The organism is Photobacterium sp. NCIMB 13483, assembly GCF_003025475.1.
Classification (GTDB): Bacteria; Pseudomonadota; Gammaproteobacteria; order Enterobacterales; family Vibrionaceae; genus Photobacterium; species Photobacterium piscicola.
Genome location: NZ_PYLV01000002.1, coordinates 288,357 through 346,027, shown reverse-complemented (window position 1 = coordinate 346,027; position 57,671 = coordinate 288,357). Strand labels below are relative to the sequence as shown.

General features: G+C 36.5%; 60 protein-coding genes, 1 pseudogene and 1 riboswitch (1 of these 62 only partly in view). Of the genes and pseudogenes, 40 read left to right on the top strand and 21 right to left on the bottom strand.

Annotation, left to right across the window (positions count from 1 at the left end; genetic code table 11):
- Positions 1-198 precede the first annotated feature (198 nt).
- The 11 genes from C9I86_RS03575 (at position 199) to C9I86_RS03525 (ending at position 10,456) form a co-directional block, all read left to right on the top strand.
- The gene (locus C9I86_RS03575) at positions 199-1,935 is read left to right on the top strand and encodes a hypothetical protein (RefSeq protein ID WP_107275652.1); all 1,737 of its coding nucleotides are present in this window, start codon (positions 199-201) and stop codon (positions 1,933-1,935) included.
- 287 nt (positions 1,936-2,222) lie between these two features.
- Positions 2,223-3,323, top strand: coding sequence for a hypothetical protein (locus tag C9I86_RS03570; protein WP_107275651.1), 1,101 nt, complete (start codon positions 2,223-2,225; stop codon positions 3,321-3,323).
- A gap of 4 nt (positions 3,324-3,327) precedes the next feature.
- The gene (locus tag C9I86_RS03565) at positions 3,328-3,855 is read left to right on the top strand and encodes a hypothetical protein (RefSeq protein WP_107275650.1); all 528 of its coding nucleotides are present in this window, start codon (positions 3,328-3,330) and stop codon (positions 3,853-3,855) included.
- Positions 3,856-5,464: 1,609 nt separating this feature from the next.
- Complete coding sequence (locus C9I86_RS03560; protein ID WP_107275649.1) at positions 5,465-6,226, top strand: hypothetical protein; 762 nt, start codon at positions 5,465-5,467, stop codon at positions 6,224-6,226.
- 336 nt (positions 6,227-6,562) lie between these two features.
- A complete protein-coding gene (locus tag C9I86_RS03555; protein ID WP_107275648.1) occupies positions 6,563-7,183 on the top strand; it encodes a recombinase family protein in 621 nt (206 codons plus the stop codon).
- Positions 7,184-7,413: 230 nt separating this feature from the next.
- A complete protein-coding gene (locus tag C9I86_RS03550; protein ID WP_107275647.1) occupies positions 7,414-7,707 on the top strand; it encodes a hypothetical protein in 294 nt (97 codons plus the stop codon).
- Complete coding sequence (locus tag C9I86_RS03545) at positions 7,701-9,440, top strand: terminase large subunit domain-containing protein (protein WP_107275646.1); 1,740 nt, start codon at positions 7,701-7,703, stop codon at positions 9,438-9,440. Before C9I86_RS03550 ends, C9I86_RS03545 begins: the two co-directional genes overlap by 7 nt.
- A gap of 2 nt (positions 9,441-9,442) precedes the next feature.
- Complete coding sequence (locus tag C9I86_RS03540; protein WP_107275645.1) at positions 9,443-9,691, top strand: hypothetical protein; 249 nt, start codon at positions 9,443-9,445, stop codon at positions 9,689-9,691.
- Positions 9,688-9,993, top strand: a complete 306-nt coding sequence (locus tag C9I86_RS03535; protein WP_107275644.1) for a hypothetical protein — start codon at positions 9,688-9,690, stop codon at positions 9,991-9,993. The genes C9I86_RS03540 and C9I86_RS03535 overlap by 4 nt, the downstream gene beginning before the upstream one ends.
- A gap of 2 nt (positions 9,994-9,995) precedes the next feature.
- A complete protein-coding gene (locus tag C9I86_RS03530; protein ID WP_107275643.1) occupies positions 9,996-10,217 on the top strand; it encodes a hypothetical protein in 222 nt (73 codons plus the stop codon).
- Positions 10,217-10,456, top strand: coding sequence for a hypothetical protein (locus tag C9I86_RS03525; RefSeq protein ID WP_107275642.1), 240 nt, complete (start codon positions 10,217-10,219; stop codon positions 10,454-10,456). The genes C9I86_RS03530 and C9I86_RS03525 overlap by 1 nt, the downstream gene beginning before the upstream one ends.
- A gap of 107 nt (positions 10,457-10,563) precedes the next feature.
- Here the strand turns inward: C9I86_RS03525 and C9I86_RS20005 are convergent, their stop codons facing one another.
- A complete protein-coding gene (locus C9I86_RS20005) occupies positions 10,564-10,707 on the bottom strand; it encodes a hypothetical protein (RefSeq protein ID WP_158258914.1) in 144 nt (47 codons plus the stop codon).
- A gap of 101 nt (positions 10,708-10,808) precedes the next feature.
- On the opposite strand from C9I86_RS20005, the gene C9I86_RS03520 reads away from it, so the two are divergent.
- The 4 genes from C9I86_RS03520 to C9I86_RS03505 all read left to right on the top strand — a co-directional run bounded on the left by C9I86_RS03520 (position 10,809) and on the right by C9I86_RS03505 (position 13,058).
- Positions 10,809-11,327 carry a hypothetical protein gene (locus C9I86_RS03520; RefSeq protein WP_107275641.1) on the top strand — a complete coding sequence of 173 codons (519 nt, stop codon included), beginning with the start codon at positions 10,809-10,811 and terminating at the stop codon, positions 11,325-11,327.
- Positions 11,324-11,566, top strand: a complete 243-nt coding sequence (locus C9I86_RS03515) for a hypothetical protein (protein WP_107275640.1) — start codon at positions 11,324-11,326, stop codon at positions 11,564-11,566. Before C9I86_RS03520 ends, C9I86_RS03515 begins: the two co-directional genes overlap by 4 nt.
- A 384-nt stretch (positions 11,567-11,950) precedes the next feature.
- On the top strand, positions 11,951-12,106 hold the full coding sequence (locus C9I86_RS20000; protein ID WP_158258913.1) for a hypothetical protein: 156 nt from the start codon (positions 11,951-11,953) through the stop codon (positions 12,104-12,106).
- Positions 12,099-13,058 carry a baseplate tail-tube junction protein gene (locus C9I86_RS03505; RefSeq protein WP_107275638.1) on the top strand — a complete coding sequence of 320 codons (960 nt, stop codon included), beginning with the start codon at positions 12,099-12,101 and terminating at the stop codon, positions 13,056-13,058. The genes C9I86_RS20000 and C9I86_RS03505 overlap by 8 nt, the downstream gene beginning before the upstream one ends.
- Before the next feature lie 308 nt (positions 13,059-13,366).
- Here C9I86_RS03505 and C9I86_RS03500 read toward each other — a convergent pair whose 3' ends face one another.
- Positions 13,367-14,014, bottom strand: coding sequence for a MarC family protein (locus tag C9I86_RS03500; RefSeq protein WP_080156118.1), 648 nt, complete (start codon positions 14,012-14,014; stop codon positions 13,367-13,369).
- A 239-nt stretch (positions 14,015-14,253) separates the two neighbouring features.
- Between C9I86_RS03500 and C9I86_RS03495 the strand changes: the two genes are divergently transcribed.
- The gene (locus tag C9I86_RS03495) at positions 14,254-14,574 is read left to right on the top strand and encodes a YkgJ family cysteine cluster protein (protein WP_080156117.1); all 321 of its coding nucleotides are present in this window, start codon (positions 14,254-14,256) and stop codon (positions 14,572-14,574) included.
- 109 nt (positions 14,575-14,683) lie between these two features.
- On the opposite strand, the gene thiE is transcribed toward C9I86_RS03495, so the two are convergent.
- The 8 genes and pseudogenes from thiE to C9I86_RS03455 all read right to left on the bottom strand — a co-directional run bounded on the left by thiE (position 14,684) and on the right by C9I86_RS03455 (position 21,178).
- On the bottom strand, positions 14,684-15,355 hold the full coding sequence (gene thiE, locus C9I86_RS03490) for a thiamine phosphate synthase (protein ID WP_107275637.1): 672 nt from the start codon (positions 15,353-15,355) through the stop codon (positions 14,684-14,686).
- Positions 15,355-16,185 carry a hydroxyethylthiazole kinase gene (gene thiM / locus C9I86_RS03485; RefSeq protein ID WP_107275636.1) on the bottom strand — a complete coding sequence of 277 codons (831 nt, stop codon included), beginning with the start codon at positions 16,183-16,185 and terminating at the stop codon, positions 15,355-15,357. Before thiM ends, thiE begins: the two co-directional genes overlap by 1 nt.
- Positions 16,178-16,891 carry a thiaminase II gene (gene tenA, locus C9I86_RS03480; protein ID WP_107275635.1) on the bottom strand — a complete coding sequence of 238 codons (714 nt, stop codon included), beginning with the start codon at positions 16,889-16,891 and terminating at the stop codon, positions 16,178-16,180. The genes thiM and tenA overlap by 8 nt, the downstream gene beginning before the upstream one ends.
- Positions 16,892-16,902: 11 nt before the next feature.
- Positions 16,903-17,865: an ABC transporter substrate-binding protein gene (locus tag C9I86_RS03475; RefSeq protein WP_369924934.1), complete on the bottom strand. Its 963-nt coding sequence runs from the start codon at positions 17,863-17,865 to the stop codon at positions 16,903-16,905.
- A gap of 70 nt (positions 17,866-17,935) precedes the next feature.
- A pseudogene (locus tag C9I86_RS03470) lies at positions 17,936-18,655 on the bottom strand (ABC transporter permease); the annotation flags it as partial.
- 70 nt (positions 18,656-18,725) lie between these two features.
- A complete protein-coding gene (locus tag C9I86_RS03465) occupies positions 18,726-19,493 on the bottom strand; it encodes an ABC transporter ATP-binding protein (RefSeq protein WP_107275633.1) in 768 nt (255 codons plus the stop codon).
- The gene (gene thiD / locus C9I86_RS03460; protein WP_107275632.1) at positions 19,483-20,325 is read right to left on the bottom strand and encodes a bifunctional hydroxymethylpyrimidine kinase/phosphomethylpyrimidine kinase; all 843 of its coding nucleotides are present in this window, start codon (positions 20,323-20,325) and stop codon (positions 19,483-19,485) included. The genes C9I86_RS03465 and thiD overlap by 11 nt, the downstream gene beginning before the upstream one ends.
- Before the next feature lie 108 nt (positions 20,326-20,433).
- Positions 20,434-20,534: riboswitch (TPP riboswitch) on the bottom strand.
- 209 nt (positions 20,535-20,743) lie between these two features.
- Entirely contained in the window at positions 20,744-21,178 is a 435-nt protein-coding gene (locus C9I86_RS03455; protein WP_107275631.1) for an ATP-binding protein, read from the bottom strand.
- Between the two features lie 100 nt (positions 21,179-21,278).
- Here C9I86_RS03455 and C9I86_RS20375 point away from each other — a divergent pair, with 100 nt between their 5' ends.
- Positions 21,279-21,359 carry a YHYH domain-containing protein gene (locus tag C9I86_RS20375; protein ID WP_107275630.1) on the top strand — a complete coding sequence of 27 codons (81 nt, stop codon included), beginning with the start codon at positions 21,279-21,281 and terminating at the stop codon, positions 21,357-21,359.
- 176 nt (positions 21,360-21,535) lie between these two features.
- Here C9I86_RS20375 and C9I86_RS03445 read toward each other — a convergent pair whose 3' ends face one another.
- Positions 21,536-21,757: a hypothetical protein gene (locus tag C9I86_RS03445; protein ID WP_107275629.1), complete on the bottom strand. Its 222-nt coding sequence runs from the start codon at positions 21,755-21,757 to the stop codon at positions 21,536-21,538.
- Positions 21,758-22,164: 407 nt separating this feature from the next.
- Between C9I86_RS03445 and C9I86_RS20370 the strand changes: the two genes are divergently transcribed.
- Both C9I86_RS20370 and C9I86_RS03435 read left to right on the top strand, forming a co-directional pair.
- Positions 22,165-22,257 (top strand): YHYH domain-containing protein, encoded by a 93-nt coding sequence (locus C9I86_RS20370; RefSeq protein WP_232572657.1) that lies wholly within the window; start codon positions 22,165-22,167, stop codon positions 22,255-22,257.
- Positions 22,258-22,411: 154 nt separating this feature from the next.
- Entirely contained in the window at positions 22,412-23,725 is a 1,314-nt protein-coding gene (locus tag C9I86_RS03435) for a deoxyguanosinetriphosphate triphosphohydrolase (protein WP_065194647.1), read from the top strand.
- Between the two features lie 89 nt (positions 23,726-23,814).
- Here C9I86_RS03435 and C9I86_RS03430 read toward each other — a convergent pair whose 3' ends face one another.
- From C9I86_RS03430 to C9I86_RS03415, 4 genes are all read right to left on the bottom strand, one after another.
- Complete coding sequence (locus C9I86_RS03430; protein ID WP_107275628.1) at positions 23,815-24,858, bottom strand: oxidoreductase; 1,044 nt, start codon at positions 24,856-24,858, stop codon at positions 23,815-23,817.
- Between the two features lie 339 nt (positions 24,859-25,197).
- Positions 25,198-27,195, bottom strand: a complete 1,998-nt coding sequence (locus C9I86_RS03425; RefSeq protein ID WP_107275627.1) for an LTA synthase family protein — start codon at positions 27,193-27,195, stop codon at positions 25,198-25,200.
- A gap of 432 nt (positions 27,196-27,627) precedes the next feature.
- Positions 27,628-28,479: a hypothetical protein gene (locus tag C9I86_RS03420; RefSeq protein ID WP_107275626.1), complete on the bottom strand. Its 852-nt coding sequence runs from the start codon at positions 28,477-28,479 to the stop codon at positions 27,628-27,630.
- 241 nt (positions 28,480-28,720) lie between these two features.
- On the bottom strand, positions 28,721-30,001 hold the full coding sequence (locus C9I86_RS03415) for a dicarboxylate/amino acid:cation symporter (protein WP_107275625.1): 1,281 nt from the start codon (positions 29,999-30,001) through the stop codon (positions 28,721-28,723).
- A 300-nt stretch (positions 30,002-30,301) separates the two neighbouring features.
- Between C9I86_RS03415 and C9I86_RS03410 the strand changes: the two genes are divergently transcribed.
- The 10 genes from C9I86_RS03410 to C9I86_RS03365 all read left to right on the top strand — a co-directional run bounded on the left by C9I86_RS03410 (position 30,302) and on the right by C9I86_RS03365 (position 39,614).
- Positions 30,302-30,832, top strand: coding sequence for an ABC transporter substrate-binding protein (locus tag C9I86_RS03410; protein WP_107275624.1), 531 nt, complete (start codon positions 30,302-30,304; stop codon positions 30,830-30,832).
- Positions 30,833-30,864: 32 nt separating this feature from the next.
- On the top strand, positions 30,865-31,245 hold the full coding sequence (locus C9I86_RS03405; RefSeq protein ID WP_241956842.1) for a Dyp-type peroxidase domain-containing protein: 381 nt from the start codon (positions 30,865-30,867) through the stop codon (positions 31,243-31,245).
- 166 nt (positions 31,246-31,411) lie between these two features.
- Entirely contained in the window at positions 31,412-32,431 is a 1,020-nt protein-coding gene (locus tag C9I86_RS03400; RefSeq protein WP_107275623.1) for a transposase, read from the top strand.
- Between the two features lie 511 nt (positions 32,432-32,942).
- Positions 32,943-34,049: a polysaccharide deacetylase family protein gene (locus C9I86_RS03395; RefSeq protein ID WP_158258912.1), complete on the top strand. Its 1,107-nt coding sequence runs from the start codon at positions 32,943-32,945 to the stop codon at positions 34,047-34,049.
- 194 nt (positions 34,050-34,243) lie between these two features.
- Positions 34,244-34,909, top strand: a complete 666-nt coding sequence (locus C9I86_RS03390; protein WP_235865775.1) for a YoaK family protein — start codon at positions 34,244-34,246, stop codon at positions 34,907-34,909.
- Positions 34,910-35,556: 647 nt separating this feature from the next.
- Positions 35,557-35,859 carry an urease subunit gamma gene (gene ureA / locus C9I86_RS03385; protein WP_080156093.1) on the top strand — a complete coding sequence of 101 codons (303 nt, stop codon included), beginning with the start codon at positions 35,557-35,559 and terminating at the stop codon, positions 35,857-35,859.
- A gap of 9 nt (positions 35,860-35,868) precedes the next feature.
- On the top strand, positions 35,869-36,195 hold the full coding sequence (ureB, locus tag C9I86_RS03380; protein WP_080156092.1) for an urease subunit beta: 327 nt from the start codon (positions 35,869-35,871) through the stop codon (positions 36,193-36,195).
- Positions 36,188-37,894, top strand: a complete 1,707-nt coding sequence (ureC, locus tag C9I86_RS03375) for an urease subunit alpha (protein ID WP_107275621.1) — start codon at positions 36,188-36,190, stop codon at positions 37,892-37,894. Before ureB ends, ureC begins: the two co-directional genes overlap by 8 nt.
- A 112-nt stretch (positions 37,895-38,006) precedes the next feature.
- Complete coding sequence (locus tag C9I86_RS03370; protein WP_107275620.1) at positions 38,007-39,242, top strand: RidA family protein; 1,236 nt, start codon at positions 38,007-38,009, stop codon at positions 39,240-39,242.
- Positions 39,243-39,371: 129 nt separating this feature from the next.
- Positions 39,372-39,614: a hypothetical protein gene (locus C9I86_RS03365; protein WP_080156089.1), complete on the top strand. Its 243-nt coding sequence runs from the start codon at positions 39,372-39,374 to the stop codon at positions 39,612-39,614.
- Between the two features lie 1,078 nt (positions 39,615-40,692).
- Here the strand turns inward: C9I86_RS03365 and C9I86_RS03350 are convergent.
- Entirely contained in the window at positions 40,693-43,290 is a 2,598-nt protein-coding gene (locus C9I86_RS03350; protein WP_107275619.1) for a hypothetical protein, read from the bottom strand.
- Positions 43,291-43,523: 233 nt separating this feature from the next.
- Here C9I86_RS03350 and C9I86_RS03345 point away from each other — a divergent pair, with 233 nt between their 5' ends.
- The 4 genes from C9I86_RS03345 to C9I86_RS03330 all read left to right on the top strand — a co-directional run bounded on the left by C9I86_RS03345 (position 43,524) and on the right by C9I86_RS03330 (position 46,090).
- On the top strand, positions 43,524-44,552 hold the full coding sequence (locus C9I86_RS03345) for a potassium channel protein (protein ID WP_107275618.1): 1,029 nt from the start codon (positions 43,524-43,526) through the stop codon (positions 44,550-44,552).
- A 279-nt stretch (positions 44,553-44,831) separates the two neighbouring features.
- The gene (locus C9I86_RS03340) at positions 44,832-45,092 is read left to right on the top strand and encodes a hypothetical protein (RefSeq protein ID WP_107275617.1); all 261 of its coding nucleotides are present in this window, start codon (positions 44,832-44,834) and stop codon (positions 45,090-45,092) included.
- 20 nt (positions 45,093-45,112) lie between these two features.
- The gene (locus C9I86_RS03335; protein ID WP_144396145.1) at positions 45,113-45,403 is read left to right on the top strand and encodes a hypothetical protein; all 291 of its coding nucleotides are present in this window, start codon (positions 45,113-45,115) and stop codon (positions 45,401-45,403) included.
- 297 nt (positions 45,404-45,700) lie between these two features.
- Positions 45,701-46,090: a DUF2541 family protein gene (locus C9I86_RS03330; RefSeq protein WP_080156082.1), complete on the top strand. Its 390-nt coding sequence runs from the start codon at positions 45,701-45,703 to the stop codon at positions 46,088-46,090.
- Between the two features lie 96 nt (positions 46,091-46,186).
- On the opposite strand, the gene C9I86_RS03325 is transcribed toward C9I86_RS03330, so the two are convergent.
- The 3 genes from C9I86_RS03325 to C9I86_RS03315 are packed head-to-tail and all read right to left on the bottom strand — an operon-like array spanning position 46,187 to position 50,114.
- Entirely contained in the window at positions 46,187-47,041 is an 855-nt protein-coding gene (locus C9I86_RS03325; RefSeq protein WP_107275616.1) for a DmsC/YnfH family molybdoenzyme membrane anchor subunit, read from the bottom strand.
- Positions 47,041-47,670 (bottom strand): DMSO/selenate family reductase complex B subunit, encoded by a 630-nt coding sequence (locus tag C9I86_RS03320; RefSeq protein ID WP_080156080.1) that lies wholly within the window; start codon positions 47,668-47,670, stop codon positions 47,041-47,043. Before C9I86_RS03320 ends, C9I86_RS03325 begins: the two co-directional genes overlap by 1 nt.
- Positions 47,670-50,114 (bottom strand): DmsA/YnfE/YnfF family dimethyl sulfoxide reductase, encoded by a 2,445-nt coding sequence (locus tag C9I86_RS03315; RefSeq protein WP_107275615.1) that lies wholly within the window; start codon positions 50,112-50,114, stop codon positions 47,670-47,672. Before C9I86_RS03315 ends, C9I86_RS03320 begins: the two co-directional genes overlap by 1 nt.
- A 168-nt stretch (positions 50,115-50,282) precedes the next feature.
- On the opposite strand from C9I86_RS03315, the gene C9I86_RS03310 reads away from it, so the two are divergent.
- The 5 genes from C9I86_RS03310 (at position 50,283) to C9I86_RS03290 (ending at position 53,265) form a co-directional block, all read left to right on the top strand.
- Complete coding sequence (locus tag C9I86_RS03310) at positions 50,283-50,867, top strand: molecular chaperone TorD family protein (protein ID WP_235865774.1); 585 nt, start codon at positions 50,283-50,285, stop codon at positions 50,865-50,867.
- Complete coding sequence (locus C9I86_RS03305) at positions 50,860-51,120, top strand: ATP-binding protein (protein ID WP_080156077.1); 261 nt, start codon at positions 50,860-50,862, stop codon at positions 51,118-51,120. The genes C9I86_RS03310 and C9I86_RS03305 overlap by 8 nt, the downstream gene beginning before the upstream one ends.
- A gap of 215 nt (positions 51,121-51,335) precedes the next feature.
- Complete coding sequence (locus C9I86_RS03300; RefSeq protein WP_080156076.1) at positions 51,336-52,187, top strand: patatin family protein; 852 nt, start codon at positions 51,336-51,338, stop codon at positions 52,185-52,187.
- A gap of 130 nt (positions 52,188-52,317) precedes the next feature.
- The gene (gene nfsB / locus C9I86_RS03295; RefSeq protein ID WP_080156075.1) at positions 52,318-52,971 is read left to right on the top strand and encodes an oxygen-insensitive NAD(P)H nitroreductase; all 654 of its coding nucleotides are present in this window, start codon (positions 52,318-52,320) and stop codon (positions 52,969-52,971) included.
- Positions 52,972-52,974: 3 nt separating this feature from the next.
- On the top strand, positions 52,975-53,265 hold the full coding sequence (locus tag C9I86_RS03290; protein WP_107275614.1) for a putative quinol monooxygenase: 291 nt from the start codon (positions 52,975-52,977) through the stop codon (positions 53,263-53,265).
- Between the two features lie 96 nt (positions 53,266-53,361).
- On the opposite strand, the gene C9I86_RS03285 is transcribed toward C9I86_RS03290, so the two are convergent.
- On the bottom strand, positions 53,362-55,248 hold the full coding sequence (locus C9I86_RS03285) for an FAD-dependent oxidoreductase (RefSeq protein ID WP_107275613.1): 1,887 nt from the start codon (positions 55,246-55,248) through the stop codon (positions 53,362-53,364).
- Positions 55,249-55,690: 442 nt separating this feature from the next.
- On the opposite strand from C9I86_RS03285, the gene C9I86_RS03280 reads away from it, so the two are divergent.
- Positions 55,691-56,305 carry a histidine phosphatase family protein gene (locus C9I86_RS03280; RefSeq protein WP_107275612.1) on the top strand — a complete coding sequence of 205 codons (615 nt, stop codon included), beginning with the start codon at positions 55,691-55,693 and terminating at the stop codon, positions 56,303-56,305.
- Positions 56,306-56,565: 260 nt separating this feature from the next.
- Positions 56,566-56,847, top strand: a complete 282-nt coding sequence (locus C9I86_RS03275) for a hypothetical protein (RefSeq protein WP_080156071.1) — start codon at positions 56,566-56,568, stop codon at positions 56,845-56,847.
- A gap of 79 nt (positions 56,848-56,926) precedes the next feature.
- Here the strand turns inward: C9I86_RS03275 and C9I86_RS03270 are convergent, their stop codons facing one another.
- Positions 56,927-57,671, bottom strand: the 3' portion of a protein-coding gene (locus C9I86_RS03270) for a GlxA family transcriptional regulator (RefSeq protein ID WP_080156070.1). It continues 236 nt past the right edge of the window; only the last 745 of its 981 coding nucleotides appear in the window; its start codon lies off the right edge, out of view; the stop codon is at positions 56,927-56,929.

The window sequence follows — 57,671 nt, the reverse complement described above, 5'->3', positions numbered from 1 at the left end:
CATGATCTAACAGGTTGTGGGGTTTTTTCATTTATGGTCATTACGTGCGATTCACAGCGTTTTAGATGATATTGACAACATAATGATTATTGTATAGATTCCATGACTTAATTTTAGAAGGACATTTTTACATGGATTTATACATACTATTTCATAAGTTTCGTTACCGATGGAAATCAAACTATCGGAGCTTTACCCATGAAAATTACAAAACCGCTTTTATCAATCATTACACGTGCAAGCCGTAAAGGGTTCACACGTGCGTATTTTGACGCAACAACAAAACTAATTCACCTCACAACTGTTAATGGTGATCTATGGACTATCAAAGACCAGTTGATTACGCATACATTCAACATCTCAGATCTAAAGACATTCATTAAGACGTTTAATGAGACCGTAAAAAGGTCAAGTCTAAATGATAGCATTGTTTATGCTACTGCTAACCAAATTAGTATTTCATGCCCTACAGGACGTGATAGCATTGATAACAGCGTTGATAACCTAACCGTTAACCCTACACCAGAACCTAAGATCATTATTGATGATTTGAACACAGTAGACGTTAAGACACTGCTAAAACTAAAAGCAAAAGGTATTACATTCAACTGTAATAATGGTGAGATCTCAGCAATTATTGATTTTGGAAATAACAATTATAATGCATTCACAACACTAGTTAACGGGGTTGGTGATGATTGTCAATACAGCTATAAAACTGGATGGTTGAAGTTACACCGTAGTATTTTTGGCAATAGTAAAACTTGCGATTACGCTTTAAATGTTGGGGATTGTGTCAGCGTAGAGTTTACCAACCACGGGATCAAGAATGTTGTTACATTCAATACCAACATTTTACCAGTAGTAAAAGACATTGAGAAAATTAAAACCCGTATTACAAAAATTGTTGATCGCCATTCGAACGAATACAAAAAAGATAAGTTTCAACGTAATATCACTTATTGTAATAATTTCATTGTTAAGCGTAGTGCATTCATTGATAAAAAAGTAATAGCATTTGATAAAAAGGTAGCACAATACAACAAGCAGCTGATCGCACTTGAAAACACACGTGTGAGGATGGAAAACAAGATCGATAAAAAGAAATATAGCCATAACCAATACGGATACGACCAAGTAGTAATTACATGTAATGCAGTAATCGCAGAGAAAGAAGCTAAGGTGTATCTGTTAGAACAGCAAGCAAACGAAATTGCAGATCTTATCATTAGTGAGTTGATTGTTATTGATGAAAGTCACAGTTTCATTGAAACCCAAGAAATCGAAATTATTGATCTATGGCACGACATAGCAAACGAAGTGAACGAAAAAATTAATGAAATTGAACTCAATAATCCATGCATTAAGTGGTGTTACATTAATGGCAATACTGTATTCGATGACGTAGAAATCAACTTTATCGATGATAAGGTTAAACCAGTGTTACCAGTAAAGGTTGCAGCAGTTGAACCCGTGGTTATTCGTCAATTTACACCAGAAGAAATTGATCATATTACAACATTAAACATTAACGGTGTAAAACATTCACACCGCTTTCAATCACTAAGTGAAGATGATCAACAACAGGTGATCGCAGAACTCGAACCACTAGTTATTGAAAAGCTTAAATCATGCACTGTTACTATTGACGGTGATAAAGTTATTGACAGTGATGAATGGATCAATACAAAAAATGATTGTATTCAATTGCACGAAAAAATGTATGTTAAGTTTTCGAGTGAAAAACCAGTAACAATTATGAGCCATTACCAACCAGTGTTACCAATAAAGGTTGAACCAATAACAGTTATTGAACCCTATAACTATTTTATGCAATCAATGTTAGGTGAGGTTATACCACTAACAGCAGATCAAATTGAGCATATCAACTTGGTTAGGAAAAAGAATGCAATAACTAAAAAGTATAAAATTTAATTATTCATTATGATAAATGATTTGATTTAAGAGGTTAGATACTATTTAGATGGCTGTTTCGACTTTAGAAGCAATCATGACAGCATATACTGTTAGATAACTCGATTTGTAAATATTGTAATAGTTAGTTTTAGATTTTTATTACATAAAACTAGGCGATAATGTTTACATTATGATTTCAGTTGCATACTTTGAAGTTTATCACTGAATCTGCATTTTTTACCTTTCTTCTATTTGATTTTATGTGCTCTAATTTGCTTATAAAATAAATTAATTGGAGTCTATACATGAGTACAGGTGTTGTTTCTTTTTTTAAATTTACTAAGTTAGGCTTTTATCGTTATAGAGAGCATGATAATTGTGAACCTTTAGAGATGAGAGAAATGCTTGAGTCTCTACATGAATGGTTCCAAGATCGTATTTCATTGGAAGATACTTTATTATGGGATGATGAGACGGAAGGCTATTCACATCGAAAAAAGGTATACCTAAAAGCCATTGAGCATAATCCAGATACAGGTGATTACATACTAGTTTTATGGCGAGCCATTGGGCAGGGTAATGGTGTGTATGGTATTCGTGCTGACTCTAGATTAGATGATAATCGTTTGTATAATGCAGATGAAGCAGTAGAAGATAATGCTCGTGTTATTTGGGGTGAGGCATCGTATTACTGGTTCTGTCCAAGACAAAACTTATTTTCTTCTATCCGTTTTCATAATTCTATTGCTGATTCTGCAATGGTTAATTCGTATTTTAAAGATTTTATTTGGCTTCAAAGTAATGTTAAGCAAAAAGTTCGAGAAGTGAAAGAAGGTGCACAAGGAAGTTATACTTTAGTAACATTTAAGTCTGATGATGATACGAATAATGATAAATTGTGGTTCCGTTGTGAAAGTAAGCAGTATACTAAGATCACAACTCAGGCAGATCTTGGTCAAATAGCGAGAGATATTACTCATTTTGTACAGCGGGATGTAATTGCAGCACGTACAATTCAAGAGCAGGATTGGACACGATTTTTTAGAAGTTCCCCTTATGTTTCTGGAGAAGTTACTAAAGAAACTCGTAAGATTGAAATTAACATTGAAGCTAAACCCACCGTTGAAGAATTACGACAAGTTTTTGAACGTTATAATGAAGAGTATAGTGGCGTAGATGAATGGCGTAATCTTGGATTTAAAAAAGAAGGGGTTGGTGGTATTTGTTGGTTGAATAAATTTGTTGTAAAAAATACTCTGGTCGTAAGTGATTTAGCGGAAGGTGGTATTGATGACACTGGTCATTATACACCAAGGCGATTGTTTGCAGCTTTAGAGTTAAACCGAGATAGCTTACTTGCTCCCTTTGCTCTAGATGAGCATGAAGAGGACGTTGTTAACGGGTGATTAAATGGAGTCGCCAAGTATAAGATTTATAATCTGGCATGTGATTATTTTAGTCATAATAGTTGCTGTTAGTTATTGTTTTAGAAACGAGATAGAATTTAAAGATGTACAGAATCTGATTTCGATTCTTCAAAATACATCAGCTATGATTTTTACTATCATGGGATTGTGGATTGCTTATGTTTACCCTCAAGTAATTTTAAGCGTGGTTCAATCATCGAAAGTAATATCTATTTTTTCTAAAGAAGATGAAAGAGCAGTAAAATCGTTAGTTGGTGTAATTGTTGTATCTGCGATGATAATGGGAATTTTAGTGATAGGAACATCACTACAGATTTTTATTGTTAAAACTAGTCTATTTATTAGTTATTCGGGTGTATTTTGTGCTGTAGGTATTGGTTCATTGTTAACGTTAACCTATGCTCAACTATTTTGTATTTACATGGTAGTTATTAGTAGCGTTAATTTTGTGATTAAACTAAAAAATGCAAAAAATCAGATTGAATTATCAAAAAAATTAGATGGTAAGTAATAAACATAAAGGGTGACTATTTGGTCACCTTTTTTATGTGGTTTTATCGGTAATGCTTGATTGCTAGATCTTAGTAATAGTTTTATTAAAATTAGTTTATCTTGTTGGCTGCAAGCAGCCACCAACCGCCCTGCAACCTTTTTACATGATGGTTTCAAGATAGATTGTAGGTAGCAAATCTTGATCAAGATCCAGTAAAAGAAACTTGAAAAATCGTTACAGGGTTACAACGTTTTATTTTTTGGAGGGCGGAACGACCTACAAAAAATGATAATCAATATTATCAAGTACAATAGCTATCATGGTGAAACCTAACTTTAGTTGATAAGGTTGATTATCAAGAAAACATCATTATCAAGATAACTAGTAAAGAAAATCATTACCTTAACTTAGAAACCAAACATTACAACCTTAGCGAATTAAATCACGGTGCAAGCACCGTGGGATCTGGTTACAATACTATAATGGTTTAGTTTATCTGGTATGGTTTATCGTTAATGCGGTAACGCAGATGGTTTCTAAATTAGTTATTAGTTGCTCCCGTCAGCCCAGTGATAGCAAGGGTTCTGGTAAAAACTCCCCCCCACTATTTTTACCAGTCCACCAGTAGCACCAGATAACGATGTCGATAACGATTGATACAAGATTAACCCAGTATCAATTAAACCTCTTACAATCGTTTCTGGAGCTATATAGAACCCAGTAAAGATTATATCTATTGTCAGTAATGATTGGTTACCAGTAATGATTATATCTATTGTCAGTAAAGGTATTCTCTAATCCAGTAAAGGTTTTATCAAGCCGTAACAATCCCCCTTGGGGATTTTACAATCTATTGTGAAAACACCTATTAATGTTTAAAAAGCACGAAGTGTAAAATTAGTTGTTATTAAATTGCTATTGTGAAAGCCAAATAGCCGAAAAATCATTATTAAAATCGTTAAAAAACAGTGACTTACATCACAAGATTATAGTAATTTCCTAATCGTATGTGTGGTGTATGTGTGGTTTTGGAAATCGTATGTGTGGTGTATGTGTGGTTTTGGAAATCGTATGTGTGGTGTATGTGTGGTTTTGGAAATCGTATGTGTGGTGTATGTGTGGTTTTGGAAATGTCATAAGTTGTTGTTTCCCCTGATCCGCATACGTGGCTCCCTATGCCATAATAGCCATGACGATGTCAAGTATAATTGTTTACTTTTTTAAAAAATGTGTTATTATAAATACATAGGTAATGGACTGGTTATCCGTTATCCGTTAGGACTGGTTATCCTAATTTCAATTATGTTCAAGCCGATTAATTTCGGCTTTTCAATGTTTAATTTTGATTTGACATTGAAAAGCTAATTAATTTTTAATTATCTCACACGGACTTATTGTCCATTTTTTTAAACTAAAAACTTAACTTTTATTAAGTTTTACGGGGTTATTATGAAGATTTGCCAAGCCGACCACCCGAACATAATCAAACTAATGAATAGTGGTTACAATCAGAGAGCAATTGCGAAGCATTACGGAGTTAGTCCAGCACGAATTAACCAAATCGTCAAACTATACCCATCGCAAATTGTCGGATTGTCACCTATTCACACCAATGGAATAGAACAAGATGCCAAAGAAACCCACAGTATTGGAAAGTCATAGTTTCCAAGATCAAACAAATATTAATGTTTTTACTAATGACTTATCGACAAATGTTATTGAATGCAGTTTGTTGGTTAAAGGTAAAACCAAAGATAAAAAAATAGCAGTCCATAAAGATCCGCTATTGCTATACAAGGAAGGGAAAAGAATGTTGAAAGTATTGAAAAAGCAAGGTAAATCAGATAAGCGTCAGTATTGTTATACTCGTTTACAGGAAGTGATCAAACGTCACATGACCAAGATAGACAACCCTGATTTTTACGCCACGAATGACACGTTAATGATTGTTGGGCTTTTCGTAAATGTAGATAAGCCATACGCAATTATGACCCGTTGGGATGATGATGCAAGCGACTGGGTTGACCATTACACCCATGTTACGCACAACACCACCGAAGCAGGAAAATACTATACAGCAACATTTTGGAATGATGTTAAATCGTATGAAATAGCAACATCATTCAAACCTAAAACGTATGACCTAGAAAGCGGAGCAGCACAAATTGTGCAATTTGCGGAAAATCTTAGATCGTCAGTTTCACCAATTGAAGAAATGATACAGCTAGAATTAGCGTTATTAATTAAGCAGCATGAGATCTTTAATGGAAGTATACCAAGTGCGGAATGGGTTTATGCTGCAAGTGAAAAACTGCAATTGAAATATAAAACAGCATTTGCAGAGCCAGATCAAACCGACGACATAGACACATTTTTAGATAGCATTTAGTAATAACCCCATAAGCGGATCAGCTATCCGTGAAATTATACATTATGAGTCAATCCGCTTATTCACTCAGGAATAAGCAAAATGAAAATAAAATAGCTTTTTTATCGCAGTACTCTATTGCAGATATTAAGTATCTACAATCTAATTTCATTTGATACTACCTCAATGAACGATACCAATTACGCTACTAAGCAGTATTTTAATACCTATCATTAGAGTATGCCAAAATGATAGGGTTAAATTAAATGATAGAATTCTATCGTTAGGGTTATTTACACACCCTATTGAATGATTTATCATTCAGGTATTAAAAGTAAACTTAAATGATAGATTATTATGAAAATACTAGCTTACCTACGAGCGTCAACGGAAGAACAGAACGCAAGTCGTGCAAAAGAAGCTATCGACAGCTTTTTAATAAATCACAATCTAAAAGCTGATCGCTATTACATTGAGAATGTTAGCGGTGCAAAGTTGGATAGACCACAATTAATACAACTTTTATCAGAAAGCGACAAAGGTGACATTTTAATAATTGAACAGGTGGATCGTCTTACACGCCTTACAGCGGAGGACTGGCGACAGCTAAAGCGTACGATAGAAGATAAAGGTATTCACCTTGTATCACTTGATTTACCTACCTCACATCTAGCTCTTACTAATTCAGTTTCATTAGTGGGAGAGATCTTACAACATGTTAATAATTTGTTATTAGAAATCCTAGCGACTACAGCCCGTAAAGACTATGAAGATAGACGCAGACGTCAAGCGGAAGGTATCAAGATTGCTAAGGAAAGAGGAGCATACAAAGGACGTCCACAAAGTGAGAAGAATGTTAAAGCATGTAAATCTGCGATTAGTTTACTTGATAAAGGACTAACAAAAGAACAAGCAGCAAAAGCAGCAGGAATTGGAGTTGCTACGTTGTACCGTTACATTAAAGATCAAAATAAATGACGGCTAATTATTGCCAGTACTTTGGATAGGGTGGCTGTTAATAGTTACTCTTTTTTATACAAACATAGTCCACGTCATCATTTTACCCCCTTTCCCTACACCTACAGCGACAAGATCCACTAGCATAACGACAAGATCCACCAGCATAACTATAAAGCCTACCAGCATAACGAAAAACCGTACAACCACGAAGACTAAATACCTTTATAAATTAAATTAAAAGGTATTTTATGGATTTGTCATACAAAGGTTACAAATACAATCACGAAGAAATAAAAAAGTTTATCGAAGTTGACCAATACACCAAGACACAGATTATAGATAAAACAGGTATTAATCGTGACACGTTAAACAAGCTTATCAAAAAGTATGGTTTTTCTTATGGCTATACTGATACTGGCATCAAGAAAAGTGATGTTATTAATTATCTTACTATTGGTATGAAAAAAGCCAAGATAGCAAGGTTATGCGGTTGTCATGTTAATACGATCTATCGTATTGGTAAGGATGCTGACTTATGTTAGTCAGTGAATTATTAGACGACATTGATTTTAAATCAAAGCATGTTACTAACGAATTAATAGAAGTACCTTCCCGTGTTTTACCCAAGACACTAAAAGTTAAGACCAAGTATAAGAAACGTATTTTTCAAAATACAGATCAAGCCGCAACTGATTATAAGAACGTCCGTGATAAAGACAACCGTTATGCACGTAACCGCAAATTACGATCAGTAGATGCTGAGATAACGTATACACAACACCTTGAAAACGAGTTCTATCGATGCCGTCGTGATGTTGTTTATTTTGCACAAAACTATGTTTCTATTTTCAATGGTAGCCACGATTACGCTATTCAATTCGAACCTAGACCGTATCAAATACAGCTACTTAGATCATTACAGTCTAACCGCTTTAACGTTGCTAACCAGTCACGACAGACGGGTAAGTCAGTAACCGTTGCTGTCTTTATTGCATGGTTAATCACCTTCCACGCTTATAAGGGTGTAGGGATCATCAATAAGGTTAAAGATGATAGTAATAAGAACTTACGTGATGTGGTGCGAGTACTTGAAGGACTTCCCGACTTTTTAAGCGTGGGTATTGTCAATCTTTCGGTTGACGGTATTGAACTCGAAAACGGTAGCTATGTTAATACCCACCCAAGCAAACCAGATACGGTGAACGGTTATTCATACGCTTTGACATGGATGGATGAATACGCTTTACAGAAAGACGGACAAGAGTTACTAGAGTCAGGTGTAATACCTTTAACATCAAGTAATGATCAATCACGTGTCGTTATTACATCAACCCCACGAGGTAAAAATCACTTTTATGATGTATGTAGAAAAGCAATAAAATACAGTGATTTATCAGTAGAGCAAGTAGGTGATCCTGAGTTTAAAAAATGGATTATTCACGAGGTACACTGGTGGGAAAATCCCGACAATGGTTATACAAAGAAATTCAAATTATCGTTAACAGCACCATACAGTTTTAAATTAGTAACAACTTACGCTAACCCGTTTGCTGCTGATGAAATAGACAAGATCGGTTTAGAACGTTTTAAACAAGATTATGAGTGTAGTTTTCTATCAAGTGAAGACCAGCTTATCTCGTTGGACGCAATCGAGAACTACAAACAACAGCTTTTAAGCCGCAGCTTTACAGATCCTGAAATTTGTTACGGTGGTCTTAAAATGTATCAGTCAGGGAGATCAGACACACACTATGTGGTGTCGGTTGATCCTAGCAATGGTGGCGGTGGTGACTCGGATAATTTCGCATTATCAGTGTGGGCGTACCATAAAGGGTTATTCATGCAAGTAGCAACTTTTGCACAACCTAATGTTAGTTTAAAGACCGCTGGTGACCTTATCGATTGTCTCTACGAGGAATACTACGATCCGTTGGTAATAGTTGAGACAAACGGAAGCGGAACACAATTTATTAATGAGTTGCAACATGAAGACCGTAACCCGATTAACATCTATAAGAGTGGATCACGCTACGGTGTAACAACTACACAGAAAACTAAAACCCCAAGTCTAGGATTATTCAGAACAGCATTTTTACAACAAGAAATAGGAATACTTGATTTTGATTTGCTTACGGAGTTAGAGCACTTCAGCAGTAAGAATGAAAAGCGTTCTATTTTCGAGGCTGAGAAAGGCTATAAGGACGATAGGGTAATGGTATGTAGCATCTTGTATCAAGCGGTGGGTAATGGCGATTTGTATCGTCAAATGAGGTGAGCATGATTAACGATTTTATAGAAGATTTTTTGTATAGACCTTGTGCTGATCCAAATGATGAATTGTTAGTAAAACTTGAGCGGCAACAGCTAACCCAAGAACGTCAAGACCTGGTAATGATAGAAAGCAAAACGCAAAGTATTGCTTACTTACGAGAGCATGGATTTTTACCACCTATCAATGGCTGCTTACACAATGCGCTTGACCTTGATAATGATTCTAGTGGTATTCATTGGGAGATTATCGAATGAGGTTTATAGACTACTGTAACGAACGTACAAGCCTTCTAGATGAATGGGCGGAGTCGAATAGACTTAAAACTGAAGTGCTACAGCATGAGTATGTAGCACTCTCACAAGGTGATTTTATCAATAGCGAGACCGTAAGAGCTTATCTATCTTTCGTGGCTGGTGGAAGAGTTACGCAAGCAGATGCCATAAACGGGATCTGTTTAGTGCTTGGTGGTACTACGCAAGATTGGCGAACCATACCAACTAATGATCTTATAACCGCTATTGAAGCACTAGCAACTAATAATTTTTTAACGAGGTAATTATGATCAGTTTTAATGATTTTCATAAGCAACAACAACAAGTAAAAGAAAGCATTAGCAGTATAGAGTCAATCTTTCAAAAGGTCACTTTAGACCAAGAAGGTAAAGCGTATCGTTTACGTGCTACCACTAAACAAGGGACAGAGATCGACATTTTAACGGATCTCGAAAATCTATTAACACCTACATTTTTGATGAATCTACAACGTCAGGCGGTAGTGTAATGAAAGTATTAAACAGAGGCTCAATGGGTGGAATTAATAGTTTTAGTAATAGCCACGAACAATGGGATTCGTGGTATAGACCATCAATTGAAAAGCAAAATCAACCTATTCCAGATTATGATCTAACAGCTATTGTTGGTATGTCAAAGTATAGATTTGGAATCGATTTACCAAAGTCAGGTGCAATCGTAATTAATTTTGAAAATAATCAAATTATGTCAGTTGATCTTATTAATTAATAGAAATAAAAAAAGCCACCGCTTAATTAGCGGTGGCTTTTTCGTTTACTAGGAATTTAAAACAATTACGATCATAATATTAAGTTAACACAGGAAAACGGAGCCTATTAAAAACCGTTCTTCTTTTTGTATCTGGCTATACGAGAACATAACGTTTTGTAATTCAAACCAAGTTTTGATGCTTGATGCTGTAATGATACACCGTTAATTTTGTTCTTGATCACCGCTTGTAGGTCAATTTGATTATTCATCAATGGAGTCCTTTTTGCTTATATATTTATTTAGTGAAGAAAATAATCTTCAAAAAACGTAATAAATACAGGTATAAATTAATCAAAGTAGGAATTTAAAAATGATAGAAGTTAGTAATCAAATTGAAAAAATTATAATCACAAAATTGGTTGTAGTACTAAGCATTATTCAAGATGACTTGAAGGAATTAAGTGCATACCGCCTTGGATTAATAAACGATGATCTTAATGTTATTCGTAAGCCAAAAACAAAAATAGAAAAAGCGGCTTTAAACCCAACGGTGAGATTAGCACTTGACATAAGTCGTCAGCTTTTTACGAACAAAGTATTAAAACCTCAAGAAATGATTAGGCTTGAAAAAGAACATTGTATACGTAGTGCAATTAATCTAATGGTAGATAATCTTACCGAAGCAGAGCAAAAGCAATACCTACAAACGGTGAAGGGTTTGACAGCCAATACAGAAAAGTCAATGACATTAGATGTTGACCAAGTATTAGATGATGAACTCGATAAAATCGTACATCCTAAGTATAACCTTATTGGAAGTCGTAAACGTCGCAATCAATACCTACGCCATGCATTTGGAGTTGAAGACACCACAGGTGATGTGGAATGAGTATTATTGATAATTTCCAGAAACGGGTATCGACTATGCCCAAAGTCGCCATTGCTAAACGTAAGGTCGAGATTATCGAAGCAATAGCAGAATTGACAACAGAATTAAAAATTGTCGAGGACACCGATCACCGAGATAGTATTGAGGCAACCCTTGAGATTTTACGTGATGGCTTGAAAGTTGTTAATCATCAACGGGAAGATAGATCAAGTGGTTTGGCAGCATTGGGGCTTTTGTAATGAGTAAACCAAGTGTAATGGACTTTATTTGGTATGACTGTATTGATGTCGGTGGGGTTTGAGTTGATAGCAGGTGGTACAACTACCGAACAGTGTAAGCTAATCCATCGACAAAGCTACGTAAAGCCACCTAAAACCGCACTGATTGAGTTCAATACCAATTATAGCAACTTAGCTAACAATACAACTAAAAGAATCGTTAATAGACGCACACGTAAGATTAAGCGTGTGTTATCGAACCACGTTAGTAAGCCAATGATAACAATCGATGACTTATTATAATTTTGGTAGTTATCTATTTCTTATAGATCCTAACTACCAAAAATTATTAATAACAAATTGTCTTCGACTCCCACGAAGTGGGATAACCAAATAGGTAATCAAATGAATAATTTAACACCCCAAGACTGTTATAGAATAGTAAAGGCTTATGAAGCAGGGATCACTATTGAAAGTATTGCAGCTTGTTATGATACAGCCACCATTCAACAAATAATTAATGCTTACTGGGATTTAAAAATCGAGGTCAGTAATGGCTAATACAACAGTCATCGAATCAGAAAAAAAACGTACAGAAAGTATGGACGTTAAAGTTAGCACAGGTATTCAGTGCTTCAGTTTTCCATCATCGATCTTATACGCATCAGGCGATAACATACCTACGCACAGTAGCTACTTGGTTTTTAGTTGCTCGAAAATCGGATTAAGTCAAGGTAATTACGCTAGCCAAAAAGCAACACGTAATGCTATTACCAACAGTATTGATTCTACTTTGTTCGCTATAGCATTGCCATTACCTGATAATGGTTTAATGGATAGAACCAGCCAAGATTTTGGGCAGGTGGATCAATCGGTTTTTGCTCAATTGGGTTCACAATACCTAGATAATACATTAACCGCTGGAAGTGCTATAAACCTACTTAGAACCCGTGCTGTTGAGGTATTAGCGAAATCTGACACAATGACTAAAGTAACTGGTCAACGTGTTCTCAGTAACCATACAAGCCAATACAAGGGTGCTAAGTTAAAAGAGAATACATTTGATTATGTATTGCGACCTCGTAATAAAGAAGAATTAAAGCAGTGTTCAAGAATTATTCATTTATTCAAGAAATACAGTAGTCCGACTTTCGAAGCATCCAAAGCGTTAGCGCACATCAACGAAGATCAAGCTAATAGGGTTGGTTCATCGGTGAATTCATCAACTGTTAGAGTCCCACCAACTTGGAAGATTGAAGAAAGGATTGGTAATGGACTTCAACGCCATTATGATTTGTTCAAGTTATACCCGTGCGTAATCACTGATGTTGAGGTGCATTTCAATGGCAGCATGGAAAATTATGCAACCATTGCTCAAACGGGTGGTGATGCGGTGGAAGTAGTTTTACGAGTATCTTTTAGAGAAACAATACCAACTACGTCAGGAGACATCGCTAATAATCGAGCTAAGACCTATGGCGTTAATGACGAGATGGAAATACTTGGGTTATAGAAATGATCATTACCTGTACGGCTGTGAAATCAATGGATCTGTGCATTTATACTTTGATTACTTATAAAAACGTAGTAATGTTTGCGGTAGATATCAAGAGGTATTCCTAGCAGTTTTATTCGATGATTTTTTGGCAGTAACAGCCAAAAGAAGACGCACGAAAACAGAGATGATGTGTAAGGGGGCGCATTATACAGAAGTTTGTTTGTAAATGTCGAGGGCGAAAATGTAACCAATGTAAGATAACAGCCTTGTAAAAAGAAAGACTAAGGCTGTTATCAAGAGGGAGGGTGATGAATTTAAGTGGATTATTTCGCTAAGTTAGCAGTATCAAACAACAAGAAAGCATCATGTACGCCTTGAATTAACATTTGCATACCGATAACCGTTAAAATCAATCCCATTAGACGCGTGGTAATTGTGATCCCCGCTTCACCGACTTTATCAACCAGTTTCGGACCATAAAGAAAGCATACGAGGGTAATTAAACATAAGGTTGCAAAAGCCACAATTGTAATGATTGTATGTAGAAATGAACCTGAAGCTGAGTAATTCATCGCTGTCGCAATAGTACCTGGGCCTGCAAGAATCGGTAATGCCAGTGGCGAAATAGAAATGTCTTTTTCGTCGTTAGTATCATCAGTTTTCGATTCAGAATGCATTTTTGAACTATCACCTTGTAACATATGATAGCCGACTAGAAAGACTAAAATACCGCCGGATAATCGTAGAGCTGGTAGGGTAATACTGAATAATTCAAAGATCCCTTTACCTAAAAGACAGAAGGTGGCGATGATAAAAAAAGCGGCGGTAAGGGCTTTGTAGGCAGTCTTTTTACGTTGCTCTGGCGTCTGACTTCCTGTCATGCCGACAAAAACAGCGGTATTGGCAATGGGATTCATCATGGCAAAGAAACCCATAAATACCGTGACTGTCATTGTAGTAATATCGTGCATAACCATCCTTTTGGTTAAAAATTTGTTATTGATTTTATTACAATAGCATGGATTTTTAGGTTATGAACGTAAATCTATATAGGAAGTGAATAATATAAAAGTAATCACTAAAATAGGGGGGATATTTATTTTTATACTACATTTTGAATGAATAGCGATATAAGTCATTACTATGATGTCCGTGTTTTTAATAAAGGTTTGCGTTACTATGCGCGCAAGAAAACATGGCGATGATAAATATGACCATAGATATAACCAATATAAGCACTGAACCTGATCCAACCATGACTTGCAGTACGTGCCAAGCATGCTGTTGCCGTTTGGAAGTAATGATCATTACAGACACAGGTGTACCTGAAGAATACATTGATATTGATGAGTGGGGCGGTGAAGTGATGCTACGCCTTGACGATGGCTGGTGTGCCGCTGTTGATCGCGATACTTTGCTTTGTACTATTTATGAAAATCGACCGTGGATTTGCCGTGAGTTTGAAATGGGCTCGTATGAGTGCAGTATTGAACGAGCAACAATGCCACCACGAGCACCACAGCAAGATTAAAAGTAAGTCGATCGCTATTTTATATAATCTTTCAAACAATAACCAAGGTATATTCAGCTACCTTGATTATTGTTTGTTATTTATATTTATTGTAGAAACTAACGTTATTCTATTTATTTTGATGTTGTTTATTCGTGCTTATAGCAGCTAATATTTCTGTTGTCGCTTGGCAAGGATTGTCGGCATGACTGATTTCTGAAACAATCGCAACCCCATCAGCTCCTGCTGCCATCACTTCAGTTAAATTAGTGTGATTAATGCCACCAATCGCCACAATCGGAAATGGGCATATTGCTGCTGCACGTTGCAGACCTTCCAATCCCCAATGAGTGATCAGATTAGTTTTAGTCGCTGTCGCAAAAATAGCACTAAGTCCAATGTAATCAATCGGTAGGCTGGCACAATCGATGAGTTGTTGCTCAGTTTCAATCGACAGCCCAATCAGTTTATCCGTCCCTAGCAGTTGTCGCGCCATAGTTACAGGTATATCCGTTTGGCCTAAATGCACCCCATCAGCATCCACCGCTAAGGCAACATCTACTCGATCATTAATGATTAAGGGGATATGACGACCTGTTGCCGTATAAGCCTGTTGCAGAATCGTTTTAACGGTTTGAGCGCGCTGAATAAATGCCCGTACATCACCGTGTTTTTCACGAATTTGTACCATTGTCACACCACCCGCAACGGCTTCACGCACAACATGTTCAAGGGTGGTCAGGTTTTGTTGATCATCAGTGACTAAATACAACAAATAAGGATTGTGGTTGCTGGTTATCATTAGGCTACCACGTCCATATTAAGTCGCTGACAAATTTGCTCGGCACTGATTTGATATAAAACATCAATAATATTGAGCTGTAATGATGCAGGACCTGCTGATTGTTCTGCTGCAATTTCACCTGCAATGGCATAGATTGCAGTAGCCGCCAGCCCTGAAGTTTCACCAATAGCCGCAAATGCACCAGTTAATGCGGTTAATGAACAGCCCATACCAGTGACATAAGGCATCATGTGGTGGCCATTGCGAAGGCTGATGGTCTGTGACGCTGTCACTACATAATCAACTTCACCAGAGATAACCACATTAGCTTGGTACTGCGCGACTAACGCTTGTGCGGCGACTAATGCAGTATCGCTGCTATCAAGCGCATCAACGCCTTTGGTTTGGCTGGCTTCACCTGCAAGGGCAATGATTTCAGATGCATTACCACGAATGATCAGATTATTGGCATTCGCTGCCAGAGTGCGAGCAGTTTGGGTGCGTAATACACTTGCGCCACAGCCGACAGGATCTAACACTATCGGCTTATTATTGGCATTAGCCTGTTCAACGGCAAATAGCATCCGTTCAATCCATTCATTATCAAGGGTGCCAATATTGATCACTAACGATCCTGCAATGTGCATCATTTCAGCCATTTCTTGACGTGAATGCGCCATAATCGGTGAAGCACCAATGGCCAATAAGGCGTTAGCAGTGTTATTCATCACTACATAATTGGTGATATTAACCACTAGCGGTTTTTGTTCTCTGACCAGCGCCAGTGCCGTGATAATGCTTTCAGTTAATGAAGCTGAAGTCGCTGTGTGTTGTGATGAGTTATGCATTATCGACAGTTCCTGATGTATGGTTAATAGCCCTTGTGTTGTTAGTTCCAGCATTGAGTCCTTGTTGCCAGAACGCGATTTCCATCTCGGTTGCGACTTTAAAGGTTTGAACCAGTTGTTGACCTCGTTGACTGTGTAGTGAAATTTCCGCAAGGAGGTTATTAAGGTATACTGTCGCGGTGGCAACTCCTTGTTGGTACTCTTCACCGCTATATAATGCAATCCAGCTATGGTATGGATTATTGTCAAACACGGTTTTTGTATCATTAGCCAGTAAGTTGCCAATTTCAGCATAACCAATCGCACACGGAGCAAGAGCAACGTATAAATCAATGATATCCCCTTGCATACCTGCATCTAATACATAGCGAGTGTAAGCGACTGTAGCGACATCTTCTGGCTCTTGTTCCATATCTTGTTCGGTTAAATGCCAAGCACCACAGTAATCAATATGGTGAGCAATTTCATGATCCAATAAAGCGGCAACACTTGGTAATGCTCGACGCATATCGGCTAAGGTGCGGGCTTTATAAATCGCTAACGCATAAGCGCGTGCATATTGTTTTAAGAATAAAAAATCTTGCTTTAAATAATGCATAAAACAATGGTGGGGCAGTGTACCTTGACCAAGTTGCATCACAAATGGGTGCTGGGTATAGGTAGTCCATTGGGGTTGGCAAGCATCAATTAAATCTTGGTATGTCATGTGATCTCTCCTTAGAAGCTGCCAATATAATTTTTGGCTTGGGGCAGTTGGGTTATAACGTGGTGTTTAAATAGAAATTGGGCGTAATTATCGTAGCGTTTAAAATCGATAGCCGCAGGACGCAAAGCAAACCGCGTTAAAGTGTCGTTCCATGCATTATGGTTAAGCTTGTTATCTAACGTATCGGGTGCGTATTGAATAAACTGTTTCCATGCTGCATCTGGGTGATTGATGATATAGGTGGTTGCTTGTGCGATAGCAGTATTAAAAGCAGTGATCGCTTGGCGGTTATAATGTTTGCTGTTGGCAACAAAGATCAATTCATCATAGCTAGGAATACCGTTCTCTTCAGGGAAAAATGATGTAGTTGGGTAGCCCTCTAACGCTAATTGATTGGTTTCAAAGTTACGTAATCCGCCCCAAATAGCATCAACTTTCCCTGATGCTAATGAAGATGATAGCGCCCAGCCGACATTAACGATATTGACATCGCTTAGTTTCACTCCGTGATCAGCAAGCATGGTGCCAATAGTTGCATCTTCATTACCTGCGACTGAAATACCAATGGTTTTACCTTTCAGTTGTGATAAATCAGTGATGCCACTTTTCTTTAATACCATCAATGTATTAAGCGGTGTCGCAATCAGAGTGGCGGTTTTAATTAGAGGTAAGCCAGCAGCGACATCAATCGTTAAATTGGGTTGATAAGAAACGGCAAGATCGATTTTATTGGCGGCGACTAATTTCGGTGGTAATGATGGATCGGCAGGTTGCTGAATATCAACCTCGATTCCATGCTGTTTAAAATACCCGCGTTCTTGAGCAATAATAATCGGACCATGATTTGGGTTAACAAACCAATCAAGCATTAGGCTTACTTTGGTGAGCTTTTGGGAAGCGGTTGCAGCTTCTGCACTCACCGATAGGCCAAACAGCAATAACATTGTTGAAGTAATTAACAAAATACGTTTCACAATAGATCCTTTAAATATTAAGTATTAAATGAGTACTGGTTACAATTTTCTATTTAAGCGGGGTTTACGGTTACCACGGGATCAGGCGTTTTAATAATCTGTCCGTGATGAAATACAGCGATATTGATAACAGTGATAAAATAAATAGCGCGGCAAACATTTCATCAATCATCATCCGTGCATTGGCTTGCAACATTAAATAACCTAAGCCTTTGCTCGCGCCCACCCATTCGCCAGCGACTGCGCCAATCGGAGCAATAACCACCGCGACTCGAATGCCAGAAGCTAGTGCCGGTAGTGCAGCAGGAAAGCGAATATATTTAAGTTGTTGCCATTTGGTCGCGCCCATGGTGGCGGATAACTCAAGGTAACCGGTGGGAGTATTGCGTAAGCCGTCATAACAGCATGTGGTGACAGGGAAAAAGATAATTAACGCTGCCATTACTACTTTAGAACCAATGCCATAGCCTAACCACAGCATTAATACCGGAGCGATAGCAAATACAGGGATGGCTTGGCTGGCAATCAATAACGGTAATAACCATCGTTTAACGGGCTTAAACAGCAGCATTTGTAAGGCAAAAAATAACCCTAATGATAAACCGAGTATCAGCCCTAGAATGATCTCTTGGCTGGTCACCCATGTATTGCTTAACAGAACGTCATAGCGGGAGACTAACCGCTGCGCTACAGCCAGTGGTGGCGGTAAAATAAAGCTCGGCAAGTGAAACACCATCACGGTGAGTTGCCATAACCCAAGTAGCACGCTAATACTGATCAGTAATCGTATCGGTGTTGCAAGTTCACGCTGTGGGTGCCGCTGTTGACGCGGCGATTTGGTAGCGATTAAACGGGTAATATCAGTCATGATCGTGTGCCAATATGTCAAAAATACGTTGCTGGTGGTTCGCTGATTCAGCATCAAAGCGCCGTGGTGGCAATGTTGGCGGCAACGATAATGCCGTTGCGAAAGCGGGTTCGCCTTGCAAAATATACAGCTGATCACTTAATCGAATTGCTTCTTGAGGATCATGAGTTATCAGCACCACGGTTTTGTGCTTGAGTAATTTTACAAACAGATCTTGTAAGCGATAACGAGTGACTGCATCCAATGCGGAGAAAGGTTCATCCATCAATACAATCGGCTGGTCTTGTAATAACGTCCTTGCAAGTGCGACTCGTTGGCGCATACCACCCGATAATTGTTGTGGTAGTAGTTGATGTTTATCTGCTAAACCAACGTGTTCTAATAATGTCATTGCCCGTTGTTTTAAATTGGGTATTGAATCGTGATGACCGAACTTACTGCTAATACAAACATTGTCTAATACCGTTAACCAAGGCAATAACAGATCTTGTTGCGCCATATAAGCGACTCGTCCTGTTAAAGGCTGATTGTCTGAAATCGTTAGTTGACCTTGCCATTGAGTACTTTCGTTGAGTAATCCGGCTAAAAACTTGATCAGGGTGCTTTTACCACAGCCACTTTTTCCCACCAGACAAGTCCATTTATTGGCGGCAATAGTTAGATTAAGATTTTCAATTACCGCATTATTTGTGTTTGAACGGGGGCTGGAGTGATAGCGTAAACTGCCATTAGTAATGGTGATTTCCAGATCAACGGACATGATGATGACCTGCAAAAAAGTGATTCACAGGGCCGTGACCATGGCCGATATTGAGTTCATCGGCAGCGGTTATGGCGGCGGTAATGTAGCGTTTAGCCAAGGTAGTTGCCGTTGTAAGATCATCGCCTTGAGCTAAATAAGACGCGATAGCCGCAGATAGGGTACAACCCGTGCCGTGAGTGTTGTTGGTGTTAATGCGAGGGGTAGTGAGCTCGATAACGTCAGTGGCGAGAATGAGTAAATCAGTGCTATCACTACTTTGTTCTAAATGCCCCCCTTTGAGTAACACTGCATGAGGATTAATCTCCCGTAACGCACTGATCATCGCTTGCATATCAGCCAGTGATTGTGGAATGTCTAAACCTGTTAATGCAGCAGCTTCTGGTAGGTTAGGGGTAATAATATCAGCCAGTGGCAGTAATTCTGTTTTGAGGGTAGTAATGGCATGTTGTTGTAATAATACATCACCGCTTGTGGCAACCATCACTGGATCAATGACTAAAAATTTTGGTTGATAATGACGAATTTTTGTAGCAACCAGTCGAATAATATCACTGTCGGCGAGCATGCCAATTTTGACTGCTTGAATATTTAAATCGCTGAATACGGCGTCCAGCTGTTGCTCAACCATATCAAGAGGAATGGCAAGTATGCCGCTAACGCCTTGCGTATTTTGGGCGGTAATCGCCGTAATAACCGAGCAAGCATAACTGCCTGTTGCTGAAATAGCTTTAATATCAGCTTGAATACCTGCGCCGCCGCCACTGTCTGATCCTGCAATCGTCAATACAATAGGGGTAGTTGTGTGATGCGATGATGGGTTGTGTGACATACTTCATTCCTTACGCGTTAGCATCAGGAACAAGTTATCAAGCGGGGAAGTGTAAACTGCGGCATGAGAGTGTGCAGTTGACTCAGCTTGCATCTATTAACGTTGATAATCCGTTGATAGTTAGTTCCCTCCGCCAGTCTTAACTGGTTCAGGTTCAACGGGTCCCACCATTACAGTGATCTCAGCTTAACGCCCCCCGACTAATGGCAATTATCCTAATTCAGAATAATTTAATTGTCACTCTATTTTATTAAGAAATAACACGTTACGAATACTACGCGAGATTGTTAACACATAACATATTAAATTGGTGAATGTTTTATTGTTGTGATGGCGTGTGGCTTTTTGGTATATGAAGCTGATACTGACTATTTATAAATGAGATAGGTGTCAGTTTTTCGGTGCTTATTTTGATTTGTTATACTGCTAATTCTAATAGCAATGAATTATAAAGAAAATCAGAAACCGATTGATTACAAAGGAACGCTTGTTCGTCATTATTACCATAGACGTACATATTTGTAATCCAGCGTAATTCTTCTTTTTTAAATGTTTCATTTAAGAAATCAGTTGTTTGACCTTTAGTTCTTGAGGCACAAAAAATAATATCACAGCGACGATTATTATTAATTTGTGTTAAACCTGATTCGATAGCACCTCGGTCATCGCCACCCGTAATAATGCCTATTTTTTTATTCTTTAGAATGAATGTTACGGCAAAATCATCCTCATTTGGAATAGTGATACTTGGTATTGTTATTTGCTCTAATTTCTTTGCTAAAAGCCGCAGTGAGGTGGTTTTGCCAGTGTTTGAACTACCATAAAGGACACAAATTAAATTATTTTCAGACATATTTTCAATCGCAGGTTATACCGTTATTGAAAATATAATAACTTATGTTGGTGATTGAAAATTTGCGCTATTCCATAAAAACACAATAATATTGTCTGGTATGGTGAATGCCCATTCAGGTGGCACAAGCTCTAATGGTTGTCATACAAACTACAAAACAGGCGTATATCACTGCCATTAAATTCGTTTTTATATCTGCACATCTTGACGGTTACAAGTGTGGGCTTTAGAAAGATGAAAGACATATGAAAGACAGGGCAGCCATAAAAATATTAAATATATGGCTGTCCTATGCTTGCTGCCTGTGGTTTCTTTACCGCTTTTTTAAAGGTGGGAGTCTGTAAAATTTGAGTTATATTAGTCAAATTGATAACTCTCTAATTGACCTATCTCTTTTTCAGCTTTAGCCATAATTGCTTGTTTTACAAACTCATAAGATAATTCTGGATTATCTTCCATTATCGCTCCAATTTTTGCCCAATGTTCTATTTGTTTTGGTACTGTTCGGCTAAGGGCTTTGGCTTTAATTGTCGCTTTGGCTATTAATTCTTGATCTAGTCTAATACTTGTTGTTGCCATTTTAAATTATTCTTTAGTTTGTTTCTCATATTGTAGTGCATTGTTACATATGTCGTAATTTGTATCTTTATATAAAGCGTCAATAGCTGCTATCTAATGCTTATTCTCTACTGAGAAAAATAGGACAGTCATAAAAGTGTTAAATATATGGGTGTCCTGTTTTTTTGTAATAGTCGTATTTAAATACGACCATTAATATTGTTTCAGTAGCAAAACATAATACGAATAGGTGATATTTGACCTTTAATTATTCCCTTTTGTGTATATTATTTGATATAAACCTATAAAATAGTTTTCCATTCTTTTTTGTTATTACATTGGTTGTATATTTCTCAAAAAATAAACCATAAAGTTTACTCTAAGGTAATGTAATGAAAAAGCTATCTATCTGTATTTTTATCTCTTTAATGTTGTCAGGTGTGGCAAATGCCCATTCAGGTGGTACAAACTCTAATGGTTGTCATACAAATCACAAAACGGGTGTATATCACTGCCATTAAATTTGTTTTCTATCTGTAAATATTGAACATGAAAGACAGGATAGCCATAAAAATATAAAATATATGGCTGTCATTTCTTTGAATTTTCATTATTTATTACAAGTGAAAATAAAGTGCCAGTAGCGATCAGAATTTTATATTTAAGGAATATTTTATGGAAATGCAATGGGATAAGTTATTAACTAGTCAGCGTCTTGGTGTTGATAGTGATGATGGTGATGGTATACGAACTGAATATTATAGAGATTATGACCGAATTGTTTTTTCTGCTTCATTTAGAAGGTTAGCAAGAAAGACCCAAGTTCATCCATTATCTTTTAATGATCATATTCATAATAGACTTACTCATTCTATTGAAGTTAGTAGTGTTGGTCGAAGCCTTGGTTTAGCTGTTGGGGTTAGAATAAAAGATAAATTACCTAGTGATATTACAGCTGTTGATTTTTCATCAATTATCCAAGCAGCTTGTGTTGCTCATGATATTGGTAACCCTCCTTTTGGGCATGCTGGTGAATATGCAATAAGACAATGGTTTACTGAAAATGAACATTCATTAGACTCTTCACTAACAGAAGCTCAAAAGAGTGATCTGATGTCATTTGAGGGTAATGCTCAAGGATTTAGAATTGTTTCACAATTAGAAAATCATTATAAAGATGGTGGTTTACAACTTACTTATGCAACATTAGGTGCGTTAATTAAATATCCATGGCAATCAAACCATAAATTAACTCAAGAAAAAAATAAATTTAATGTATTCCAAACTGAAGTTAATGTTTTTAATACTGTAGTCGATAAATTAGGTCTTTTACAGCTTGGTGATAATGTTTACGCAAGACATCCATTAGCTTATTTAATGGAAGCCGCTGATGATATTTGTTATAAAATACTAGATGTAGAGGATGCTCTAGAACTTAATCTATTAAGAATGAATGATGTGATACCAATATTTAAAAAATTAGCAAATGTACAGGAAATTAACGATATTGGTGATTCATTTTCAGCAAGAAAGAGAATTGTAAAATTTAGGGCTAAGGTAATAGAAAATCTCATTTTGGAAGTGGTTAATATATTTGATGTTAATTATAAAGATATTATGAGTGGAAAATTTGAAGGTGATTTGTTATCAAAAATAACAGGTGAATGTAAAGATGGGATTAAAGAAATTAAAGAAATAACGAATAAAAATATTTTTTCAAATAGACGAAAAATAGAACTTGAAGTTGGATCTTATTCATCAATAGAAATAATACTAAACGCATTTATTACTGCTGTTGATGATAAAATAAAAAATGGAGAAAAACAATCATTTAAGTCAAAAAGGATACTTGACTTAATGCAAGATGATTTACCTTCAGGTGAATGTTCAGCTTATGAATATTATATGTCTATAACTGATTTTGTTTCCGGAATGACAGATAATTATGCAACGTTTATAGCAAAACAAATAAATGGTAGTGCAAAATAAAAATAAAAAGGACAGCCATAAAAGTGTTAAACATATGGCTGTCCTGTCTTTGGCTTGATAGAGAGAATGGTGGTCTTAATTAACCACTATCACCATTTATCAATAGTAAGCGTCTTGCCTTGGCGGCTACTTTCCATTGCGAGTGCGATCAGTTTGATATTCCATAACGCGTCTGTTGCGGTTACGGGTGGCGCTGTATTGGTGTTAATGGCTAATGCAAGTTCTTGAAAGTATTGTTGATAGCAACCAGACTCAGTTGTAATGGTTTCGCTACCATCTGCATTATAGAAACGACCATATTGCTCAGGTGTTTCGTCTGCCCATTGTGGTTTGTTAGGTAAAACGCCTGCAATTAAACACGCTTCTTGTGGATCTAAGCCGTACTTTTCATAGCTTCCTTGCGTGCCTTTCACCGTAAAACGTTTGTTTGGACCAGCACTGAATAAATCACCATGCAAGGTCGCTAAATGATTAGGGTAGTGCAGAACAATATTGAAGTAATCGACATTTGTTGAGCCTTCGCGCATGATTTCGCATTGTGCGGTAATCGCATCAGGAACACCAAATAGTACCAGTGCCTGATCGATAAGGTGCGAGCCTAAATCAAACAAAAGCCCACCGCCATTGGTGGCTTGTTCACGCCAACGTTGACGAACTTCTGGTCGAAAACGATCGAAATGAGATTCAAAATGCTTTAACTCACCACAACGTTTTTCTTCAATCATCTTTTTAATTGTTAAGAAGTCACCATCCCAACGGCGATTGTGATATACGCTTAAGAGTCGGTCTTTCTCTGCGGCAAGGGCAATTAATGCTTCACCATCGGCAATGTTGGTTACAAATGGTTTTTCTATGATGACGTGCTTACCGTTTTCAAGTGCTTGTTTAGCGAGCTCAAAGTGGACGTCGTTAGGGGCTGTGATAATGACAAGTTCAGCATCAGAGTGGTTCAATAAATCTTGCGCAGATTCATAGTGCTGCACATTGGGCCAATCACGATTGACTGCTTCACGATTACGGGTGTTTACCGCTGTAAATTCAAATTCTGGTAAGGTGTTAATAAAGGGAATATGAAACGTTTTTGCTGAAAAGCCGTAGCCAATAATAGCGGTTTTGATGGAAGAAAAGGTCATAATAGTCACGCTCAGTTGTTGGATAAAAGCTGCTAGTTATTTGATTTAGCAAGAAGAGTTATGATGATATGACTCACCTATAATCACTTATCGACGCGTTTTGAAATTTAAACGACGGGTACAATAATGCACAAACACTTATTAATTAGCAAAGCTAAAAAGGACAAAAGATAGGACAGCCATAGGATTATAGATTAGAGCTGTAAATGTCATCGCTGTTTAGATGATCGGTACTAATTTACATTTTACTCTTTGTTTCAAGAAAGCTAGTGAAAGACAGGGCAGCCATAAAAGTGTTCAAATATATGGCTGTCCTTAAGTCTTAAAGCGGCGGGTATATTAATTTTGAGTGTTTTTAGCTTGTGCAGCCTTTATTTTATCCCATTGATAGAAATCTTGTTTATAAGACAAGCTGCCCCATAACGCGAATGCATTCGCTGTTTTTATTTCGCTGTCTGGTAATTCATGTGGTATCAATGCATGGGTTGTCGGTTCATAGTGAAAGGTCATTAGATCTTTGTTTGGCTGAAAGACAACAGCATGGTTATCTTTGTTTAGCCACGCAAAGTTATTGTGGTATTGCATGATGGCTCTTTGCTTATGTTGTTCTACTTCTTTGGTGAGGTCATTACCCATCATTGGGTGATAAGCATTAATGCCAGCCATTGATAATAACGTTGGTGGTAAATCAAGTTGACTGGCTAATTGATTATCCTCACATGCAGAAATACCACCACCAAAAATGACCGCAGGAATATGGAAGCAGTCTATTGGTACTATTTGGTCACCATAAGCACGCGAATCATGATCCGCTACCAATACAAAAATAGTGTCATCCCAATAATCTGATTTTTTAGCTTGTTCTAGAAATTTACCCAGTGCGTAATCTGAATATTTAACGGTATTTTCTCGCGTGGTTGCAGGCTGATTATACGGTTCTATTTTGTCTTGTGGATAATCATAAGGTGAATGATTTGTTGTTGTGAATACTAAGCTAAAAAAGGGCTTATCTTGTTGAGAAAGCATACTAAATTGTTGATGTGCTTTGTTGTAAAGATCTTCATCACACGCGCCCCATGATCCAATAAACTCTGGATTATGAAATGTGGGTAAATCTTGGATATCAACAAAACCATTACCCAGCATGAAGCCTTTCATATTGTCAAAGTGACTTTCGCCAGCATAAATGAATTGAGTATGATAATTTTCATCTTTAAGTGTTTGAGCCATTGAATAAAAATTATTTTGACTTTTAGGTAATTTTACAACGGCATTAGCTGGTGTTGGGAAAAAGCCAGTAGTAACAGCTTCAATCCCTCGAATTGAGCGTGTTCCTGTGGCATACAGTCGAGTTAGATTCCAACTTTCTTGCATTAATAGATCGAGATTTGGCGTTAATGGTAAGCCTCCTAATCCACCGACAAAACGCGCACCAAGGCTCTCTTGTAGCAAAATAACGATGTTCTTACGTTTACCTGTATTACTTGCTTTGTGGTAGGCAAGTGTTGGTAGTGGCTGATAATTGAAAGCGTCTGCGGGTAATTGACTATTTTCCTGTATAGTCTGAATAATGTCTTCTTTTTCCATTGGGGGATAAATAGTGGATGAATCAACTGTTTTGCGCATTAGTTTCATTGCATACAGAACTGAATACGTTGAATTTAATGGAAAATCATTCATGAGATTATCATGTGAAAAGGCAATCATGGATGGATTTATAGCACGATGACCGAATGTCGAACGTGCGCCTATTACACATAAAGCAACACTGCTTAGGGCAATGATAGGACGCCAGTACCAATTGGGTGTTTGGAGGTCTTGAATAAGATAGTTCGAAAATATCCAACCAAAGTAAAGTGTTGTTAATGAAATGATTAAACCCAGTGCTAACTCAAGTTTATAACCGCTCCACATCATGCTCATCACTTCTTTGGGATAGATAAGATACTCAACAAATAGGCGGTTTGGGCGTACATCATATTCTTTAATGAAAAATGGTGTTGCTGCTTCCATATAAACTAATAGCCATAATCCTAATGTGATCCATAAGGAAAGAATAATTAACCAAATATGATTTAAATAAGGAACGCCAATAATAATAGGTGTGATAAGACAAGGTAATATGACCAAGTAGCACATACTTACAATATCCATGCGCAACCCAGAAATAAATATTACTCTCCAACCCTGTGCATTAGAAACACGTTCATTTTGCCAAATACATAAAAAGGTGCGTGAAATTGTTAATATGATAATGCCAGAAATAAAAAACATAACTATAGGGAACATTACACCAGTTATCTGCTTGATTAGATCTAACAAGGAAAAAAAATCCATAAATTAACTACTTAAATAATTTCGGTTTGTTTCAAATGGATAGTTTGATAGTTAATTTTAGAAAAAGTTTCATTATAGATAAAATTATCATTAATAAATAAATATTAACGTTATATTGAGAATGGATTGTTCTAATATCTATATTTTATGAGCGTTTATTGTATTAGTACTCGTTGAAACTCTTTGTAATTAGGCAGGATATTCATTGCTAGTTAATGATTAAAGCATTACTTATTCTAATGCTTTTTATCACAACGTGTAGTGGCTGTTTTTATTCTTTTGCTCAGTGGTGTTGTAACAGATGTGCTTGCAGCGGCAGAACTTTCCGTATTGCCTATTATGGTCATATTGTTGTCGTTATTTAAATTTTAAAATCCGAGAATATTTATCTTCTCGGATTTTTTATTTAAAAATAAGTAATATTTTTTTTTTTTAACTTGGCATAATATCCGTTGTGTTAGCAATGTTAACGCCTAAAGCCATCATTTTTTCAACAAAGACTTGTGCTTGTTGTTCAAAGCCAGCAACAGAGCTGGTGGTATCAATAAGGAGGGTTATTTTTTTTATGTCAGCAAGTGGTAGCTTATCGACCATTTGTTCAACGGTACTAGCGACGCAGTGAGATAGAGCTTGTCCTGAAATAAAGATGCGATCACTTTGTACGACTAGTGCTGTTAATTGGGGATCAAACTGAGTTTTTATATCATCGCGTAGTGGGTATTCGGCTTCGCAACCACCATAGTGTTCTGTATGCGGGTTTTCACCTTTAGATATGGTGTGATGTAAAAGTGCGGTTTGTTTTTCCCAAGCATTAATTGCTGTTTGAATTGGGGCAACAATGGTATGTCCTACTGAATCGATGACACAGTGTGTTGGCCAAATAAGCAGGCTGTATTTTCCTGTTTTCTCAAGGGATTGAGTATATTCTAGTACGTGATCAAGAAGTTCTAAATTGGTCGGTAGCCATAAACCATCGACAATATTCTGATGGCTAATCAGTGTAAATGGCGCAGGATGTTGTCCATGCTTATTTTGCCAATAAACCGCGTGAGCAATATCGTATTTATGGTGGCTATCAAGGGTTACAACGATATTGTTAATGCTCTTTTGTTTGTTATCAATAAATGTAGCAAGCCGTTGTGCATCTTCCCATGAGTGAGGAACAGGAAGAGAAGGCGGGATCGCAGTTGGCTGGTTACCTAAAGTGAGTTGTTCATGTAATGGAACATCATAAAAGTCGTATTGAGGATCAATGATAAGTAATGATGTTATTGTTTGATGCATGGCATACTCCTTTATGCTTTGAGGTATTGAGCGACAGATGGTAAAAAAGTGGACTAAATATACGTGGGTGAGCGGTAATTGAAAAGAAATAACATCGTTATCTCAATCATGAAATAGAGGGATGTATACGTTTAGTGTAATTGATAAAGATGATGCATGACTGGAGTGGGGGTTAAGGTAAATAATCGGAAAAAAGGGCTGCTAAACAACCCTTATTAAATAATGGAACAGTCTACATTGGCTAACTATTAACTTTTGCAGCTTCAAGTAAAGGATTGTCTAAATCACGATCTTGATTTGGTAATCCTTCGATATTATGAGAAATCACTGCCGTTGTAATGCCGTTACCTAATACATTAATGGCTGAACGACCCATATCCAGAATATGATCGATGCCCATTAGTAATAAGATCCCTGATGCGGGAATATGGAAGTTTGGTAGCGTTGCCGCTAATACAACAAGGGCAGAACGTGGAACACCAGCAATGCCTTTTGATGCCAGCATGAGAGTGATCATTAAAGTGAATATTTCTGAATTAGACAGCGAAATGTTATATGCCTGTGCAATAAACATGGCTGAGAAAGAGCAATAACACATTGATCCAACGAGATTAAAAGAGTATCCCAATGGTAGTACAAAAGAGGCTAAATTCTTAGAACAACCAAACTTAATTAATTGCTCCAATGTTTTTGGATAGGCTGCTTCAGAACTTGTGGTAGAGAACGCAATTAAAATGGGATTCTTTAGCATTGAAACTAAGGTGATCACTTGTTGTTTGATAAAGATATAGCCAAGACCAATTAAAATCAGACTAGTAATCAAAATGGTTGTGTAAAATCCAAAAATAAATTGAGTGTAATTTAAAAGAACATTCAAACCTTGAGTGGCAATAATGGCTGAAATAGAAGCAAAAATAGCAAAAGGGGCAAACAGCATTACAATATTGGTCACTTTTAGCATGGTATTAGAAATAGCTTCTAATAATGATACTAATTGTTCATTTTGTTGTTGAGGAATGGATGCTCCCGCGACGCCAAAAAATAAAGAAAAAATGACAATTTGTAATATCTGATTATTCGCCATAGCACCAACAATACTGGTTGGAATCATATGAGAAATGAATGCTCGAAATGATAAACTATTGGTATCAATATTCAGTGATTGTACATTAGCTGAAATTAAGTTCATACCTGAACCTGGTTTAATTAATACAACCATGATCAAGCCAATGAAGATTGATAATACCGATGCAATAATAAACCAAGAAATTGCTCTGCCACCAATATTACGAATGGCTGATAGATCTTTTAATTTCATTATTCCTGATGTTAATGTGCAAAATATTAGTGGTGCGATAACCATTTTTATTAAATTTAAAAAAATGTCGGTTAGTAATGTGATGTTGTCAGACCAGGATTGCTGTATTTTTGGTTCAACTAATTGATTAATAATAAATCCTACACCAATTCCTAATAACATAAATATTAAAATATATTTAGTGAATGTGTTTATACTTTTCATATGGTCCTTTTTATAAATCTATGAATATTTTATGGGAACTTATTTGTTATCGCTGAAATATTAACGTCATTATTTTGATAATAATAATTAATAGTAATTATCACTTTAATAAGAATTTTTAATGAGGATTAAGGCTAATTTATTTTATGGCGGATTATTGATGGCTATATAAAGAGAGATTTATATAATTAGTTATCTTATATAAAACTGATTATAAAAAGCCACGTTGAATAAATTAAATTGAAAGATTAAAAATATCGATGTATAGTTTGTTATATATCGTTTTGATGAACTGAATTTATGTTTAAAAATAAGCTTTTTTCTCCGCTTTATCATATATTACACATAACTGTATTCCTTTTTTTATTGATTAATTCACCTTCTAGTTATGCTGCTCGCCATATTATCGATCAACTAGGGCGTTCGGTTGAAATACCCGATAATGTTAATCGTGTTGTCGTCTTACAGCATCAAACGCTGAATATTCTTAATCAATTAGATGCTTTAAATAAGGTTGTTGGTATTCAACGTAGTTGGAAAAAACAACTAGGTGAAGGTTATATTCGTTTAGCACCGTCACTGGTTACTATGCCCACGCCAGGGGACTTAACTCAGGTTAATATCGAGAGCCTTTTAGCAACGCGTCCTCAAGTGGTCTTTGTTGCTAATTACGCTCCCGCTGAAATGATTAAGCAGATTGAAAGTGAAGGGATTCCGATTATTGCTATTTCTTTACGTCATGCTCCTAACTCTGAACGGAAGAAGCTAAATCCAAAGTTAAAAGACGACGAATCGGCTTATGATCAAAATTTTGGGATAGGACACCCTTAGAAGATCAAGAAAATGATTTTGGTCGCCATAAAATAACAGGTGCTCCTATTGGAATGAAGTACGAGCATGATTCGCCTGAATATGAGACTGACCCACACGGTGATCGTATTTTGTTTAATTCACATATGCGTAGAGCTGAGCCTCGTAATCCAGATAGGTACACGGCAAAATTACGTCGTCGTAGTTACAGTTACTCACTTGGCATAAATACGTTTGGCATGTTAGATATGGGGCTTATTTTTATGTCCTACCAGAAAAATCTTCAATCTGGTTTTATTGATACTCAAAAAAGGCTCAATGGCGAACCGCTAGAACGTTATATCAAACCCTTTGGCGGCAGTTACTATTTTGTACTACCAGGAGTAAAACGTGATGAATATCTTGGGCAACCATTGTTTAGTGAGGTTGTTTAACATGGACAGCCATACAAAAACAAAAGCAACAAACAAGGACAGCCATAACTCATAGATACATATGAAAGCGAGGGAGGAACTTGTATTAGTCATATGGACAGCCAAGACATTGCAGGCTTTCGATAAGGCACTACACTTAAGCTTCACGTTGCTTATGGTGAAATAAATGACAGTTTCAAGACGTAAATTGATCGAACCTCAAATTACTCCGTATTATCATATTATTAATCGCTGTGTTAGGCGGGCTTATTTATGTGGTGATGATCCGTATAGTGGTAAAAATTACCAACATCGACGTGATTGGATCGTTAGTAAAATCAAGCAATTGTCTGAGGTTTTTTGTATTGATGTTTGTGCTTATGCAGTTATGAATAACCACTATCATTTAGTATTAAAGATCGATATACATCAACAACAGGCGCTATCACCTCAAGAGGTCATTTCCCGTTGGTTACAGCTATTTAATGGCCATCCTATTGCGGTAGATTTTGTTAATAATGGTGATGTTGGTGTAGATAAGAAACAAGCGTTATCAATATTGGTTGCAGAATGGCAGTCACGATTAGGCAGTATTAGTTGGTTTATGCGGTGTCTAAATGAAGAAATTGCACGTAAAGCCAACAAAGAAGATGATTGTACTGGATCATTTTGGGAGGGGCGATTTAAATCTCAAGCGTTGTTAGACGAACAAGCATTGCTCTCTTGCATGATGTATGTTGATTTAAATCCCATCCGTGCAGGATTAACAACAACGTTGCAAGATTCTGATTTTACTTCAATTCAACAGCGAATCGTGGAGTATAATCAAACTGCTATAATAAAAAAAACAGCTTCAAATTCATCATCAGTTAAGCGTTCTAAAATTGGATTATTGCCTTTCGTTGGGGCTGAACATCAGGCTAAGCAGGTAGGGATACTATTTGATTTTGCTGATTATTTAGAGCTGATTGATTGGACCGGACGCAGTATTCGTGAGGATAAAAAAGGCTCTATTCCAGTCACTCAACCTAAATTATTACAACAAATTGGTGTCAGTGAGGAAGCGTGGTTAGATAATAGCGATGACTTTATGGCGCATTATACTAATGTTAGCGGTAAATGGTCGAGAATGTGTGCATTCCAACAACATTTTGGTGGCCGTTGGTGTAAAGGTAAAAGAGCAAGTCAACGATTACACCCTAACTAAATTTATCGTATTGCAGAAGCTTATTGCCGCAATAATTGTTTATTGTGGGTTTTGGCGATCTTGCTATACAGGAAATAGTGTACTTTTATTGTCGTGTAGTAGATATTTCCATTTTTAAAGCTTTATCTAATATTCTTATCTTGTGATTACTTGTATTTATAGTGATTTAACTATTTAAAAGTTATGGCTGTCCTTTATTCTTTTACGATTGAAGTTAAATTAGGTAGATTTGTATTGGTTTTTTCCTAGAAAAGATATGGCTGTCCAGTTTTCGCATCCATATGGCTGTCCAGTTTTCGCAGTTTTCGATATCTTCGTCAGTATTAGATATGAAAGCAGTTACACTTGTTAATAAATAACATAATTAGTTTAATCATACACTTAACACCATCAATATGCTAAATGTCACATATAAATCTTAATCGACATAATCTATTACATATATAATATTGAACGTGATGCATACTAATATATGATGCCCACGAATTTTATTTATATTTTTAAGGTCATTATGTTCCACTTGAAAAACAAACGCTTAGCATGTCTTTTATTAACATCAGTTTCATTCTCTACTTTTGCATCAGTTGATACGAGTAAGCCACAATTTGTTGTTATTAGTATTGATGACGGTGTGAATCAGGAGATGGAAAAAAGTGTTGCTCAATTGAATAGTTCTATTCCAGTAACATTTTATGTCAATGTTGTACAGCAAGCTGGCGGGTGGATATATGATGAATCCATGCTTGATATCGTTTGTGTTAATGATGATGGGTTGACAACGGGTAATCCTCAATGCGTGAGTAATCCTAAATCTATCAATAATCTATACAAAAAAGGACATGAGTTTGCTTTACATACTTACTCTCATCCAGCTATTGCTTCAGGAAATCAAGGTGAGCCGTTAACACAAGTTCAAATTGAAAATGAGCTAAAAAATAATTATAACTTCTTGGTGGCATCAGGGGTTCCTAGCGATAAAATCAAAGGCTTTAGAGCGCCATTTTTAGATACAAACAGCAGTGGTTGGGATCGCGAAAATAAGAATGTTTCATTAAGCCATTTACAAGGAATAATGAATCAACTAAATATTAACTATGATTCTTCACTGTCAGCGCCGCCAGAGAAAACGTTACCAAGAATGGGGGTTCGCCACTGTACATCAACAGCGGGTGGCTGGGATAACGTACATTGTGATTTTACTCAAAAAGAGCAGTTTAATTGGGAAGATGGTGGTTATCCTAAATATACCGTAGCGACACAGCCTAAAAGTAATCAATTATTTATGGGCTACAAATACATTAACGGTAAAATTGTAAATGTTATGGATACTGTATTTGGTGCTTGTAATCAAAGTTGTTCTACAGATGAAGCGAAAAATATTTGGATGGAAAACTTCTTAAATCATTATAATGACGCGTCACGACCACCTTTTGGCATCTATTTGCATCGTCAGTCATTATCAATTCCTGCTGAAGTTGCTGGCTTAAATGCATTTATTGATGAAGTTAAATCAACATATCCAAACACTTATTTTGTAACGGCAAGTCAGATCAGTGATTATTATAAGATGGGTATTGATCTTACTCATGACCAAATTGAAATGTTTTTGAGTAAATAAGACCACTTTTTATTTTATGATCTTATGGTGTGTACATGTTGGTACTCACCATTTTTTGATGCTTTCGATTAAAATAGTGGCAACTCCTAGCCTAATATTTATCCTCTCTACATGTTACTACTTAGCTGTATGTCAAATATCTAAAATTAATGTAATACTTAGTTTATTGTTATCACCATAAACCTTATAAGCCATTGAATATATCAGTAATTAAGTCTGCAATTCTTGCGACGATGCCTTTTTTGTTATTGTTTTTAGCGGGTATTGTTGATGCTATTGGTTTTATTCACCTTAAAAATGGTTTATTTGTCTCTTTTATGAGTGGTAATACAACGCATGTAGCGATGCTGCTTTCTAACCATCAATATGGTCAATCAATGGCTTATATAGGTGTAATTTTGCTGTTTGTTACAGGGATCACTGTTGGTGAAATGATTGCGGTACTGCAGAAAAAAAACTATCGTTGGTTGGTGATGAGTGCTGTTTCTATATTGTTATGCAGCGCTATTTTTATTGAAAAAATCACCATACCGATGGCAACTAACTTTGTATTGGCTTTTGCGATGGGGTTACAAAATATCGCACTCAGGATCACGATCAGCAAAGCGATGCCATTAACCTTTGCAACGGCCTTTCTCGCTAACACTGGGCGAGAATTAGCAATGTTACTATTGGGACAAGGTGACAAAAACGTCTTTATAAAACAGTTTTGCTTATGGTTGTCTATTTTCATTGGTGCGATTGTTGGTAGTCAATTGATGGCGTTTTCACTAAGCTACGCATTAGTCGTACCAACCATATTATGTTTGTGTATTGCAGGACTACTTTTTTGGTTAAAAGAGTTAACCAATGAAGATTAGGTTTTTATGCGCATTAATGCTTATGTGTTTAATTATATTATAGTTAACATTTTTTTGTTTTTGTAACTGTATGTTTTTAAAGTTAAAATAATTTTTTTGTTTGTTAACGCTCCTTATTATTCTCACGGCTAATATTTTTCGAATAATTTAATTATTAATTTTTTTTTGCTTATATAAAAGAATAAAAATGATCTAATTATAATATTTTTCTTATTATTAAAGCGCATTTTTTAGCTTTGCGCTCATAATGTAAAATACGGAATTATTCGTGTATATATATTGCTTGCTAGATATTAAATAAAGATGTAATTTATTTGCGAAAGGACAATTAAGCCTAATATTAGGTGTAATCAAAAACCCTCTAATTATTTAATCTAGTTGAGCTTATAACTAGTTAATATATCTGTAGATGTAAAAATATGCGTGATTAATTATGTCCTTATTATAAGTGTTGAATTAATACGCTTGTAAGTTTTGATGGCATAGAATTCTGTTCTTGTTATTTGACGTTCTGACACGTTATATAAAATATTTAAGCAATGATTGTATTACGTTATATTAAATAAGATTAATATTAGCGCTTGATTTGAATTTTATAAAAATAAAATAATTTTCATTATTAATTAAAATATTGAAACTATAAATCAATGAAGTTAACCCCAAGAGAAAAAGATAAACTCATGTTATTTACAGCATTCTTGTTAGCTAAGATGCGTAAAGAGAATAATCTGAAATTAAATTATCCGGAAGCCGTTGCTTATATTTCAGGAATGATAGTGGAAGGAGCAAGGGAAGGTAAAACTGTAGCTGAATTAATGGATTATGGTACAACGCTATTAAGTGCAGATGATATTCGTCCTGGAATTAAGAATCTTATTGTAAATGTTCAAGTTGAATGTACTTGTACTGATGGCACGAAATTAATTTCTATACATAATCCAATTAAATAAGAGATAGCAATGATTGCTGGTGAAATTGTTTGTAATGAACAAATAAAAGAAATTTGTATTAATGAAAATAGAAATACAATAACTATTTCTATTGAAAATTGTGGTGATAGAACTGTTCAGATTGGTTCACATTATCATTTCTATGAAACAAATTATGCACTGAAATTCAATCGTGAAATTACAAAAGGCTACCACCTTAATATTGCAGCCGGAATGTCTATTCGAGTATTAGCAGGGCAGAAAATGGATGTAGAGTTAGTCGAATTTTCTGGAGCCAAAAATATCGCAGGTTTTCAAGGGAAGTTTGTACAAAAAGCAGGACAAAAAAATGACTAATATTATTCAAAAAAATGATTATATTTCAATGTTTGGTCCAACCGTTGGTGACAGCATTCGATTAGCTGATACTGAGTTATGGGCGAAAATAGAGCAAGACTTCACGCAATATGGCGAAGAAATGAAGTTTGGTGGTGGTAAGGTTATTCGTGATGGGATGGGGCAGAGTCAACTTACTAGTGAGCATTGTGTTGATGTTGTCATTATCAATGTGGTTATTATTGATCATTGGGGAATTGTTAAAGCTGATATTGGTATTAAAGACGGTCGTATCGTCGGTATAGGAAAATCAGGTAACCCAGATATTCAAAAGAATATTGATATTGTGATTGGTCCGAACACTGAGGTTATTGCAGGCGAAGGACAAATCATTACAGCCGGTGGTGTTGATACGCATGTTCACTTTATTTGTCCACAGCAGGTAGAAGAAGCGTTATCCAGTGGTTTAACAACATTAATTGGTGGTGGTACTGGCCCTGTTGCTGGAAGCCTTGCAACAAATATGACTCCTGGTGTGTGGAACATGCATCGTATGCTTGAAGCTATTGATGAGCTTCCAATTAATGTGGGTTTATTAGGTAAAGGGAATAGTAGTGAGCCTGAAGCATTAAAAGAGCATATTTTAGCCGGCGCTGTTGGTTTGAAAATACATGAAGATTGGGGCTGTACACCTGCAACAATTGATACAAGTTTAAAACTGGCTGAAGAATATGATATTCAAATTGCGATACATACTGATAGCTTAAATGAAAGTGGCTTTTTTGAAGATACAGTAGATGTTCTAGAAGATCGCATTATACATGCCTATCATGCTGAAGGTGCTGGTGGTGGTCATGCGCCTGATATTTTAAAAGCGTGTGGCGTGAATAATATCATTCCGTCATCATCTACACCTACAATGCCTTATACGATCAATACCGTTGATGAACACTTAGATTTAATCATGGTTTGTCATCATTTAGACCCCAAAATACCTGAAGATTTAGATTTTGCATTATCGCGAATCAGAAAGGGTACTATGATGGCTGAAGATATTTTGCATGATATGGGGGCGATTCCATTAATGACCTCTGATTCTCAAGCTATGGGCCGAATTGCAGAAGTTATTAGCCGGACTTGGCAATCAGCGCATAAAATGAAAATTCAACGCGGTGCATTAGATGGTGATTCTTGTAAATCAGATAATAATAGGATCAAACGTTATATTGCAAAGTATACGATTAACCCTGCTATTACTCATGGTTTATCTCATGATGTGGGTTCGGTCGAATGTGGAAAACTTGCTGATCTTGTGCTTTGGGACCCTGGCTTTTTTGGAATAAAACCGTCATTGATTATTAAAGGTGGCATGATTGTAATGGCCGAAATGGGGGACCCAAATGGTGCGTTACCTACACCACAACCCGTTCATTATCGCCCAATGTATGCCGCTTATGGGAAAGCAAAAATGAAGACGTCGATTACGTTTATGTCTCAAGCAGCGATTGATGCGGGGCTTCCTGAAAAGTTGCAGTTACAGAAAATTATCAGTGGTATTAAGAATACTCGTAATATCTCTAAACAAGATATGATCCATAATAATTGTACGCCTGAAATTAAAGTAGATCCTAAAACGTTTAGTGTGTGGGAAAATGGTGAGCTTTTAGAATGTGAACCAATGCATGAATTACCACTAGCTCAAAACTATATGTTATTTTAGATGAAAGTGAGTAATGGAAAAATTTACTTTATATACTCTGCTTTTCTTATTTACCTTATAAAATAATTAAAAACAAATAATAATACATAAACTATTTTAGGATAAATATAATATGGCAAATAATATTATAAAAAATTCACGAAACACGAAAAATGCACCCAAAAATTCAGCCTCAACTCAAAGTGTTGCATTTTCTCATTACAATAATATATCGGCTCAATTACCGTTAGATCCTAATACGGGGAAAATGGTTATTGGCGGTATAAAAGAACAAACAACACAATGCTTAAATAACATTAAAGCTATTGTTGAACATATTGATCACACTATGGATGATGTGGTTAAACTTCATGTTTTTGTTAAAGATATTTCAAATATTAAGATAGTAGATGAAGTATACAAAACGTTTTTCAATGATATTTTACCGACGCGTACTGTCGCTGTCGTCGCATCTTTACCTTACAATGATGCATTAATACAGATGGATGCGTTAATTTCAAATGGTGAGGGAACGGCCCCACAGCAACCTTGTGCATTAATTAAAGTCTCTAGAAATACGGATAAAGCACCAAATGATAAGATGGCAACGCAAACAGTTGCATTTTCTCATTATAATAACTTGTCAGCTCAATTACCGATAGATTTTAAAACGAATGAAATTATTATTGGTGATATTAAAATGCAAGTAAAGCAATGTTTATATAATATTAATACGATATTAAGCAGTATTGATCATGTTCTTGATGATGTGGTGAAAACAACAATATATATTAAGAATATTAACGATATTAATGTTATCAATGATGTTTGTAATACGTTTTTTGGTGATTATATTCCAGCCCGAACTTTTATCGTCGTTGAGGATTTACCAGCAGGCGCACTATTACAGATTGATACTGTTGTATCGCATGGTGATGGTACGCCGCCACAACTACCTGAAGATAGCCGTCTACTTGTTATCGAGGCGAATAATAGTGTAAATGCCCCAACTGTGCCTTATTCGCATACAGTTGCATTTTCTCATTACAACCATATTTCAGGCCAATTGCCATTAGATCCTGAAACATTGACGGTTGTTAATGGCTATATACAAGCGCAAACAAAGCAATGCCTCAATAATATTAAAGCAATTATTGAAAGTGTTGATCATGTTATGGATGATATTGTGAAAGTTAATATTCAGCTTAAAAATATGCTGGATATTGAGCTTGTTGATGAAATCTATGCATCATTTTTCAAAGAAGCGCTTCCTGCCAGAACGGTGATAGGGGTATCAGCGATTCCAATGGATGCTCTAATTCAAATAGATGTGATTGTTTCGAATTGTGAAAGTACACCACCGCAATAATATAGAGCATTATATAAACTAAAATATTAAAAATTCGCCTCATGTTAAAGAAATTATGCTTTTCTTGAGGCGATATAGTGGACTACGTATTATTTTTTTAACCATTCAGTTATTATAAGTGGAGAGTTAATGTCTGATTTTAATGTAGCATCAGAGTTATTAGCATTGAAAGCGCAAACGAAAGCAATTCGTAATCGGAAATCGATTAATAGAGTATCTAGACTTGATAAGTTTAAATTTGAATTGTTAGAGCTTTATCAAGCCGGGGCGAGTGTTGCTGAACTTCAGCGATGGCTAATGACAAATGCGAACATACAAATTGCACATTCAACCATTTTAAGATGGTTAGATAAACAAGAAAATGTAAAATAGATTTGTCTGTGTAAGTAATAAAGAAACAAAAGTATCTAGAGTATATAAACATGAATATAATATATGATACGAATGTTATAAGCTGTGATAAAAATAAGCATCAAATAAAATGTAATGAGTGTCTAAAAATAACAGATCATTACATATTAGCGTCAATTGAACAGTTTGGTACAACGACTGCCGATGAAGACGTATATTGGAATTGTAAAAATCAAACAATTCAATGTCTTGAGTGTAGTTCTGTGTCTTTTAGAACTGTGTCTATTTGTTCTGAATGTCAAGCTTATGATGATAAAGGTGAGTATTATTATCCTGAGAAAATAGAAAATCACTGATAGTATTAAATAATAAAAAATAGTATGCCGATAATTATTCATGAAATAGTTATCGGCATACTGCTTTTTATTCAATAAAATTTAAAATAGCAGGGTGATTGTTATCATTATATTGTTTACTAGAATAGCAAAGTTTATTGGTTAATTGAGTATAAGTTATGATATGTATTATTTCGTCTTTATTAATAAAAATGGATACTTTATCAAATGAAATATCTGTAATTGTTTGTATTGATGAGTCTAAAATGGCAAGAACTAACCGAATACAATTATAACGTTCAGATGCAGATAACCCAATGAGATTAGAGTTATTTAAAATACTAAATTTAAGTTCAATATCTGAGGTGTTATTTAAATTTGTGACTTTAAAATACATAGTTAATATTTCTTATTGATTTGACATAAAGATATTGTTTTTTTATTGTAATTCTAATTATCTATCTATTGCAAATTAGAAAATGAAGACAAATTATTAATAATTTATATTAAGTTAGATATTAATTCAAAAAATACTTATAAGGTAATGATAAGTAAAAAAACACACGCAAATATCTAAATAATTCACAAAAAAATAAATATTAAAAGATAAAATCAAAATAGCGAAAAACCATATTTATGGTTAAAGTTCATACTAAAAATCAAAAAGTAGATAGAATACAATGATTATATGGTTAGATAGGAGAAAGGGTATGACTACGTGCCACACCCTTATGCAATGTCTATTCTACTGACTAAAGAGAATATTAATAAGGCAATTCACCGGCTTTAACTAGCTCGCTATATACATCAACAAACAGTTTAGCAAAGTGAATTTCAGTCCAGTTACATGGAACAGGAGGGCAGCCATCATACCAACTGCGACCAATTTGCTCCCCTAGGTACAAAGCAAAATCATACATTTCACCATGTTCGACTTTATCTAATTCAGTATCAGATAAACCAAATACAGTACCAGCACTTTTACCAAAACTATAAATATCTTGGAACCCAGTTTGCTTACGATAATTAACAAAACCATTTGAATTTAAGGTCTTATCTAGTAAATCCGCATACTGTGCTTCGGTCTTAAATGTTGTGCCATATAAGAACATATCGTGCCCATAAGTTTGCTTATAATTCATTAGCTTTGTTCTAAATTTATCGCTAGATAAAATGTAAGCAACGTTGGTGATTAGTTCAATATGACGTTTGGCACTGTTAGCATCCCACGCTTTTTCAGCTGTAGGGTTTGTAATGAGACTATTTGTAAAAGTAATGTCCCAAGTGGCCGTAATGTTGTTTAATTTATCTAACAGCGGGTGTTTTGTCGCAGTATTAAAACGTGAATCAATAAGGTGTTGCGTTCCATAATGGCCGTAAGTATTTCCCTTACCGTCAAGTGTACTTAACATCTTGGTATAATTATAAACACCACCACCATCGACAGTATTAAAGCTATTATCGACGTTAAGATCGGTAATAGGTAACGTAATACGTGTATATGCTGGCAATTTATTTAAATTAGCCAAGCGTACCCAATTGTGTTGACTATGAGCACGAATATCAAGATCCAGGTTTTGCAGATCAACTTCAGTAAAGTTTGTAATTTCAACGGTATTACGATCAACTAAACGCACATTTACCATTGAACCGATATTAGCCGAAAGTGACCAGTGGCCTTCACTTAAACCTTGTTGCAATACTTTACGTACATTGGCTGTCTGTGGCAGAGCGTCAAAGTCTAATTGTGCTGTCGGTACATACGCATTTGGTGTAAATTCAAGTGTGTCTAATTTATCAAAGGTAACAGTTTCAACAATCGTATTTGTTAAAGCAACAATCTCATTATTGCGAACCAACAAATCATGGCCACTTACCCAGAAATGGTCAATTAAATAAACCGCTTTCTCTGCGTCTTTTAATTGATAATCATTAGCTATAAATTGTTGTATGTCATACATTGCAAAACGGGTTGTTGATTCTACATATTGACCATTATTTTCTTTAATAAATATGTGTTTATCGTTAGCATCCATTGCTTCAATAGCACCAAGGTTATTGTGCATAGGTTGTATTGTCATACCTTGAGAGAGTGTAGATAAATCATAAATAGCAGAGCCCTGAGTACCACCGACCAGTAATTTAGATCCAATAAACTCCAGTGATGAAGCTTGACCGTGTGCATAAGCCAAGTAAGCTAATGGTTGTAGTGACTTTATTTCACCTAACATCGCTGGAATATGTTGATAAACAGTGATCTTGTCTGCGTCCGCAACCAAAATGTATTGTTCATTAATAGCAATTTTAGCCTGGCCATTATGTTTGATGGCATAAGAGTACTGGTATTGACTATTCTCGCCACTAAAAACGTCAATACGGTTATGTGCTTTGATAGCAGAAACAAACAGTTGTGAGTTGTAGCTACGTAAATCGTCTAAACCTTTGTATGGCTGCTCTTTATTAATACCAAAGATTTTAGTTGTTGTGTTTGCTTTAGTGTCATAAATACCTACCATTGGTACGTCGTCTTGACTATTTTCGGCTGTAGGTGATTGAGCAACAATAAGTTTATCACCAAGTTGCTCAATTGATACCATGTTAGCGTATTCTGCATTAACGCCAAATTTATACGGTGCAAGGTGAGTTGCATCTAATTTTTCATGGGTTTCTGAGCCAACAAAACAGGTAAGTGTTTCATTTAATACATAATCACTGTCTAAATGGCCATTTGGTAAATATTCAAGTACACAGCCATTATTCCAGTCGTAGTTACCCCAATCTTTATTAGCGACAACAACGCCGCCTTCATACATTGAAAACTCCCAGCTTTGATCGAAGAAACTAAATAAATTACGGGTAGCACTGTCATCAGCCCAATTTCTTAGCGGAACAATAGGAGTGCCATGTTCTTGATCTATTTCGTAATTAATACCGTTTAGTTCAATGTATTTTTTACCATCTTTAAAGAAATAGAATTCTGGATTATTGGCAAATGATTTTAGTTCTTTGACACGCTCAACCATCTTTGATGCCATTTCATTCATAATTTGAACGTATTTAACCTGATTTGTTGTATCAATTTCAGGTGTTATTTCAGATTCAGGAGGTGGGGGTAATACTTCTTCAGGGATAGTGTCTGATTCTGATTTTGAAATAAATATCCACGGGGATTCCCATGCATTTTGAGTAATATTTGCTGGAGATTCACTAGGATTAACCCACCACTGAGCTTCAAAAATGCTGTCGTTAAATTGTACTTGCTCTTTAGCGGAATAGCTTTTACTTGGATCATAAGTTTCAGTTGCAAACAACGATCCAGAAGTAGCCAATAAAATTGCAGCTGACAATAGTTTTATATTCATATTAACACCTTGATATTAAATGGTTTTTAATTACTGTTAGTGAAATGTAATTTTTAAAAACTTTATATAATAAAATCATGTGGAAACTATCGTATAATATTATACATTTACTGTCGCTATGTTTTTTGTACTTGTTGCATATGTTTTTATGTAACAAATAGTATCTATAGCAACATACAGCGACGTTAGTATTCGCTACACTATGAATATTATGTAAATCAAAGGGAAAGGGTATGCATACACTATTAAAGGTCATAAAACAGATCATTGATAAGCATCTTATGGCCATTAATAGATACACATTAATGTTACTTGTCAGTGGGTATGTGGTACTTAGCTGGCTCGGATTAGTGTTTACCCATGAAGTGCATTTAACAGATGAAGTTGCGCGATTTATTTATTATATGGTGACGACAAGTAGCACCGTTGGCTATGGTGATCTAAGTCCAATAACAGCACAAGGACAGTTATTTGCAGCCTTATTTATTATTCCCTGTGGTGTGGGATTATTCGCATTATCGATTGGTAAAATAGCTGTTTTTTTTACTGATTTTTGGCGAGCAAATCGAAGAGGTAAACAAAATTTGAATTTAGAAAATCATATTATTGTTATAGGCATTAATAGCCGTCGAACTCCTCATTTACTTGAAATGTTAAAAAGGGAGGAGCAAGGGCGACGTGAAGTAGTGGTTGTCTCTTGTGAATATGATGAATCACCATTTTATACAGATATACATTTTGTGCGGGTTAATTCATTTACAGATGCTATTGAAATGGAGCGTGCTAGCCTTTCAACCGCCAGTGCAGTAATTGTTGATACTGATTTAGATGACGCGACATTAACCGTGAGTTTATTTATTGCAGAACAAAATAGTGATGCACATTTGGTGGCGCACTTTGATGATGCGATTAAGCGTGATTTGTTACATAAATACTGTCCTAACTCAGAATGTATATCTTCGTTATCCACAGAATTAGTGGCTAAATCTGTTATAGATAAAGGCTCAAGTTTTATTCATTCAGAGTTGGTAAGTGCACATAAAGGTCAAACTCAATACTCAATTGAAGTTCCGGTTGATATTAACAATATTACTTTAGAATCAATATATTACACATTTAAAAAACATCACGAAGCTATCATAATTGCAGTGCAGCAACAAGGTAAAGTCTGTGAAATTAATCCTAGCTTAACGACGATACTTAAAGCTGGCGATGTTGTTTATTACATTGCAGATGAACGTATTGTTGATCTAGTTTGGTAGCACTTAATGCGTGGTGATTTTGTGGGATTAATCACAGAACAGATTTTGTTTAATATACTATCAATCAATTAACAGATATTAATATGCCACTAGGTTTGTATTGTAATGTTTATTAATGATTAACAGGATGTGGTGTTTAGAGCATATATAAATATTAGTTTTAGATTATTAATTAAATACTGAATGAAAGTGATAATAAATAGAATTATATAAATTATTGCTGTTATATAAAATAGAAACAAAGCTAAGTTTGTCGGTATTCATCATAAGGAAATGACGATGCAGTGGGATGATGTGAAAGGGCCAAGATCTTTTTTTGGTAAAGCACCTGTTGATATTTACAAGCCTATTGAAATAGGGGAAACAGCAAAACTACGTTCAAATCGACATGAAATCAAAGTGAAAATTATTGAGTGTCAGTTTGACGTTATTAAAGGGGAAGTCATTGACGATAGTGCTGAGATTGGCTTAGTAACCTTAGTTAATGGTGATATGGTTGAGTTTGGAGCTCAACATATTGTTACCTTATACCGTAATTAGCTGAATAATGATGAAGGATAGTGAAATTGGTCGGTCTAAGTAAATCAGGCGCTGAACGCTATGGAAGAATCTTTGCTCAGTTGACTGATGAATCATGGGTATTTGGTGTGATTGTCGCCACCGTTTTTTTAGTCATAACATTATGCCTAAGTTATAGCATTATCTACTATGTTCCACTTTATCAACCAACAACAGAGCCTGCTATGGCTATAATGGCAACACTAAAACCGTTGATGTTTGTTTTTCCTCTTATTACCGCAGGGCTCACCTTTGTGGCAAGTTTTCGAGCTGTTAAATCATATTATAAATAATAAAACAGCTGCTTAAAAATAGGCTAATAATAGCGATGAGTTATCTGATAACTCATCGTTTTTTTTGAATGAAAATGCGTTAATTTTGTTAAATAAGTGAAATTAATGTTTTTCATGTGATTGATTAATGATAAAAATCCATACTGGTTATTTTTTATAGTTAATATTGACGCATTAATAAATATTGATGAGATTAATGTGTGATCGCTGGTTTATTTGATCGCTAATTGTTTACTCGTTTTTTTTAGAATTTACGCTACGATAGCGGCCATTTCTCGTTCATTTATTTATTAGATCATGAATATAAAAAAAGCGGTTTCTTATCTATTTGTTGCTGTAAGTTTCTTTGGCTGCATGTCAGTAGCACATGCTTATGACCAAATAACGCTTGGTCGCACGATTTTGCTTGAAATCGGTGATCATGGCGCAAAAATACCATTAGTCGTGTGCCGTAATACCGACGCAATTAAAGTAAAAGCAGAACGTAACTTACACCTTGAACGTATTAAAGTAACATTTAGAAATGGTGAAACGCGTAATGTTTCTTTCCATCGGGATCTGAAGAAAAATCAAGAAACGAGCTGGCGTAAATTTTCATACAAACGTTGTGTGAAGAAGCTAGAAGTGTACGGTAATTCTGATGGTACTCGTGCAGGCGTTAAAGTTTACGGCCGTCAAAAAGATTAACTAAAAAACGCCATATGTCTTATCTTTATCATAAAGGATGAGACAATATGGCGTTGTTTTTATTTGGGTGTTTTAAGCCTGATATAATCGATTAAATTATAATAGCCCGACGGTGAAGTGTAAGCCGTAAAACACTCCGCGTCCGATGATTTCTGCTGCAAACATAATCACAAAAGCAAGGCTACTTAAGGCAGTAACTGATATTGTCTGAGATGATTTAAATGCAGAGAATAACCATAAGCCACCCGCAATAACGAGCAATAGCAAACGGGTAATAATTGATCCTGAATAAATGGCTAAATGTTCAGCACCCGTCTGAATTGATGTTGTTATTTCAGCGATACTCACTAATTGCCAAGCTGTTATCACTAGATGAAGTGAAATAATAACGACACCAAATGTAGCTAATTTAGCGTTTAACGTTGGGGTTGTTGCACCTGTTAGGTTTAATAGTACGTAACCGAGTAATACACCTGACATTAATACGGTGCCAATAAACTCGACGTAAGTGAAACTGCTATCCCATACTGGAACGGTATTGATCAAATAGACTTTGATCATCGCTGCCATAAAAATAACACCAGCAATACTGACAACAATACGGGCAATTTTTAACGCATGCTCACTCGCAATTTTAAACAGTTCAGCAAGCCAATAAATACCACCTAAAGCAAAGAATAAGCTACCGGTTAGGATCTCGTTTGATAAACCAGAGTGACCGACACGGTTTAAGGCATTAAATGCACGTAAAGGACTACCAAGGTGCATGGTTGATGCCGCGAAACCTATCGCCATAAATGCCCATAAAATAAACATACTAAGCACCAGCGGTTGACGCTGTTTTGCTGTTGAGTCCATTTGGGATAAACGGCCTGCCATAGTGATATAGCCACCAACAGCAGTTTGTGCTAGCACAGTAAACACGACTAAAGGTAATTCAGGATATAACATTATTTTACCTCCCGAGGATTTTGCAGAAATCCACTGGTATCATTAACGGGCTTACCATTTGGATTTAGCTTAATGATTAAGTTTGGATGGGTAATATTTGAATCAGGTAATGGTGCACAATTAGCATTAGTGCCGTATTTTTTACGTAATTCACCGATCTCGCCAAATTCAATTGCGCGTAATGGACAACTATCGACACAGATAGGCATTAATCCTTCAGCGACGCGTTCAAAACAGCCGTCACATTTGGTCATATGACCTTTTTCTTCGCTATATTGTGGTGCGCCATAAGGACATGCCATATGGCAATATTTACAGCCAATACAAACATCTTCATTGACGACCACTAAGCCATCTTCTTCACGCTTATGCATTGCACCTGATGGGCACACTTTTGTACAAGCGGGATCATCACAATGATTACATGAAATTGACAGGTAATAAGAGAAAACGTCTTGGCGGAATACACCATTGTTTTCACTCCAGTTACCCCCTACATACTCATAGATTCGACGAAAGTTACGATCAATACCTAGATCTTTATTGTCTTTGCATGATAATTGACAAGTTTTGCAACCAGTACATTTACTTGAATCGATGTAAAAGCCGTATTGTTTTTTCGGTGTCATTACGCAACTCCCATGCTTTTCACAAGTTTCACTTCAACAAGGTTAGTGTGAGATGGATTAGATTTCGCCAGCGGGCTTGGACGGCTAGTGGTTAATACATTAATTGAACCGGCCTGATCGACACCTTTGCTGTTAGGTGAATACCAAGCGCCTTCGCCAAGTGCAGTGACATGGGGCATGATACGAGGCGTCACTTTTACGCGAACATTCATTTCACCTTGTTTACTGCGTACACTGACGAGATCGCCATTTTTAATGCCACGAGGTGTCGCATCAATAGGGTTCATCCATAACTCTTGTGGTGCTGCGGCTTTTAAAATATCAACGTTAGCATAAGTTGAATGGGCACGAGCTTTGTAGTGGAAACCCGTTAACTGCAGTGGGAATTGCTCACGATCTTTTGAATCCCAACCATTAAATGTTGAGTGATATTCAGCGATCGGTGTAATTTTCTCATCGTCACTTAGGGTCCATTCTTTTGCTATAACTGCTAGCTGTTCGGAATAGATTTCAATTTTCCCTGATGGTGTTGCAAGTGGATTGGCAATGGGATCAGCACGGAAATCTTCATATGGCACATACGGACGATCAAATTGTTTCTTATAGATCCCTTGCTTACGCATTGTGTCGTAATCAGGTAAATTTGCGTCATTATTTTGCTTAACAGTTTCAGCATACATCCACTGTAACCATTGCTCTTGAGTACGTCCTTCAGTAAAGGCTTTTTCAACACCCATACGCTTAGCCACACCTGACATAATGTCGTAGATTGGCTTACATTCAAAACGGGGTTTGATGGCTTGGCTAGCGAAGATGAAATAAGGCATAGATGCAGCAGCACCGTCCATACAGAAGTCAGATTGTTCTGATGTAGTACAGTCAGGCAGAACAATATCTGCATATTTAGCGGATGATGTCATGTGGTTATCGATAACAACGATCATTTCACATGCTTTTTCATCTTGTAGAATATCATGGGTACGGTTGATATCTGAATGCTGGTTTATCAAACAGTTACCAGCATAGTTCCAAATGAATTTAATTGGATTATTGAGTTTTTCTGCACCTAAGATTCCGTCTGTTTTATCTGTCATTTCATGGGCGCGGAAAATGGCATCAGTCCAAAGGAACATCGGAATAGAGGCTTTCACTGGGTTGGCGACTTTAGGGAAGCGTACAAATGGGTAACTATGGCTACCTTCTCGTGCTCCTGTACCACCACCTTGAAGACCCACTTGGCCACGTAGAAGCGACAGCATCATGATAGCTTTACAAGCTTGCTCACCATTAGCTGAACGTTGTAATCCCCAACCTTGAGTGATGTAAGTACGGTTTGAGTTACCAATTTCACGGGCTAATTTAATGATAATGTCAGCAGGAATACCGGTAATAGGCGCAGCCCATTGGGGCGTTTTTGGTGTTTTATCATCGCCATTACCGACAATATAGTCTTTGTAACTGCCGTTTTTAGGCGCTGATACTGGTAATGTTTTGGCATCATAGCCAACACAATATTTATCAAGGAAAGCTTGATCAACTTTATTTTCAGTAATTAATACATGGGCAATAGCGGCACATAATGCGGCATCTGTTCCATGTTTAATTGGAACCCACTGATCTTCACGGCCACTAGCGGTGTCGGTGTAACGAGGATCAATGCAAATTGTGCGGGTATGGCTGATTTGCTGGCCATCAACAAAACTATGAACTTGGCCGCCACCAGACATACGTGTTTCTGCTGGGTTATTACCAAACATAATGCACAAATCAGCATTTTGTACATCATCAACACTGTTGTTATCAATAAATGAACCGTAGAAAAAGTCACTCATACGCTCAATGTTGGCAGCTGAGTAGTCACCATAATGGTTTAGGTAACCACCACAAAGGTTCATCATTCGTGCAATTAGCGTGCTAGATGGATCCCAACTTTTCGTCACAGTGCCACCAAGTGTGCCTGTACCGTAGTTAAGATAAACTGCATCATTACCATATTCTTTAATGGTATGTTTTAAGTTATTGCCAATAATATCGAATGCTTCATCCCAACTAATACGTTGAAATTTACCTTCACCACGTTTGCCGATACGTTTTAATGGGTATTTAAGGCGATCAGGGTTGTAGACACGACGACGCATTGAACGGCCACGTAGACAGGCACGGACTTGGTGAGAATGGTTGAAAACATCATCACCTGTGTTATCCGTTTCAACATATTTTATCTCACCATCAACGACATGCATACGTAAAGGACAGCGAGAACCACAGTTCACCGTGCATGATGACCAAACGATTTTCTCATCGGGCTTTGCTGGGGTTTCTTTAGCAATCGCTTTAACGCTGGTGAATGGTAGGGACATTCCTCCAGCTGCGGCTGCTAATAAAGAACCACTTTTTAGCACGCTACGACGACTGACGCTAAGTGGCTTTTTTGAATCTGTCACATTATCCCCTTAAGACATTGCTTTTTTATTTTATGAGGGGAGAAAGTATGCCTTCATGAAATTATCATTTATTGTTTTGCGTCAATATATGTAAGATAGTTTCAAAGCATTATTAACTTAATGATGTAAATTAATAGATTATGAGAAATGATGTTCATTTGTAGCGATATGGAAAATATAAAAACATTGAGCCGAGTTATTGGTGGGTTATTTTATTACCACCCCAGCCAGTATGAAACGGTAGGCCTTAGTGCGGTATTAAGCTTGGATCATACTGGTTTTACTCAGTTTGATACCACGATAGCGGCAATTTCGGCAACGGATCCCCATACATTATCTGTCTGGCATGATGAGTTATTCACCGGAATAGGGGAGATGAAAGCACCGCCGTGGGGATCAGTTTATTTAGATAAAGAAGCGGTGGTCTTTGGTGATTCAACGCTCCACTTTCGACAATTTTTACAACAATACGGCATCAAATTTGAAACGAGCCATAATGAACCAGAAGATCAATTTGGACTTATGTTAATGGTGATCGCAAGTTTAATTGAAGATAACAATTTGGATGCGGTTACTGAGTTGTTATCCAAACATTTATTGCCTTGGGCTCCACATTATTTAGCGCTACTTCAACAGGTTGCTCCTACTGGAGCTTACCGAGAGTTGGCTGAGTTAGGTCAAGCTTTTATTGTGGCTCTTGCAAAAACGTTTAATGCCGAAATAGTGCCAGGTAAGATCTATTTTAATGCGTGAATCAAAGCAATATAGTCGGCGTCAGTTATTTACGCACTTCGCACGTCAGCCAATAGAATCACCACCACGGTTATTAATCAGCAATACTTGCGATAATCTTTATGGTTATTGTGAAAGTTGTGTTGATGTTTGCCCAGAGCAGGCGATCTTATGGTTGGCGGATAAAAAACCAACGATTGATGTTGCAAAGTGTCGTCATTGTAAACGATGTATTGATGCCTGTTTTATCAATGCAATCACAATAAATGAGTAATAAGCATTGGCCTTACTTTATTTTTATAAGTTGAAATAGCGTATATATTGACTAAACATACTATTGTTAGTTGCTATATACCCATGAAAATTAAGGATGCAATAAAAAGAGGCATTTTCTGCTATTCGGTGCAGTAATATTCGCCTTATATTGATATTCTAATCCCATATGCAATTAAATGTTAATTGGTTCATGACTTATAAGGATAAATGTTTATGACTGATACACCTAAGCGTGCTTTAGTTGTTGAAGGTGGTGCCATGCGTGGTATTTTTGCTACGGGTGTTTTAGACGCATTTCTTGAAAAAAATTATAACCCATTTGATTTTACGATTGGTGTGTCTGCTGGATCAATGGTGCTAATGGGTTACTTATGTAAAAACCATAAGCGTAATTATCAAGTCATCACTGAGTATGCGCGTAGTAAGTCATTTATTAATTATTTTCGTTTTGCTAAAGGCGGCAATCTTATCGATATTGATTGGTTATGGTCTGAAAGTATTAACAATCTGCCATTAGAAATTGATAAATATGAAAGCCAAGGTATTCCTTTATTTGCGACAACAACAAATATTGTTACTGGCGATGCTGACTATATTGAAGTGAAACGAGATAACTTACAAAGCTTGATGACAGCAACATGTGCATTACCCATTGTTTACCGTAACTTCCCCAAAGTGGATGGTATTGCCATGAGTGACGGTGGTATTGCTGATCCTATTCCTGTTATTGAAGCTTATCGTCGTGGTGCGCGTGATATTACGGTTATTTTATCTCATGCACAGGCTAATTTTGTTCATAGTCATCAAGTTCCGTGGTTAACACGTAAAATATTCAAAACAACACCTGTATTTGGGCAAGAATTTCTTACAAAAGAATCTCGGTATAATAAAGCATTGTATTTTATCCGTAATCCACCTGCTGATTGCCGTATTACTGCGATTGTACCAAATAAAGATTTTCTGATTAAACGTTTAACACGTGATGTAAATAAATTAAACGCTGGATATGAGTTGGGTCGCCAAGCTGGGTTTAAGATGATCAATGATGAGCAAGCATTAAGTTAATTGATGTGTGACAGAGTGTTATTTGATATTCAATATGAGTTTGGAAAATCGGGTAGTTAGATAGGTTTTCCTTTTTACCATGAGAGAGTATGGTATGAACTCAAAGAATATACTGTACTAGGAAAATAATATGAGCATTGTTGATGCTGCGGAAAAGCGTTATTCAACCAAAGTTTTTGATCCTTCTCGTAAGTTGAATGATGATCAATTACAACAAATTAAAGCGTTGATTCGATTAAGTGCTTCTAGTGTAAATTCACAGCCTTGGCATGTTATTGTCGCAGCAACCGATGATGCCAAGCAGCGTATAGCAAAATCGGCTGAAGGCCCTTATGTTTTCAATAAGCCTAAAATGTTGGACGCTTCACATGTGCTCGTTTTTTGCTCAAAAACAGCTATTGATGATGATTATCTAAATGACTTATTAGCGTCTGAACAGCAAGATGGCCGTTTCTCTAATGAACAATCAAAACAGCGCATGGTTGATGGACGTAATTTCTTTGTTGATTTACATCGAAAAACCTTAGGTGATGCTGATCAATGGATGCAAAAACAAGTGTACTTGAATATTGGTTCACTATTATTAGGTGTTGCAGCCATGGGGATTGATGCAGTGCCGATTGAAGGTTTTGATTGTGATGTATTAGATAAAGAGTTTAATCTTAGCGCGCAAGGTTTTACTAGTTTAGTGGTAGTGCCTGTTGGCTACCATAGTGCGGATGATTTTAATGCCAATGTGCCTAAGTCACGCTGGCATGATGAACAAATTTTTACGGAGTGTTAACCCATGATTTATTTATTAGCTGAAATTAAAGCAAACCCAAACTGTATTGAAAAAGCACAAGCACTATTAGAGTCGCTAATTGCACCGACGCATTTAGAAAAAGGTTGTGAGAGCTACCAGTTGTTCGCTGATCAAAACGTCGATGGTTTATTTATAATGCAAGAAGTGTGGTTTTCTCAAGCACATCTTGATGAGCATTTAGAAAGCACACACTTTATGAATTTTCTAACTACGGCGGAAGAATATAAATTATTTGAATATGTGAAATTACGTCCAATGAATTTGGTTGGCTAATTTAGCTTAAATAAAAGCCACTATCTGTGTTTGCTGTTACAACAAACACTGGCAGTGGCTTTTTTATCACTAAAATTTTGTTATGACTAAATATTATTAAGCTATTATTGGACGTAATCCACTGATGATCAATTGCTTATCAACATGATAATCGGTCGCGTAATGACGCAATTTACAGTCATTACCATCATGACAACCACAACTTAAACAACGTTTTGCTTCATTTATTGCCGCTTGGTGGCTATAGCCTTTCTCAACTTCATTAAAACTTAAATGACGTGCGTTTACGTGCAGCTCTGACATTTGATTACGCATAACGTGTGTTAAGGCATGTTCAAGCTGAGCTTCAATATCTGTTGAATTATTATCTGCAAGTAATGAGCGCATAATATTTTTAAGTTTATCGACATGATCAGGGCGAATTAAATGCCCACGAGCCACATTGCGCTCACGGAATGACTCAGTGTAGAGTTTTTCCATGTTGCCACCAAATTGCACATCGATTGCTTGAGCTGCTTTACGGCCATCTGCGATGGCTTCGATTGCAGTGGCTGGGCCGCGACGAAAATCACCAATACCAAAGATGTTATCAACGCCAGAATACATGGTGTGCTCATCGGTATTGAGCGTATTCCAACGACTCATTGGTAGCTCTGTGGTTTCGTTAGCTAAAAAGTCAGTATTAGTTTTTTGTGACACAGCCGCTATCACTGTATCAAATTCAGCATAGATATATTCACCTGTCGCTTTAGGAGAACAACGTCCAGAAGCATCCGGTTCACCTAACGCCATTGTTTCTAATTTCACTTGGCAAATATGATCATTGTCATCAGCAATATTTTCCACTGGATTGGTCAAAAATAGGAATTTAACCCCTTCGTGTTCTGCTTCTTCAATTTCATAAACTTCAGCCGGCATTTCATCACGGGTGCGACGATAAATAAGGGTTGTGTCTGCTCCTAAACGTAAAGCGGTTCGTGCACAGTCAATTGCTGTATTGCCGCCACCGATAACAGCCACTTTTTTACCAATGGTGTAGTGCTTATCAAGCATTTGATCTTTTAAAAAGTCGACCCCAAGATAATGCCCATTAAGATCGGTTCCTTGATAATGCATTTCACTGGCGAGTGAAGCACCAACTGCTAAACAGACGGCATCATAGTTGTGTTGTAATGATGATAGCGTAAAATCCGTCCCCAGCTTTTTATTGGTTTCAATCGTCATACCATTACGGCACATGATGTCAATTTCTTGATCTAAAATAGCTTTAGGTAAGCGGTATTCTGGAATGCCGTAACGTAACCAACCGCCAGCTTGAGGCATTGATTCAAAAATAGTGACGTTGTAACCTTTGTTGCTTAAGAAGTAACCACAACTTAGTCCACCAGGACCTGCACCAACGATGGCAATATGCTGCGCTTTAGTGGATTTTTTTATTGGGGTATAAGCATGTAATGATGCTAAATCAATATCTGCGGCATAGCGTTTTATTTGTCGAATCGCAATCGAACCATCTACCAATTTACGCTGACATTTCGCTTCACAAAAAGCAGGGCACACACGACCAATAGACAATGGCATTGGTAGTGTTTTTTTGATGACTTCAATGGCTTTTTGAGGTTGATTGGTTGCAATAAAATAGAGATAAGATTGAATATCAACATCTGCTGGGCAAGCAACTTGACAAGGAGGAACACTGCAACTGATATTGGGTGCGGATAAAATCTGTTCCAGCGCTTGTTTACGACGTTGAATTAATGCGGTCGATGTTGTTGTAACGACCATGCCTTCAGTCGGATGAATACGACATGCTTTAACTGTGCCGTGGTGTTCTATTTCAACATCGCATAGGTCACAGTTGTGATGAAAACCGTCAATATTACATAGCGATGGGATTGTAATGCCACATTCTTCAGCAGCTTTGAGCAAGGTTAGACGTTGACTTACCTTGAATGTGTTACCGTCAATAATGATATTTACCATTAATAGTCTCTATTCTTGTTATCGACTGAGAACAAAGTTGTATTGATATCGTTAGTGTTTCTCAGTGATTTTTAATTATTTTATGAATTACTTAAAGGCTATATCCGTATAAGCCAAAGATGCGAATTGCTTATAACAAAGCAGAGGTTAGGCGTATTAAATTGTCTGTTATATGTTCGTTGGCTAAATAGGGACGGCATCATAGCATGATGCTTTGGAGGTATAAAGAGAGCTATTGTCGGTTGTGTTTTTATTTTTTATATTTAAAATCAAATAATTAAAATAGGTAATCGTTTGCTATGTGATGTTTTTATGGGAATTTTATTTGTAATAAACTTAAGGGCTAATCATAAGAAATCTGAATTATTACTGTTTGTTTTTAGGTTTGTTATTGTTGGGAATGCCTTGATGGTATAACCTAAAGCTCACGCAAGGGGGCACAATGTCAAAAAGCATATTTTTATTACGTCATGGTCAAACAGTTTTTAATGCACAACAGCGCTTACAAGGACATTGTAATTCTAACTTAACAGACTTGGGGCAACATCAAGCTGCTGCGATTGGTTTATCTCTACAAAACAAATTAGCAAATAAGCGTCAATGGACAATATATTCCAGCCCATTAGGCCGTGCGATGCAAACTGCTGCAATCGTTGCTGAACAAATAGGTATTGATGTAAGTGAGATTGTACAAGATGCACGCTTACAAGAATTTTGTTTAGGTGATTGGGAACAAGCATATATTCCTGATATTAAAGCAACACAGCCACGTCTTTGTGAACAACGTGATTGGTATTTAATGGCACCAAATGCTGAGTCTTATTATGCCGTTAAAGATCGTATTGAAGATTTTCTGGCTGATGTTTCAGTGCCAGAAAATGTCATTGTTGTTTCTCATGGGTTAACCGGCGCTGTATTTCGTGGTGTTTATGTCGGCATGACTTACAATGAAGTTTTCTCTCAAGATTTACCACAAGATGCTTATTTCTTATTAGCTAACGATAAAATCAGTCGTATTCAGTGTGATATCCACAGTATCGCTGCCTTTGCCGTCTAAGTAGCCATAACAGCAAACTAATAGTAACGTTTTATCTATTAATAAAAATTATCTTTCATTTCTGCATAAAGTATAATAAAACACAGTTTAGATAACGAATTTATGCTTATGTTCATTGTTGGTTCATTTATAGAAAGCTATTATTGAAATAGATAATAAAAGTATTGAATAAATGTTTGAATAAGCAGACTTATCAGGTATGAGATAAACATTAGGATAACCTAATGGCCTGATTGATATAATTTTAGAGAGGCGTGTCCATGAGAAATTTACTTACTGGTTTTTTTGCTGTTGTAGTCGGTTTATTTGCAGTTTCTTTTGCTGCCATTATGGCATTGTTTCTTGGTATTGCAGCAATGATTGCGAAGCCATTTATTAAACGTAAACTTGCAGCTGAAGGCATGCAATACGAAGAAAATAATTTTACAGAAGGCTTTGCTGGCCAAGATGAAACCATGAACAGTGTTTTCCGTCAGCAACGTCAAACGACAGCAAATGTGATTGATGGTGAATGCGAAGATGTGACTAGCCGAAAGTTTTAGTCGACGTCATATAAGCACTGATTATATCCAGAACGCCTAGCTATTATTGCTAGGCGTTTTTGTTTGTACTCAGCGACAGTTATTGAACGTTATAGGCTTTTGCTTTAACCATATTACGGTATTGCGATGGCGTAATATTAAACTCTTTTTGAAACCGTGTAGAAAAATGATACGGATCTTTATAGCCTACTTGCTCAGATACATCAGACAATGACATTCCAAAATCACGCAATAACTCTTTGGCTGTTTCCATTCTTATTTTTCGTAGATATTGATGGGGGGCTTGGCCAACTTGATCTTTAAATTTACGATTAAAGCTACGAAGGGGTAATTCACAATGCTGTGCAATTTGTTTCGAGGTTAATGGTTGTGACATATAGCGCTGCATCCAATCTTGCGCTTGAGCAATAGATTCATCAAATTGCACCTGACCGCCAATTTCATAAAAAGGTTGATGACCTGATTTACTGATTTCGTGGCCGTAATGGGTTTCGATAGTGTTGGCAATTTTTTGCCCATAATATTTAGAGATCAAATACAACACCATCTCGGTTTGTGAGTTAATACTTTCAGTGCAGTAAAGCCCGTTAGCTGAAGTAATAGAGGCTTGACGGTTAAGTTTTATTTGTGGATAACGCTGTGAGAATTTATCATAAAAATACCAATGAGTCGTTGCTGTTTGATTATTTAATAACCCCGTTTCAGCCAACCAAGTTACACCAGTACCTGTCGCAATGATCTGTGCGCCATTATGGTATTGCTTAATAAGCCAAGCAGGGATTTGTGGGTGTTTTGATAGTGATGAAATAGGGTTCCCCCACATT

Excerpts from the sequence above, each read along its gene's own strand:
- C9I86_RS03575 (WP_107275652.1), top strand. The coding sequence starts at position 199 with ATGAAAATTACAAAACCGCTTTTATCAATCATTACACGTGCAAGCCGT.
- C9I86_RS03570 (WP_107275651.1), top strand. The coding sequence starts at position 2,223 with ATGAGTACAGGTGTTGTTTCTTTTTTTAAATTTACTAAGTTAGGCTTT.
- C9I86_RS03565 (WP_107275650.1), top strand. The coding sequence starts at position 3,328 with ATGGAGTCGCCAAGTATAAGATTTATAATCTGGCATGTGATTATTTTA.
- C9I86_RS03560 (WP_107275649.1), top strand. The coding sequence starts at position 5,465 with ATGCCAAAGAAACCCACAGTATTGGAAAGTCATAGTTTCCAAGATCAA.
- C9I86_RS03555 (WP_107275648.1), top strand. The coding sequence starts at position 6,563 with ATGAAAATACTAGCTTACCTACGAGCGTCAACGGAAGAACAGAACGCA.
- C9I86_RS03550 (WP_107275647.1), top strand. The coding sequence starts at position 7,414 with ATGGATTTGTCATACAAAGGTTACAAATACAATCACGAAGAAATAAAA.
- C9I86_RS03545 (WP_107275646.1), top strand. The coding sequence starts at position 7,701 with ATGTTAGTCAGTGAATTATTAGACGACATTGATTTTAAATCAAAGCAT.
- C9I86_RS03540 (WP_107275645.1), top strand. The coding sequence starts at position 9,443 with ATGATTAACGATTTTATAGAAGATTTTTTGTATAGACCTTGTGCTGAT.
- C9I86_RS03535 (WP_107275644.1), top strand. The coding sequence starts at position 9,688 with ATGAGGTTTATAGACTACTGTAACGAACGTACAAGCCTTCTAGATGAA.
- C9I86_RS03530 (WP_107275643.1), top strand. The coding sequence starts at position 9,996 with ATGATCAGTTTTAATGATTTTCATAAGCAACAACAACAAGTAAAAGAA.
- C9I86_RS03525 (WP_107275642.1), top strand. The coding sequence starts at position 10,217 with ATGAAAGTATTAAACAGAGGCTCAATGGGTGGAATTAATAGTTTTAGT.
- C9I86_RS20005 (WP_158258914.1), bottom strand. The coding sequence starts at position 10,707 with ATGAATAATCAAATTGACCTACAAGCGGTGATCAAGAACAAAATTAAC.
- C9I86_RS03520 (WP_107275641.1), top strand. The coding sequence starts at position 10,809 with ATGATAGAAGTTAGTAATCAAATTGAAAAAATTATAATCACAAAATTG.
- C9I86_RS03515 (WP_107275640.1), top strand. The coding sequence starts at position 11,324 with ATGAGTATTATTGATAATTTCCAGAAACGGGTATCGACTATGCCCAAA.
- C9I86_RS20000 (WP_158258913.1), top strand. The coding sequence starts at position 11,951 with ATGAATAATTTAACACCCCAAGACTGTTATAGAATAGTAAAGGCTTAT.
- C9I86_RS03505 (WP_107275638.1), top strand. The coding sequence starts at position 12,099 with ATGGCTAATACAACAGTCATCGAATCAGAAAAAAAACGTACAGAAAGT.
- C9I86_RS03500 (WP_080156118.1), bottom strand. The coding sequence starts at position 14,014 with ATGCACGATATTACTACAATGACAGTCACGGTATTTATGGGTTTCTTT.
- C9I86_RS03495 (WP_080156117.1), top strand. The coding sequence starts at position 14,254 with ATGACCATAGATATAACCAATATAAGCACTGAACCTGATCCAACCATG.
- thiE (WP_107275637.1), bottom strand. The coding sequence starts at position 15,355 with ATGATAACCAGCAACCACAATCCTTATTTGTTGTATTTAGTCACTGAT.
- thiM (WP_107275636.1), bottom strand. The coding sequence starts at position 16,185 with ATGCATAACTCATCACAACACACAGCGACTTCAGCTTCATTAACTGAA.
- tenA (WP_107275635.1), bottom strand. The coding sequence starts at position 16,891 with ATGACATACCAAGATTTAATTGATGCTTGCCAACCCCAATGGACTACC.
- C9I86_RS03465 (WP_107275633.1), bottom strand. The coding sequence starts at position 19,493 with ATGTCCGTTGATCTGGAAATCACCATTACTAATGGCAGTTTACGCTAT.
- thiD (WP_107275632.1), bottom strand. The coding sequence starts at position 20,325 with ATGTCACACAACCCATCATCGCATCACACAACTACCCCTATTGTATTG.
- C9I86_RS03455 (WP_107275631.1), bottom strand. The coding sequence starts at position 21,178 with ATGTCTGAAAATAATTTAATTTGTGTCCTTTATGGTAGTTCAAACACT.
- C9I86_RS20375 (WP_107275630.1), top strand. The coding sequence starts at position 21,279 with ATGGTGAATGCCCATTCAGGTGGCACAAGCTCTAATGGTTGTCATACA.
- C9I86_RS03445 (WP_107275629.1), bottom strand. The coding sequence starts at position 21,757 with ATGGCAACAACAAGTATTAGACTAGATCAAGAATTAATAGCCAAAGCG.
- C9I86_RS20370 (WP_232572657.1), top strand. The coding sequence starts at position 22,165 with ATGTTGTCAGGTGTGGCAAATGCCCATTCAGGTGGTACAAACTCTAAT.
- C9I86_RS03435 (WP_065194647.1), top strand. The coding sequence starts at position 22,412 with ATGGAAATGCAATGGGATAAGTTATTAACTAGTCAGCGTCTTGGTGTT.
- C9I86_RS03430 (WP_107275628.1), bottom strand. The coding sequence starts at position 24,858 with ATGACCTTTTCTTCCATCAAAACCGCTATTATTGGCTACGGCTTTTCA.
- C9I86_RS03425 (WP_107275627.1), bottom strand. The coding sequence starts at position 27,195 with ATGGATTTTTTTTCCTTGTTAGATCTAATCAAGCAGATAACTGGTGTA.
- C9I86_RS03420 (WP_107275626.1), bottom strand. The coding sequence starts at position 28,479 with ATGCATCAAACAATAACATCATTACTTATCATTGATCCTCAATACGAC.
- C9I86_RS03415 (WP_107275625.1), bottom strand. The coding sequence starts at position 30,001 with ATGAAAAGTATAAACACATTCACTAAATATATTTTAATATTTATGTTA.
- C9I86_RS03410 (WP_107275624.1), top strand. The coding sequence starts at position 30,302 with ATGTTTAAAAATAAGCTTTTTTCTCCGCTTTATCATATATTACACATA.
- C9I86_RS03400 (WP_107275623.1), top strand. The coding sequence starts at position 31,412 with ATGACAGTTTCAAGACGTAAATTGATCGAACCTCAAATTACTCCGTAT.
- C9I86_RS03395 (WP_158258912.1), top strand. The coding sequence starts at position 32,943 with ATGTTCCACTTGAAAAACAAACGCTTAGCATGTCTTTTATTAACATCA.
- ureA (WP_080156093.1), top strand. The coding sequence starts at position 35,557 with ATGAAGTTAACCCCAAGAGAAAAAGATAAACTCATGTTATTTACAGCA.
- ureB (WP_080156092.1), top strand. The coding sequence starts at position 35,869 with ATGATTGCTGGTGAAATTGTTTGTAATGAACAAATAAAAGAAATTTGT.
- ureC (WP_107275621.1), top strand. The coding sequence starts at position 36,188 with ATGACTAATATTATTCAAAAAAATGATTATATTTCAATGTTTGGTCCA.
- C9I86_RS03370 (WP_107275620.1), top strand. The coding sequence starts at position 38,007 with ATGGCAAATAATATTATAAAAAATTCACGAAACACGAAAAATGCACCC.
- C9I86_RS03365 (WP_080156089.1), top strand. The coding sequence starts at position 39,372 with ATGTCTGATTTTAATGTAGCATCAGAGTTATTAGCATTGAAAGCGCAA.
- C9I86_RS03350 (WP_107275619.1), bottom strand. The coding sequence starts at position 43,290 with ATGAATATAAAACTATTGTCAGCTGCAATTTTATTGGCTACTTCTGGA.
- C9I86_RS03345 (WP_107275618.1), top strand. The coding sequence starts at position 43,524 with ATGCATACACTATTAAAGGTCATAAAACAGATCATTGATAAGCATCTT.
- C9I86_RS03340 (WP_107275617.1), top strand. The coding sequence starts at position 44,832 with ATGCAGTGGGATGATGTGAAAGGGCCAAGATCTTTTTTTGGTAAAGCA.
- C9I86_RS03330 (WP_080156082.1), top strand. The coding sequence starts at position 45,701 with ATGAATATAAAAAAAGCGGTTTCTTATCTATTTGTTGCTGTAAGTTTC.
- C9I86_RS03325 (WP_107275616.1), bottom strand. The coding sequence starts at position 47,041 with ATGTTATATCCTGAATTACCTTTAGTCGTGTTTACTGTGCTAGCACAA.
- C9I86_RS03320 (WP_080156080.1), bottom strand. The coding sequence starts at position 47,670 with ATGACACCGAAAAAACAATACGGCTTTTACATCGATTCAAGTAAATGT.
- C9I86_RS03310 (WP_235865774.1), top strand. The coding sequence starts at position 50,283 with ATGGAAAATATAAAAACATTGAGCCGAGTTATTGGTGGGTTATTTTAT.
- C9I86_RS03305 (WP_080156077.1), top strand. The coding sequence starts at position 50,860 with ATGCGTGAATCAAAGCAATATAGTCGGCGTCAGTTATTTACGCACTTC.
- C9I86_RS03300 (WP_080156076.1), top strand. The coding sequence starts at position 51,336 with ATGACTGATACACCTAAGCGTGCTTTAGTTGTTGAAGGTGGTGCCATG.
- nfsB (WP_080156075.1), top strand. The coding sequence starts at position 52,318 with ATGAGCATTGTTGATGCTGCGGAAAAGCGTTATTCAACCAAAGTTTTT.
- C9I86_RS03290 (WP_107275614.1), top strand. The coding sequence starts at position 52,975 with ATGATTTATTTATTAGCTGAAATTAAAGCAAACCCAAACTGTATTGAA.
- C9I86_RS03285 (WP_107275613.1), bottom strand. The coding sequence starts at position 55,248 with ATGGTAAATATCATTATTGACGGTAACACATTCAAGGTAAGTCAACGT.
- C9I86_RS03280 (WP_107275612.1), top strand. The coding sequence starts at position 55,691 with ATGTCAAAAAGCATATTTTTATTACGTCATGGTCAAACAGTTTTTAAT.
- C9I86_RS03275 (WP_080156071.1), top strand. The coding sequence starts at position 56,566 with ATGAGAAATTTACTTACTGGTTTTTTTGCTGTTGTAGTCGGTTTATTT.